Raw genomic sequence first — 57,671 nt, 5'->3', positions numbered from 1 at the left:
AAAAAAGAGTTTAAGCAGCATATGCTTCAGTCCGTTCGCTTTAGCGATCAGTTGATGGCAATGTACGATGCGGGTGCCCGTCTGTTTGTTGAGTTTGGCCCTAAAAACATCTTGCAAAAATTGGTTGAAAAAACATTAGCGGAAAAAGGTGAGGAGTTGATTGCTATCAGCTTGAACCCAAATCCGAAAGGCGACAGTGATGCACAGTTCCGTCTCGCCGCCGTACAGCTAGCGGTTGCCGGTATTGAACTTGATAATGTAGACCCTTATCAAGCAGACATTGCCGCTCCAGCAGCTGCATCACCAATGAATATTAAGCTCAGCGCGACCAATCATATTAGTCCCGCTACGCGAGCTAAAATGGATAAATCATTAACAACAGGTTCAGTAACACTTGAAAAAGAGGTGGTTGAAAAAGTGGTTGAGAAAATAGTAGAGAAAGAAGTGATTAAAACGGTAGTACAAGAAGTACCTGTCGCCGCAGCGCCTACTGCCGCTGTAGGTTCTACTTCTGTCAATGTACAAACGGCACCTGTTGCGACGGCTGCTCCTGCTAGCAGTGGCAGCACTTTAGACGCTTTCTTTACGGCTCAACAGCAAGCCGCAGAACTGCACCAGCAATTCTTAGCGATTCCACAGCAGTACGGTGATACGTTTACCACCTTAATGGCTGAGCACACCAAAATGGCCGCTGCAGGTATTGCCATTCCTGAGAGCCTACAACGCTCAATGGAGATGTTCCATCAGCATCAGTCTGAGACACTAAAAGCGCACGCTAACTTTTTAGCACATCAGGCACAAGGCACTGAATCGCTAACACATAGCTTAACAGGAACAGCGCTATCCACTCAGGCGCCAATTTATCAAACTCCTGCAAGCCAAGCACCTGTTGTTCAAGCCCCGCTAACTCAAGTGACTTCTGCACCTACACAACCAGCAGCGGCTAAAGCTGCGCCAGTGGTTGCCGTGAAGCCTGCACCGATTGCTCAACCTGTCGTTGCTCCGATTGTTGTGCCAGCGCCAGCACCTGTTGCGGTTGCTGCTCCTGTTTCAGCTAATGCCGATGCGAAAGCGGTCATGCTTGATGTTGTTGCAGAGAAGACGGGCTACCCTACTGAAATGCTCGATCTAGAGATGGATATGGAAGCCGATTTAGGCATCGACTCCATCAAACGTGTTGAGATCCTAGGGACGGTACAAGAGCAGATGCCTCACCTTCCAGAACTCAACCCTGAAGATCTCGCGGAGTGTCGCACACTGGGCGAAATCGTCAGTTACATGAACAGTAAAATGGGGTCAGCAGCTCCGGTTGCTGTATCTGTTGTTGCCGCACCAGTTGCCAATGGCCTTGATGCAGAAAAAGTACAAAACACCATGCTTGAAGTGGTGGCTGATAAAACCGGCTACCCAACAGAGATGCTTGAACTATCGATGGATATGGAAGCGGATCTGGGTATCGACTCAATCAAGCGTGTTGAAATTCTAGGTACAGTGCAAGAGCAATTACCGACTCTTCCTGAGCTTAATCCTGAAGATTTAGCAGAGTGTCGTACTCTAGGCGAAATCGTAGACTACATGAACAGTAAGCTAGGTTCGGCGGTTTCTGTAAGCGCAGCTCCTGCAGTTCAAGCACAAGCTGCGAGTGGTTTAGATGCCTCTACCGTTCAAAATACCATGTTAGAAGTGGTTGCGGACAAAACGGGTTACCCTACCGAAATGCTTGATCTTGCGATGGACATGGAAGCCGATTTAGGTATCGACTCCATCAAACGTGTTGAAATTCTTGGTACAGTGCAAGAGCAGCTACCGACTCTGCCAGAGCTTAACCCTGAAGATCTTGCTGAGTGCCGCACTTTGGGCGAAATCGTTGACTACATGAACAGCAAACTGGGTGCAGTTGCTCCTGTGGCAGAAACTGTCGCAACAGCGCCTACAGCTACATCAACTGGCGGTTTAGACGCAGCGCAAGTTCAAGCGACCATGCTTGATGTCGTAGCTGATAAAACGGGTTACCCATCAGAAATGCTAGACCTTGCCATGGATATGGAAGCCGATTTAGGTATCGACTCCATCAAACGCGTTGAGATTCTAGGTACGGTTCAAGATCAACTGCCAACGCTGCCTGAGCTTAACCCTGAAGATTTAGCTGAGTGCCGTACCCTAGGTGAAATCGTCGACTACATGAACAGCAAACTGCCGGCAACCTCGGCAGCTGCACCATCGGTTGAAGCACCTGCCGCTCAAGCTTCTGGCTTAGACGCTGCACATGTACAGACTACCATGATGGATGTTGTTGCTGATAAGACCGGTTACCCTGCAGAAATGCTTGACCTGGCAATGGACATGGAAGCGGATCTTGGAATTGATTCAATCAAACGTGTTGAGATCTTAGGAACGGTTCAAGACCAACTACCAACACTTCCTGAACTCAATCCTGAAGATTTAGCTGAGTGTCGTACACTGGGCGAAATCGTCACTTACATGCAAAGCAAACTGGGTGATTCAGCCGCTACTGTCGCAACACCAGCGTCAGTGGTTGCCCCAACAGCACCTAGTGTTGAACTGCCTCCACACAGCGAGGTAGCGCTAAAAAAGCTTCCATCGGCGGATAAATTAACAGACTGCTTCTCAACCGACGGCTGCATTGTGATCACAGATGATGGACACAATGCTGGCGTACTGGCTGAAAAACTAACGGCAAACAACCTGAATGTGGTTGTGGTTCGTCGTGCAGCCTTATCTGTCGATAGTGACAAACAACAGTCTCCTTTGAGCAGCGATATTGCCAGCTATCAGCTTAGCGATAACAGCGAAGCGTCTCTAAACGCACTCATCACCGAGATTGAAAGCAAACATACCGCCATTTCAGGCCTTGTACACCTTCAGCCTCAAGTGACGGAATCAAACAGCTCGGCGGTTATCTTGGATAACAGTGCCAAAGAGAGTGTTGAACACGCTTTCTTATGGGCGAAGCTGCTACAGCCTACTTTGACTAAAGCCGATGATAAACGTCGTAGCTTTATCACAGTTAGCCGTATTGATGGTGGTTTTGGTTACCTTAATAGCGAGCTACTGTTGAAGGCAGAGCTTAACCAAGCGGCCCTATCTGGATTAACCAAAACGTTAAGCCATGAGTGGGACAACGTATTCTGTCGCGCCCTGGATATCGCACCAACCGTTGAAGCAAGAGACTTTGCGGATGCCATTGTTGCTGAGTTATTTGACGCGAGCACTCGCGCTATCGAAGTCGGCATTAGTGAGTCCGGTCGTATGGCACTGGTTGCTGGCGAAGCGTCACACAAAACAGCAGCTGCAAAATTGGATGCAAGCGACAAGGTACTGGTTACCGGCGGCGCGAAAGGGGTGACCTTTGAGTGTGCGTTAACCTTAGCTAAACAGTGCAAATCACACTTTATTTTAGCCGGTCGCAGCCAATTCATGAGTCCATCTGAGCTGCCACAATGGGCACAGAATAAATCAGAGAGTGAACTGAAAGTCTCTGCCATCGCTCACCTGCAAGCTTCTGGTGATAAGCCAACACCGAAAAAGGTGGATGCTCTGTTATGGCCAGTTCTGAGTAACATAGAGATCAGCAATGCGCTTAACGCCTTTACGGATGCTGGCGCAACGGCTGAGTACATCAGCTTAGACGTGTCTAACCAGCAATCTGTGGCTGACACCCTTGCGAATGTCACCGGTATTACTGGCCTGATCCACGGTGCAGGTGTCCTAGCGGATAAACACATTCAAGACAAAACCTTGGATGAGCTTAACCGTGTGTATGGCACTAAAGTCGGTGGACTTAATGCCGTACTTTCTGCACTTGATAGCAGCAAACTAAAACTGTTTGCCATGTTCTCATCAGCGGCAGGTTTCTATGGTAATACAGGACAGAGCGACTATGCGATGTCTAACGATATTCTTAATAAAGCGTCTTTACAGTTCTCTGCACGGTTCCCGCAAGCAAAAGTAATGAGCTTCAACTGGGGTCCTTGGGATGGCGGCATGGTCAACCCGGCACTGAAGAAGATGTTCACCGACCGTGGTGTCTATGTGATTCCATTACAAGCCGGAGCTGAACTGTTTAGTTCACAGCTGCTGAGTGAGTCTGGTGTTCAGTTACTTGTCGGCACTGACATGCAAGGCAACAGCGAAGAGAATAAGGAAAACAGCGTAAAAAAGCGTAATGCGGAGTCTGTGCAATCTGCAGAGGTTCCGCGTCTAAACGACAAGGTGACCGTTATTCGTCACCTTGACCCAACGGCGTTGCCTTTCATTGCGGATCACTGCATTGCAGGCAACCCTGTTCTGCCAACGGTTTGCGCTATCCAGTGGATGCGTGAAGTGGCGCAACAGCAGTTGGGCGCTGTGGTTGAGGTTCACGACTATAAGCTATTAAAAGGTATCATCTTTGATTCGAATGAGATTCAAGAGATCACGTTAACCCTCATCCCTGAAGGTGAAGGAAAAACAGCAGCGATGATCACCAGCCAAGGTCGCCCTCAATACCGTGCAACCATAGTGGTTCCTAGTCAAAGGGTCAGCACCACTAAAACCTTTGACAGTGCAAAGGTGGTTACAGACCGCCATGAGCTGTACAGCAATGGTACTCTGTTTCATGGCCCAAGGTTGCAAGGCATAGAGTCGGTGCAACGCTTTGATGATGCAGGCTTATTAGTTCGCTGTCAGTTGCCAACTGTCGATAATGCTGACTGTGGACCTTTTGCTCCAAGCCAGCAATTTGGCGGCAGTCAACCATTTGCAGAAGATCTGCTGTTACAAGCGATGCTGGTGTGGGCAAGATTACAATATGGTGCGGCAAGCTTGCCATCAACCATTGCGGAATTCCGTTCCCACCTGCCGTTTAACAGTGGTGATCTGGGTTGGATTGAGCTTGAAGTGGTGAAAACCACCGCTCGTTCACTCATGGCCAATGTCTCTCTTTATCATCAAGATGGACAGTTAAGTGCCACCATGAGCGGGGCAAAAGTCACAATCAGCAAATCACTTAATGATGCCTTTTTGCCTTCAACGGCAGCAGTAAAGGAGCCACTACTCTAGTGACTGATTCAACCAACAGAGCGATGCCTTTGCGCATCGCTATTTTAGCTCTGCCTTGTGCAGAGCTAAATGCGTATGGACAGCGCAGTAATTTACCTGTAGTCACCCTTGAACTCAGCGCACTGTCTGTCTCTTTTTCATCGGTTATAGCTCAAGTGATCGATAGCGTTACCAATGGTAACCTGGTCTGCTTAACTCAGCAGGGTGAGGCTACTGGCTTGCTCTTCCTTGATGGTCTCTCTGCGGCGAAAGGACGCATACATCCTCACGCCTACCTAGCGGGTTACCATTGCGCGGACAGTGCGGTTCAATCGTTGTCTCAGGCGACCTTACAAGCCAAACGTTTGCCAACGGATATTACACTTAATCTGCACTCTGACTCGCTACAAGCTCGCGATCAATTTTCGAGTTTATATAAACTGATTGGTCACTTCGAGCAGCGTACCGTTCCAGCGTCTGAAGCGATTCGCAACAAAACCGCTGATCACTACTGGTTCAGCCAACACCACCAAGCTCGCGTTGCCAGTTTGACCCTATTGGATGCTGCAGAGCAAACCACCAGCTTGATTTTCACGCAAGGCACACAATTAGCGCCTGCAAAATCTTTGCTACATTCTGAGTCACTCTTTTTTGTCATTTGTGCTAGTAGCCAAGCGGAACTGTTATCTCAATTAGAGCAGCTTCAGCATCAGGTAGAAACGACTCAAGATACGAGTGCGTTAATGATGCGCTACCTATCGGCCTATTCGACCAGTGCCCCACTGGCCCTAGTGGTTCAAGCTGCAAATGTCCAAGCACTGCATACTGAAATGGGTGTTATGAAAACGGCGATTACTGCCGCTTTCACTGAAAACAAAGCGCACAGAACCCCTGTGGGCAGCTGCTTTGTCGCCAATCAAGGTGAAGGGTTAGGTCAATCTGGACTGACGTTTGTCTACCCAGGTGTGGGAACCGTGTACGGCGGAATGCTTAACGAGTTACACCTCTACTTTCCAGATCTCTATGCCAAATTAGAGCGTGAAGGCAACCTCAAAGAGATGCTCCAAGCAGAGCATATCTATAGTGAAGATGCCCCTACGATGAGTTTAAGCCAGCTAGCGATTGCCGGTGTAGGCAGCAGTTACCTGTTTACCAAACTACTGTGCAATGAATTTGCGGTAAAACCTAACTTTGCACTGGGTTACTCCAAAGGCGAGGCGTCAATGTGGGCCAGTCTGGGCGTATGGAATAATCCTCACGCTCTGATTGAAGCGACCAAAACCAGCCCGATATTCACCTCCGCCATCTCTGGTGACTTAACCGCAGTACGTGAAGCATGGCAGCTAAATGATAGCGAAACCATTATCTGGAATAGCTTTGTAGTTCGCTGTGATGCTCAAACCATTCAAACTGCTCTCATTGACTTTCCACACGTTTATCTCGCGATTATTCAAGGTGACACTTGTGTGATTGCAGGGTGTGAAGCTCAGTGTAAAGCGCTGTTGAAACAGATTAAAAAGCGGGGTATTGCCGCCAACCGCGTAACGGCGATGCACACTACTCCAGCCCTTACTCAGCATCAACAAGTGAGCGACTTTTATAATCAGCCTCTGTGCGAACAGCTCCCCACTGATATTAAATTCATCAGTGCTGCAGGATCGTTAGCACATAATAATGATCGCCCTGTTGAACTGGATCGTCACCGCATTGCCCTCTCTATCGCTGATACGTTTTGTCATGGACTCGATTTTACCGATCTCATCAATAAAGCTCGTGGCCATGGTGCCTCACTCTTTATTGAAATAGGGGCAGACAGACAGACTGCAACCTTAATCGACAAAATAAACGCGCAAGCCGCACCAGAAAATGGACCAGCCTTTGCCGCAGCGGTAGCTATTGATGCTAAAGGTGGTAGTGATGCAACCAACTTGCTTAAATGCATTGCACAATTAATTACGCACCGAGTGCCGCTCTCTATTGAGCCTCTCATTGCTGGGCTTACTCGCCAGCAAGATGCGCAGTCAGATTCTCTGGCAACAGCAACACATATGAAAGAAGGACAGTCAGTTTGAGTTCTCCAAAATCTAAAATTGCTATCGTTGGTTTAGCCAACCTCTATCCAGACGCCAAAACACCACAACAGTTTTGGGACAACCTTGTTCAACTAAAGGATTCCCGTACAACGCTCTCTGCGGAAAAACTAGGCGCGAATCCTGCTGATTATCAAGGTATTCAAGGAGAGTCTGATCGCTTCTATTGTGATAAAGGCGGTTACATTGAAAACTTCACCTTTGATGCCAATGGTTATCAGCAATCTGTAGACCATTTCCAAGGGTTAGATCAGAGTTTTTTATGGGCTTTGGATACCAGCCGTAAAGCGCTGGTAGATGCTGGAATTGAATTAAACGCTGAGATTCTTGAGCGTACTGGTGTGATCATGGGGGCGTTGTCGTTCCCAACCACCCAATCAAATGAACTCTTTGTTCCTATCTACCATTCTGTAGTAGAAAAAGCGCTAAAAGAGAAACTCAATAGCCCGCACTTCTCTCTTCAACCGTTTGATTCACAATCGTCAAACAAGAATACCATCAACAGTGTCGGTATTAACGGTTCGATTGCCCATAACACCTCTAAAATAGTAGCAGATGCATTAGGTCTTGGCAGTGCACAGCTGAGCTTAGATGCCGCTTGTGCCAGCTCAGTCTATTCGTTGAAGCTTGCGTGTGACTACCTCACAACAGGCAAAGCAGACATGATGCTTGCTGGTGCGGTGTCAGGGGCTGATCCATTCTTCATCAACATGGGCTTCTCTATTTTCCACGCCTATCCTGATCATGGAGTGTCTGTCCCTTTTGACTCAAACAGTAAAGGGTTATTTGCCGGTGAAGGCGCTGGCGTATTAGTACTGAAACGACTCGAAGATGCAGAGCGTGATGGCGATCATATTTATGCGGTTGTTAGCGGTGTCGGTCTATCTAATGATGGTAAAGGCCAGTTTGTTTTAAGCCCGAACAGCAAAGGACAAGTACAGGCGTTTGAACGCGCTTACGACAGCTCCGATTTACAACCTGAATCGATTGAAGTTATTGAATGTCATGCCACGGGGACTCCACTGGGTGATAAAGTTGAACTGACCTCTATGGAGCGTTTCTTCAGTGACAAACTCAATGGCAGTGCGACCCCGCTTATTGGCTCCGCAAAATCGAATCTGGGTCATCTACTCACTGCTGCGGGCATGCCCGGCATCATGAAAATGATCTTTGCCATGAAAGAGAAGCTGCTGCCGCCAAGTGTTAATTTAAAAACACCGCTGAGCTCTCCAGATGGACTGTTTGGTAGCCATACGCTACCAACTACAGTACAGCCTTGGCCAGAAAAAGCACAAAATAGTGAACGCCATGCTGGGGTCTCTGTGTTTGGTTTTGGCGGTTGTAATGCACACCTATTGTTAGAGTCTTATTCTGGTGTAGCGGTAAGCACACCAGAATCCAAGTCTACTGTTAGCAAGCAAGTGGAATTTGCCATTACTGGTTTGGCATCTCACTTTGGGCCTCTTGCCTCAGTCAATGTGTTTAACCAAGCGATTCAAAATGATAACAGTGCGTTCATTGACCTACCTGCCAAACGCTGGAAAGGGATCAATGAGCATCCTGAACTGTTAAGCACTTTTGGTTTAGATGCGGTACCTCAAGGTGCCTATATTGATCAGTTCGAGTTGGACTTCTTACGCTTTAAAGTCCCGCCTAATGAAGACGACCGTTTGATCTCTCAGCAGTTGCTCTTGATGAAAGTCGCCGATGAAGCGATACGCGATGCCAACTTAGTTGCCGGTCAGAAAGTCGCCGTCTTGGTTGCCATGGAGACTGAGCTGGAACTGCATCAGTTCCGTGGACGTGTGAACTTGCATACTCAGCTTGCTCAAAGTTTAGCGGTCATGGGCGTTGAGCTGAGTGACACTGAATATCAGGCGCTCGAAGCGATTGCAATGGACAGCGTACTTGATGCGGCGAAACTGAATCAGTACACCAGCTTTATCGGTAACATCATGGCCTCGCGAATCGCCTCGTTATGGGATTTCAACGGACCAGCCTTTACCATCTCTGCCGCTGATCAATCGGTGGCTCGCTGTATCGATGTTGCTCAAAACCTAATGTCTCAAGAGTCCCTCGATGCGGTTGTTATCGCGGCAGTAGATCTCAGCGGCAGCGCCGAACAAGTTCTGCTTAAAAACCAACAATCCACTGTTGATGCAACTTGGAAGGTCGGTGAAGGTGCTGGTGCTGTGGTATTGGTTGATAGTCAATCGTCTAGTCTTTCAGTGGGTTACGGTCAAATTAACGGCTTAGAGTTTAGCCGTTCGAACGCTTCCTCAGCCGCAACTGACAGGCTACTGACTCACACCGCTACTGCGACTGAATCTATTGCCGTGGTTGAATTAAACCACTCTGCAATCTCTGGATCTGCTTTTGCTACCGGCGTTTTCTCGCCAACCTGCAAGCAGACTCAAGCAGAGCAGCGTATTGGCCACTGTTACGCCGCTTCTGGCATGGCGAGTTTATTGCACGGACTCCTTAACTTAAACGCGCAACCTGCCTCTCAAGCAGAAAAAGCCGCTCTAGTCGTCACTGACAGTGAACAACAGTGTTCGCAGCTTTTAATCACTCAACACCCGACACAACAGAGCGCGCTTAACGCTCGCTTGTCTGAAGAGTTGGTGCTGGATGCAAAAATTAAACTGGTAAAAAATGTCACCTTAGGTGGCCGAAATATCCACCAGCACATTGTCTCTACCGAGCTGGCTGAACTGTCATCAATACAACAAAAAATAGCCTCGGCACAGCCTAGCGCTGTACAGCTATCTAATTCTGAACATGTTCTTCAAACTAAGAACCAACCACAAGCGCCATCTACTCCGATAGCGCCGACCACAGGGTTTAAACATAGTATGACCAACAAGATTTCAAATCCCGAGTTACTGACGCCGTTCCAACACAATCAGATGTTGGCTCAGCAAGTTCATAAAGCGTTTTTACAAAATCGTGAGCAAGGGCTTAAATTAGCTGATGCTCTGTTAAAGGCTCAAATAGCCCAAGCAACAGGACAACCGCAAGCTGCAGCTACCACGCCTACTGCAACCCAAGCTCTCGTTCCGGACCACTCCTCGCAAGCTCACGCTTATGTAGCTCCAACACCAGAACGTAAACCTTGTATTTGGGACTATGACGATCTGGTTGAATACGCGGAAGGCGATATTGCTAATGTATTCGGATCAGACTATGCCGTTATTGATAACTACTCACGCCGTGTAAGACTGCCGACCACCGATTACCTTCTGGTCTCGCGAGTGACCAAACTCGACGCCACTATGCTTGAGTACAAACCGAGTACCATGACCACCGAATATGATATCCCGGTTGATGCGCCTTACTTAGTTGATGGCCAGATTCCTTGGGCGGTGGCTGTTGAGTCAGGTCAATGTGATCTGATGTTGATCAGCTACCTCGGTATTGATTTTGAGAACAAGGGCGATCGCGTATACCGTTTATTGGATTGTACCCTCACCTTCCTAGAAGATCTGCCGCGCGGTGGGGATACGTTGCGTTACGATATCTCCATCAATAACTTTGCCCGTAATGGCGACACACTGCTTTTCTTCTTCTCGTACGAGTGTTTCGTTGGCGATAAGATGGTCCTTAAAATGGATGGCGGTTGCGCGGGTTTCTTCACTGATGAAGAGCTGGCTGATGGTAAAGGCGTTATCCGCACTGATGATGAGATCAATGCTCGTAAGTTAGCGGTTAAGCAGCGCTTTACGCCACTCCTGAACTGCAACAAAACTCAGTTTAGCTACCCTGAGCTGCATAACTTGCTTAGCGCGAATGTTGCCGCTTGTTTTGGTCCGAGTCATGCTCACATTCCGCATCAACCTTCTTTGTGCTTTAGCTCAGAAAAATTCATGATGATTGAGCAAGTGAATCATGTTGATCCACAAGGTGGACCGTGGGGACTGGGGTTAATTGAAGGTCAAAAACAGTTAGAACCCGATCATTGGTATTTCCCTTGTCACTTTAAAGATGACTCGGTAATGGCAGGATCCTTGATGGCGGAAGGTTGTGGCCAGTTACTGCAATTCTTTATGCTGCATCTAGGCATGCACACCTTAACCAGCAACGGGCGTTTCCAACCACTAGAAAATGCATCACAACAGGTACGTTGTCGTGGTCAAGTACTGCCGCAATCTGGCCTATTGACTTACCGCATGGAAGTAACTGAGATTGGTACTTCACCTCGTCCATACGCCAAAGCTAACATTGATATTCTGCTTAACGGTAAAGCGGTGGTGGATTTCCAAAACCTTGGCGTGATGATCAAAGAGGAAGATGAGTGTACTCGCTACCTGCCAAGTTCAAATACTGAACAAGTTATCATTTCAAATGCTGACTCCATTGATCAAACCGCCTCTGTTAATGCACCACTAATGGCACAGATTCCTGATTTACAAACCGCACCAAACAAAGGGGTGATTCCTCTACAGCACGTTGAAGCGCCGCATACTCCGGATTACCCTAACCGTACTCCTGATAGTGTCCCTTTTACGCCATATCATATGTTTGAGTTTGCTACCGGTAACATTGAGAAGTGCTTCGGCCCTGACTTTGATATCTATCGCGGCATGATCCCACCACGTACTCCGTGTGGCGACCTGCAATTGACCACGCGTGTTATTGAAGTCAATGGCGAGCGCGGTAACTTCAAAACGCCTTCATCGTGTATTGCAGAGTACGAAGTGCCGGCTAACGCGTGGTATTTTGATGAGAACAGTCATGAGACATTGATGCCTTATTCGGTATTGATGGAGATCTCTCTGCAGCCTAATGGTTTCATTTCGGGTTACATGGGGACCACACTGGGTTTCCCTGGTCTTGAACTGTTCTTCCGTAACTTAGATGGCAGCGGCAAAATGCTGCGCAATGTGGATCTTCGCGGTAAAACCATCGTCAATGACTCTCGCCTACTCTCCACTGTCATGATGGGCACTAACATTGTACAGAGCTTTACCTTTGAGCTAAGCACAGATGGCGTACCTTTCTATGAAGGCAAAGCGGTATTTGGTTACTTCAAAGGCGAAGCACTCAAAGATCAACTTGGTCTGGACAATGGCAAAGTGACCCACCCTTGGCATGTTGATAATAACCAAACCCCAGATCAAACCATTAATCTGTTAGATAAAAGTACGCGCTACTTCAATGCGCCAGTCTCTGCTCAAGGGCTTGAGCAGTCGCACTACAAGCTTGCCGGTGGTCGCCTTAACTTTATCGATACAGTACAAATTACCACTGGCGGCGGTAAAGCAGGGTTAGATTACCTCTATGCAGAACGCACCATTGATCCGAGCGATTGGTTCTTCCAGTTCCATTTCCACCAGGACCCAGTAATGCCAGGTTCATTAGGGGTAGAAGCGATCATTGAGCTGATGCAAACCTACGCCATTAATAAAGATCTAGGCGCTGGTTTCACCAATCCTAAATTTGGTCAGATTCAATCTGAAGTGAAGTGGAAATATCGCGGACAGATAAATCCACTGAACAAGCAGATGTCACTGGATGTTCACATTACCGCCATCAAAGATGAAGATGGCAAGAAAATTATTGTTGGTGACGCCAACTTAAGTAAAGATGGGCTTCGTATTTATGAAGTAGCTGATATCGCAATCTGTATTGAAGAGGCCTAAGCGAGAGTATGACAATGAATAACACGTTAACCAACAACGAAAAGCTGACACCTTGGCCATGGCAGGTTGAAGAGTCAACCACGCAGTTCAACGAAGCTGCGATCATTAAGATACTCAAAGATTTCACCATGGGTTGTTACGCCATCGCCCACCCAGAAAGGGGCTTGGGGCTGAGTCAGCAAGCGAATATCACCTCGAATGATGCCGCCAGTGCTAAAGGGACTCATCCGGTCAGCGCGTTTGCTCCTGCATTAGGGACACAAAGCTTAGGTGATGCTGATTTTCGCCGTGTGCATGGGGTGAAGTACGCCTATTACGCCGGCGCGATGGCCAATGGTATCTCATCTGAAGAGTTAGTGATTGCCCTTGGTCAAGCTGGCATCTTATGCTCATTTGGTGCCGCGGGGTTAATTCCTTCACGCGTTGAACAAGCGATCAATCGTATTCAAGCTGCGCTGCCTAATGGGCCGTATGCGTTTAACTTGATCCACAGCCCGAGCGAACCCGCTCTTGAGCGTGGAAGTGTTGAGCTATTTTTAAAGCATAAAGTACGCACTGTTGAGGCGTCCGCTTTTTTAAATCTTACCCCGCAGATTGTTCACTATCGCGCAGCAGGCCTTAGCCGAAATGCAAAAGGCGAGATTGCAGTGGCAAACAAAGTGATTGCTAAAGTGAGCCGTACGGAAGTGGCTCGCCACTTTATGCAACCTGCGCCCGCTAAAATGCTACAAGGCTTAGTGGATGAAGGGCGCATTACCGCTGAACAGATGGAGTTAGCTCAACTGGTTCCTATGGCGGATGATATTACCGCGGAGGCTGACTCAGGCGGTCATACGGATAACCGTCCATTGGTAACACTATTACCAACGATCTTAGCGTTAAAAGATGAAATCCAGGCTCAGTTTAATTTCAATCCACCTCTTCGCGTTGGTACCGGAGGTGGTGTCGGAACTCCAGATGCTGCGCTCGCTGCGTTTAACATGGGTGCTGCCTATATTGTGACCGGCTCAATCAACCAAGCATGTGTTGAAGCGGGCGCGAGTAACCACACTCGTAAACTGCTTTCAACCACCGAGATGGCTGATGTCGCGATGGCACCTGCTGCCGATATGTTTGAGATGGGCGTGAAGCTTCAAGTAGTGAAACGCGGCACCCTTTTCCCAATGCGTGCTAACAAGTTATACGATCTGTATGCGCGTTATGACTCTATTGAAGATATTCCAACCGCCGAACGTGAAAAGCTTGAAAAACAGGTATTCCGTTCGACGTTAGACGATATCTGGACTGGGACTGTGGCGCACTTTAATGAACGCGACCCAAAACAGATTGAACGTGCCGAAGGTAATCCAAAGCGTAAAATGGCATTGATTTTCCGTTGGTATTTAGGGCTTTCTAGCCGCTGGTCAAACAGTGGGGAAGTCGGGCGTGAAATGGATTATCAAATTTGGGCAGGGCCGGCACTCGGCGCATTTAATGCATGGGCAAAAGGCTCTTATCTTGACGATTATACGCAGCGTAATGCTGTCGATCTGGCTAAGCACCTTATGTATGGTGCCGCCTATCTGTCTCGTGTTAACTTACTGCAATCTCAAGGTGTGAATTTACCACAATCGGTGATTCGCTGGAAACCAACTGATCGTATGGCTTAACAGTACTTTCAACATAAAAAAAAGAGGAAGACCTATGGTCTTCCTCTTTTTTATCAATTAGTTAGAATCGTTGCTGTTTGACTCTAACTCTTCACGTCCTTTGTGGAAAGCTCTATACGCTAACACCATCAGCGTAATAATCAGTTTAGAACTCAACCAAATCATTAAAACAGATATACCCTTGCCAAGTTATATTTTCGAGCAAAATTATACCAATCTTTAATTATTTTACTAGTCAAAATAAATGATTTGTTAACTTTGTCGAAGGCATGACACTAAGGTTTTACAATTTGTCTCATTCGTTCTTGAACCACATCAATCAATAGATCTGGTTGGAACTTCGAAATAAACCGATCACAACCGACTTTTTCGACCATCGCTTCATTAAAGTTACCACTCAGTGAGGTGTTCAATGCAATGAAAAGACCTTTCATTCTTGGGTCAGTTCTTACTTCATGGGTTAAGGTATAACCATCCATTTCAGGCATTTCGGCATCAGTAAACATCATCAGTATCTCATCGGTGACGGTTTTACCCTCATCACACCAACGCTTCAACAGCTCATAGGCTTGTTTACCATCATTGCACTCAATCACCTCTAAACCCACCAGCTTTAACGTTTCGCGAACTTGTGACCGAGCGGTACGAGAATCATCAACAATCAAAACTTTACGGCCCTGCATATGGCTCACAAGTTCTTCATCTAACACCTCTTTAGAGATGGAAATGTCGTAATCGATGATCTCAGAAAGTACTTTTTCAACATCAATGATCTCAATAATCTGCCTCATTCCCTCTTCTTCGATGTGAGAGATGGCAGTCAAATAAGTCGCTCGCCCTACTGTTGCAGGTGGCGGTTGAATATCCGTCCAAGTCGTATTGACAATGTTTCGAACTTGACCAACGAGAAAGCCTTGTACCGTTCGGTTGTACTCTGTAATGATCAGATTGGTTTCTGACTCACGATCCATCGGTCGCATTCCAACAGCGGCACGAAGATCTATAATGGGCACAGGCGTCCCTCGCAGAGTTGCTACACCCACAATGTTTGTATGTGAGCCCGGGAGCTTTGCCAATGGCGGAACTTTTAAAATCTCTTTAACTTTAAATACATTGATAGCAAACAGTTGGTTGGTATTTAATTTAAACAACAACAACTCTAAGCGGTTTTCCCCGACTAAGTTGGTTCGCTGATCAACGGTGCTTAATATTCCAGACATACATTTTCACTCTGCTAACAATTTTATTAGTTATGTCACTTAATATGCAATTATTGCCTATAAATGTCACGTACAACCCATTTTTTTATCTAACTTACATCTCAAAGTCAGAATTTTATAACAATTAATTCGCTAAAATATTACAAATTACATGCATAAGGCCACTGATTCCTATAATATCACCATCACTTATAGAAATGCTGTATATAGGACCGTATTATGAACCAAACCCAACCCTTTTTATTTCGACTCGCTAATACTAGTTTAGTGCTTCAAATCGTTATCGGCATTATTGCTGGCGTTTTATTTGCAATCACTGTTCCTGACATCGCGATTTCTTTAGGCCTTTTCGGTCAACTTTTCGTGAGTGCATTGAAAGCGGTTGCTCCTATTTTAGTCTTCATTTTGGTCGCTTCATCCATTGCTAACCAAAAGAGCGGCAGCCACACTAACATGAAACCGATTGTGTCACTCTACCTAGCGGGCACTTTTGCTGCAGCGTTAACCGCGGTTGTGATGAGCTTCCTATTTCCAACCACGTTAACTCTCGTCACCAGTAATACGGCTATCGCACCACCTGAAGGCATTACTGAGGTATTGCATACCCTACTGTTTAAAATCATCGACAACCCAATTAATGCGCTTATGACGGGTAACTTTATCGGTATTCTCGGTTGGGCTGTTGCACTGGGTCTTGTATTGAACAAAGCATCAACCGCAACCAAGCAGATTTTTGTCGACCTTTCTGACGGCATATCTACCATCGTAACGGTCGTCATTCGTTTCGCACCTCTTGGTATCTTTGGTCTTGTCGCTAATACCTTCGCTGAAACTGGCTTCTCAGCTCTACTCGGTTATTCCCACCTTCTTGTGGTATTACTAAGTTCAATGCTGATCATGGCACTGGTTATTAACCCAATCTTTGTGTTTGTTAAAACCAAGCGTAACCCTTACCCATTGGTCTTCAAATGCCTCAGAGAGAGTGGTGTTACAGCCTTCTTTACTCGTAGTTCAGCGGCTAACATTCCAGTGAATATGGACCTGTGTAAACGTTTGGATCTGCATGAAGACACTTACTCAGTCTCTATCCCGCTTGGCGCAACCATTAACATGGGCGGTGCAGCAATCACCATTACGGTATTAACCCTAGCAGCGGTTCATACACTCGGTGTGCAAGTAGATATTGCTACTGCCGTTCTATTAAGTATTGTTGCGGCAGTATCTGCTTGTGGTGCTTCTGGTGTGGCTGGCGGTTCACTACTGCTTATCCCACTAGCGTGTAGCCTATTTGGCGTACCAAACGAAGTTGCCATGCAAGTTGTCGCTGTCGGATTTATCATTGGTGTGATTCAAGACTCTGCTGAGACCGCTCTAAATAGCTCAACAGACGTCATCTTTACCACGGCAGCCTGTAAAGCGGCCGAAGACGATCAAACTTTACCCTTAGTTGCTAAGGCGTAAAATAGCATCATTAAAAGCCATGTGCGATCACATGGCTTTTCTTCTGTTTCATATCAAACTTATTGTGTATCTACCTTTCTTGTTTCTCTTAATCTGTGATCTTCATCTCTTCCTAAACAGTTCGATATCCCTACAATTGCATTGTTAACAAGATGTGAAACCCTCTCTCAACTAAATAAGATAAAAATATGRAATTGGAAGCGATCGATTACACAGCAGACAATGCTGAAGAGCTCTTTGTCAAATCTCTACGTGAAACTGGCTTTGGGGTATTAAAAAAACACCCAATTCAACAGAAACTGGTCACTTCAATTTATGACCATTGGCAGCAGTTTTTCTCGTCAACTGACGATGATAAAAAGTCGTTTCATTTTGATCCAAAGACCCAAGACGGTTTCTTTCCGTCAACGGTTTCTGAGACAGCAAAAGGGTTGACCGTTAAAGACATTAAAGAGTATTTCCACTACTACCCATGGGGACAGTGCCCCTCAGAACTAAAAGCCGAGCTACAAAGTTACTATGACAATGCCAATTCATTGGCTTCTGAGTTGTTAACTTGGGTTGAAAACCAATCGCCTTCTGATGTCTCTGCACGCTTCTCTCAACCGCTATCAAGTATGATAGAGGGTAATCAACAAACATTACTGCGTATCCTGCACTACCCACCGCTACAGGGCGATGAGGAGCTGGGTGCCATTCGCGCAGGAGCACATGAAGACATCAACCTTTTGACTATACTGCCTGCTGCTAATGAGCCCGGTTTACAAGTCATGTCTAAAGAGGGGGAGTGGTTAGATGTACCGTCTGATTTTGGCAATTTGATCATTAACATTGGTGACATGTTACAAGAAGCATCAGGGGGGTATTTTCCGTCAACCACTCACCGAGTGATCAATCCAGAAGGTGCAGATAAGAGTAAATCTCGGATCTCACTGCCCCTTTTCCTCCACCCAAAACCAGAGGTAGTACTGTCAGAAAGATACACTGCCAATGAATATCTGATGGAGCGTTTACGCGAACTGGGTGTCATTTAAGTTTCTGTTTTACTCATTTGCTTAAAATAAAAAAAAGCGGACGATATGTCCGCTTTTTTATACCCATTTATTGTCTATTTGTTATTCAAACAGATGACAAGCCACATAGTGCTCTTCACCGTTCTCCCCAACATTATAGACGGCAGGTATCTCATTTTTACACCGCTCAGTTGCTTGTGGGCAACGGGTTCTAAAGGTACAACCTGATGGTGGATTTAGGGGTGATGGTACATCTCCCTGAAGTTTAATCGCTTCAGATTTAAACGTCGGATCTGGCACAGGAATCGCTGACAGTAGCGCCTTAGTATAAGGGTGTTTAGGCTCTCGATACAGCGCCTCTGCCGGTGCTTTCTCAACCATACGCCCTAAGTACATAACACCTACATCATCACAAATGTGCTGAACTACGGCCAAGTCATGCGCAATGAATAAAAAAGAGATGCCTTTCTTCTCTTGCAGTTCAGCAATCAAATTCAATACCTGAGCTTGAACAGATACATCAAGAGCTGATACCGGTTCATCGGCCACAATGAATCTAGGCTCAAGCACTAAAGCTCGTGCGATACCGACACGTTGACGCTGCCCACCAGAAAACTCATGAGGGTAGCGGTTCAACGCTTGCGGTCGCAAACCTACAATTTCCATGACTTCGGCAATTTTGGCTTCACGCTCTTCTACTGTACCCACTTTATGGGTATCTAGGGGCTCGCGCAAAATATCATGAATGGTCATTCGTGGGCTTAAAGAAGCAAACGGGTCTTGAAAGATAATTTGAATATCTTTTCGTAACGCTTTCATCTCACTGGCACTTAGGTGAACCAGATCGGTGCCATTAAGTTTTACTTCGCCTTCGGTTGGCTCATGCAGACGCAGGATACAACGACCTAGCGTAGACTTACCGCAACCTGATTCGCCAACCAACCCTAAGGTTTTTCCTTGTTCGATGACAAAGCTCACATCATCAACCGCTTTACAGAGTCTCTGGTTCTTTTTAAAAAAGCTTTTACCGACAGCAAAGTGCTTCTTGAGACCGTTAACCTCTAGCAACATCTCACTCATACTGCACCTCCAATTGGGTTAAAGCAGGCAACTTGGTGGTGTTCAGTGCCACCTAAATCTGGGCGTTGCGTACTGCATTTAGATTCTGCAAATTCACAACGGTCTGCAAAGCGACAACCTGAAGGTAAATTAAACAGATCCGGTACCACACCATCAATGGTTGGCAATCTTGGGATCTTCTTATCTCGAACCACAGGGATCGATTTTAGAAGACCTTTGGTATAAGGGTGTTGAGGGTTAGCAAAAATATCTTCAACAGAGGCTTGCTCGATGATCTGACCACAATACATCACCACAACACGCTGACAAGACTCTGCTACCACACCGAGATCATGAGTGACCAATACAACGGCCATGTTCAACTCTTTCTGTAGTCGAACCATCTCATCCATCACCTGGGCTTGAATGGTTACATCAAGTGCCGTGGTTGGTTCATCGGCTAATAACAGATCGGGGCCACATGATAACGCCATTGCGATCATCACACGCTGTCTCATACCACCAGACAGTTGATGAGGGTATTCATTAATACGGCTTTCTGGGGAAGGAATACCGACAGTTTCCAGCATCCCAATCGCACGCTTTTTGGCTTCAGACTTACTTAAATCACTGTGCAGACGAATCACATCGACCATTTGGGTGCTGATTCGTAATACTGGATTCAATGCCGTCATTGGTTCCTGGAAGATCATCGAGATGTCGTTACCACGAATTTTTCGATACTCTTTTTCTGTCAATCCAATTAATTCACGACCATTGTATTTAATGCTGCCATCAACAATTTTTCCAGGTGGCGATGGGATCAGACCCATGATTGATAGTGAACTCACTGATTTACCACAGCCAGATTCACCCACAATAGCGATGGTCTCTCCAGGCATAATATTAAAGCTTACGCCGTCAATCGCTCGAACCGTGCCTTTATCAGTAGTGAAATCTACCGTTAAATTATCAACGACAAGTAGTGGTTTAGATTCCATGATTATACTTTCCTCGGGTCTAGTGCATCTTGCAGTGAATCTGAGAACATATTAAAAGCAAGTACTAGGATAAATAGCATGCCAGATGCAGCAAAGAAGTTACTGAAATGACCGGCAGTCACCTCGCCACTTGCTTCTGCAATCATCAAGCCCCAGCTGATGCTGTCTTTAATTCCCAAACCAAGGAAGCTTAGGATAACTTCACTTTTGATCGCTGTAATAAACAGAATCGTCATGTCGACTAATAGAATGTGAGTTGTATTTGGCATTAAATGCTTGAAGATAACACGGTATACCGGTACCCCAAGAGAGTGGGCTGCCTCAACAAACTCCATGCTTTTTAATTTAATTACTTCACCACGAACCACCCTTGCAGTACCGGTCCAGAAGGCCAGCATCATCGCAATATGCATTGAGTACGGGTTTCCTTCTAACGCAACACCAATGGCAGCAACGGTTAAGAAGTATGGGATACAGTCAATACTGTTCATGACCCACAGTACCAACTCATCAAAAACGGTTCCTGAAAAGTACCCCGTTACACAGCCAGCAATCGCACCAAACATCGTGGCAAAAATAGCCACCATCAAACCGACTTCAAAAGCAGTTTTGGTGCTGTAAATAGCACGTTGAAAAATATCTTGGCCATTGATGGTGGTTCCAAACCAGTGTTCTGCGGTTGGTCCCATCTGCCCACTTGCCATTAGGACATCCCAATCTTGGGCAATCAACCCTAACCAAACTAGTACCGCAATCAATAGGTAGCTGGCTACGACAATGAAACTCACCATTCCAATTTTATCTTTGGCAAACTTGACAACCGCTTTGGTCCACAAAGATTCTCTTTTTTGTGGCTTGCTAGTTGCGTCTAGCTGACCACTTAATACTTCAGACATAATTCCATCCCTTATTTAAGTGATATGCGCGGATCAACCATCCGGTATAACACATCAACAATACTAACCACACCAATAAACAAGAAGGTTATCAATACGATTACGGCTTTCAATACAGGAAGATCACCTGTAGTTATCGCATCGTAAGTCACCAAGCCGACACCTGGGATACCGAAGTAACTCTCCAGCAATAACGAGCCTCCTATTACTACGAATGGAATAGTGAATACAATTCGGGTAATGATTGGAATCAATGCATTTTTTAAAACATGTTTCATTAAAATCGTGGTTGGATTATGTCCAAACGCTTTCGCGGTTCGGATATGATCACGAGTGGTCTCTTCAACCAAGATGGCACGATAAAAACGGGTGTTATACCCTACCGCGACAAACACCGCGGAGATGGTAGGGACTGTCGTGTAATAGACGTAGTCTGACAGTGAGTTCACCTCCCAGCCATAGACTGGGAAGAGATTTAACCCGTAGTTAGAACAGAATATAAGTTGCGTTGCGATAATCACAATTAGATAAGAGACACTCATCCCAACAACAGATGATGACATCACCAGTTTATCGATAAATGTTGCTCTATTTTGAGCAGCAAGCAGTGCTAAACTGATCCCGATGATATGTCCAAGGAAAAAACCAGGTGTCACTAACATAATAGATACTGGAATGGTATTACTCAGTATCGTTGTCACTTTTTCACCCGTTGAATCGGAATAACCGAAATCAAAGGTAATCACCTGTTGAACATATTCGAAGTATCTAACAAAAAATGATTTGTCATACCCTAGCTGATGGCGAATCTCGTTAATCTCTTCAATCGTCGGGTTTCGACCAAGAAGATCGTAGGTTTTATCTGGCCCAAAATAGACCATTAAAACAAAACTTATCAAGGTGACACCAACCAATAAAGGCAGACTATAAATCAATTTTCTAAGGCAATATCGCAACGTTTCCATAATTCAGAGTCCTACTTCGTTGTATCTACATATTTAAAATAGTTACCGATAACGCTGCGCTGTGGCCAAACTAGGGCATCTTTATGCCACATGGTCACACCCGTTCTCGAGAAACTACCAATACCGACACAATCATCGACAAGAATAGTATTCATCTTCTTGTAGATAGCAGTACGTTCAGGACTAGGCTGCATAACGGATGCTTGTTCATACATCGCGTTATATTCAGGGTTGTTGTAGTTAGAGCTGTTTGAACCCGGCGAACGGTTAGGTCCGTAGAACAGTTGCAATGTATTCTCTGCATCTGGGTAATCTAGGCCCCATGCCATTGAGATCATCTGCGTTTTACTCTTCTTAACGTCTTTGTTGTAATCACCGAAGGTAGCGTAAGATTTGTACTTAATCTTATTTTTAGGGTATCCAATTTTAACCAAGTTACCTTTGAATTGTTCAAAGAACTGTTTCGCTTTGACACTTGATACACTTGGATAAACCAGCTTAGGCAGTGACTTAGCATCCCAACCATTTTCTGCTAACAGGGCTTTTGCACCTGCAATATCTTGCTCGATCGATGTCTTGTCCATGTTTGGATCAAAACCATCAGTTCCAGGAACAATAAAGCCTGGGTATGCATTACCGAGACCTAAGTAGAAGCGATCGATTCGCTCGGTCCAGTTGAATGATTTTACGATTGAACAGCGAAGTGCTTTGTTTTGCGCGTTGATTTTTGGATCATCAGAACGACCAAAGTACTCATCGTCGAAGTTGAACAGGTTATAAACTAGGCCTGCTTCCGTATCGACTTTGTAGTTGTATTTCTCAGCATATTCCGGCTTTAGAACCACTGGATTCTTTGAGCTAAGAACGGTTCCTACTTGCTCATTTTGTAGGCCTGTATTGGCAATCTCATTACCTTTAGAGAATGAGTTCCAACGAGCTGAAGCTTGCTTTATCCAGTTAGCTTCAATACGGTCTACGATTGGCAGCGATTTGCCTTCTAGAGCAGCAATGCCAGATGCACCGTGAATAGATTCGTCGTAACCCTCTTTAGCTAGATCCATGGTATCGCCACGGTAGCTTGGGTTACGCTCTAATACCGTTTTGGTATTGTTGTGTGATACTAACTTAAACGGGCCAGAGCCTACAGGATGAACTGACAGTTCACGACCATACTTTGCTACCGCTTCTTTTGGAACAATGCCAGAGAAACCCATTGCAAAGGTATAAGTTAATTGCGGATATGGTTTAGTCAGAACAATTTGAATGGTGTATTTGTCGACTGCTTTTAGCCCAGGGATCTCTTTCGCGTAATCAGAGCCCTCTGTTTTCCATGCGTCTAACCCTTCAATTTTACCACTCCATAACCATGAGCCTTGAGAGCGGTTCTTTTTATCAAAATGGCGTTTGAGTGAATAGACAAAATCATCTGCAACGACTTCACGTCCCTTGCCATCGGCAAACGCAGGATCGTCAGCGTACATGACACCTTGCTTAATTTTAATGGTGTAAGTTAACCCATCTTCAGACACTTCAGGGAGTGCAACTGCAAGGTTTGGTTTTAACTCAAAAGGCATGGTTAAATATTTATATTCATAAAGTGTGTCATAGACAGCGGTTACAATGGTTGTTGCATACATTGTGCCTGCTTGAGTGGTATCAAATGTGGTAGGAGCACCATTATCTGAAAACTTAAACACTTTGGTTTCATCAGCAACAGCAACGCTGGAGGCGATTAAAGCTGCTAACGGAATGAGCGTAAATTTATTCATTAAAAGTCCTTATTAGATTTATCGGTTGCTCTATCATTTCCTTCTGGAAGACCGCCGAACGGCAACCGAGTTATTCACTGCTTATTGATTCTTTACTAGTTATTCATAATGCGCATAAATAAACAAGCATAAAGTATACAATCTTAGATCTCACCGCTGAAATTTTATGAAAGCCCTTTAAACACTTGCATTAATTTTATAAACAAATTTAATAAAGCCGCATGTGACTTGATTTGAAACAAGTTTTATTCACTACTTAGATGCTAAGTATTCAGTCGTATATTTTTAACTCCGTGTATTTTTTTTATAACATCTAAAACAAAAAAGCCCCCATAAAATGGAGGCTCGCTTACAACTGATCACTTTGGTTATTTTCAGCTACTTTCTGTTGCTTCTTTTCCTTGGAATTAACATTGCCGAGCCGCATTCAGGGCTATTGATAATAGTTGCATCCAAACTGAATACTTCTTGTAGCATGCTTTCAGTCATCACCTGTTTACTCTCCCCTTGAATATAGAGTTTCCCAGATTTCATTACGATAAGTTCATCCGCATAGCGGCACGCCTGATTAAGATCATGCAGTACCACAACCACTGTTTTCCCACGTTCTACTAATTCAACCAAAATATCTAACAATTCATATTGATGCGAAAGATCTAGGTAGGTCGTCGGTTCGTCGAGCAACACAATATCGGTATTTTGAGCCAGAATCATGGCGATCCATACTCGTTGCCTTTGCCCGCCAGATAACGCACTCACTGGGCTATCTGAAAATGCGTCAACATTGGCGCTCTTCATCGCCTGATCCACATAGTAGTGATCATCCTTATTTAGACTCCCCATCATGTTTACATAGGGCGCCCTACCAAATCCGACTAACTCTTTTACGGTAACTCCTTCTGGTGTAATGGGCGTTTGAGGTAACAAAGAAATATGTTGTGCTAACGCTTTACTGCTCAATTGAAAAGTCGATTCCCCTGACGCTAGCGTAATGTCTCCACCTTTACTGCTGACCAATTTCACCACCGATTTTAATAAGGTAGATTTACCGCAACCGTTGGGGCCGATCAGTGCGGTAAGTTTCCCCGCTTTTATATTGCATGAAAAACCCTCTACAATAACCTTGTTGTTATAACCTAAGGTAAGATCATTTAGAGACAGTGCATGTTCCATTTGCATCACCAACGTTTATATCGAGTAAGTAAAAAAATAAAATAGGGCGCGCCAATAAAAGCCGTCAAAATGCCTGCGGGTAGCTCTATCGGCGGCATTAAAATCCTAGCAAACAGATCAGCACTCAACAAAATAGTCGCTCCCACCAACATCGTGACAGGGATCAAAGACAGATGACGCCCTCCCGTTAAGAATCGGGCGACATGTGGTGCAACTAAACCCACAAACCCAATATTGCCACAGATAGAAACGGCAACGCATGCAAGCGCTATACTGACCACTAAAGCCACTATTCTCACCTTGAATACCGGTTGCCCTAACCCTTGTGCTGTTTCATCACCTAAACCCAATAGATCAAGTCGGTACGCCAATATGATGGCAACAGGTAATAGCAGTAATAACCAAGCCCTGAGCATAGGAAGGTGACTCCAATTTCGCCCCCATATTGAGCCTGTCAGCCATATCATTGAGGTATTAATCTCCATTGGATGACTGATTAACAAAAAGTCGATGCCCGCTGAGCAGACCGCTGCTAAGGCAATTCCAATCAAAGCCAATGCGGCAGGTTGGTGTAATACGTGCCAAGCCAGCCACAGCAAAACAGCGGTAGTTATTGCTCCTCCAAAAAGGGCAATTAACGGTAACCACACAATAGGAATATCAGTCAGCAGTACGCTCGATAGCACCACGGCTAAGCTCGCACCTGAGGTAACCCCGAGCACATCAGGGGAAGCGAGTGGATTTCTCACCACACCTTGAACCAATAGACCGGAAAGTCCTAACGAAGCGCCGACTAAACTGGCCACTAGCATACGAGGAAAACGATATCCCCAAATGATGAATTCATTTTCTGTCACTTCACCAGATAGCGTTTCAATGACCTGCTCCCAAGGAACGTTCACTGCCCCAGCACTAATGTGCCAAACCGCAAACAGCGACCAAACAATAAGCAGCGATATTCCCGCTTGATAATGACGGGTCATACCTGACTCCTTACTTGCTGCTTGGTTAATAACAAGAAAAACAGCGCCCCTAATAAAGAGGTCACAATTCCGACGGGATTCTCCTGCCCGAGGTTAATGTAGCGGCTGCCAATATCAGCATAGAGTACTAGATTTCCACCTATCAATAGCGTAATAGGCATTAGGTAACGAATATCGTGCCCAACCCAGCTACGAGCAACGTGTGGAACCATTAATCCAACAAAACCTATGGGGCCTGCGACACTGACACAAGACGCAATCAATACCACAATGGCCAAACTTGATAAGGTGCGAACCTGCCATAACTTGCCGCCAACACTTTGCATCATCGATTCCCCTAACCGTAATAAGTTAAGTTGAAAGCTCAAATACATTGAAAGCAAAAAACCGATGATGAGTGTAGGTAATAGCAAGGTCACATCACTCCATCCAACATTGGCGACTGAACCAGTCAGCCAATACATGACTCCGTATGCGTGTTCATCTGCAAATATCACTGCTGCACGGGTTAATGAGATAAAAAGAAAGTTAAGTGCCACACCAGAAAGAACAACGCGAACTGGATTCACACGGCTTTGATGCAATCCCGCCAGAAAAAAGACCATGATGCCAGCCAGCAGTGCCCCCGCCATGGTAACAATAAGAATCGGTACACCGCTTAACCAAGGTAATAGACCCGTTGATGCAAACGCAAACGCAAAGGCGGCTCCGGCACTTACGCCGAAAATTGAGGGGGAAGCAAGTGGATTACGGGTTAACGACTGCATTAACAGACCAGCGACTGCCAGCCCCATTCCAGCTAACATAGCGACAAAGGCACGAGGCATTCTTATTGAATAGATAATGTGTTGATGTATCTCATTACCCGCTTGCCCTAATAAGAGTTGCCAGACATCTGTTAAAGTAAGGGGAAAATTGGACGCCAATATCAGTGATCCTGACCAGCCGAATAAAATAAGCACGACCAGCATGGCGATTTTGGTTAAATAGGAAAAACGCCAGCGAGAGGCTAGCGTTACAGTCATCGTGTTCATTATTTCAACAGTGCTTCAATTTCTGCCGCCATGATTTCAGCAGCGATCATGCCTCGATTAAGTGACCATAAACGGGGATCCGTTTCGGTATAGTGATCATTTTTCACCGAGCTCATCATGTTCCAAAGTGGATTCATTTTAAATTCATCTACAGCGGTTTCATCTCCGTACTCCCCAACCAAAAAGTAGTCTGGGTTAACCTGAAGCAGACGCTCTAACGTTGTACGTATGTAAGCTTTGTCTTTCTCTTCAGGGATCGGTGACGATAGGCCCAATCGAGTCATCACTCCACCCGCATAGGCCTTAGGTCCATGCATGGTGACACCACGTGAGCTTGATACCGCAAACATCACGGTTTTATCACTCTGTATACGGGCAGCAATATCATCCATACGCGTATTATGCGCGCTGACCATGGCGTTCATTTCAGCCTCTTTGCCTAACGCGGCTGCCACCTTAATGACGGCTTGCAAATTATCTTCGTAAGACTCACCACGACTTTTTAAAATCAAGGTGGGCGCAATTTTTTTCAGATCTTCGTAAATCGCTTCATGTCGCTCACGATCGGCAATAATCAAATCTGGTTTAAGCGAGGCAATCACCTCAAGGCTAGGTTGCGAACGAGAACCCACAGATGTCCAGCTATCAATACGCTGTCGTATCGGCTCAATAACGCGCGTGTTGTCGTTATCATCGGCGACACCTACTGGGGAGACTTTGATATTAGCGAGCGCATCAACAAACGAGAATTCCAGTGCCACTACACGTTTTGGCGCCTCTTGTAACACTAAGGTACCTATTTCATCTTTTACTCTGATTTCAGCCTGTGCTGTTGTGACTAACAACAGTGCTGATATTGCTACTATCCATTTTTTTAACACGGTAATCTCCCTGAAAACAATAATAATTCTCAAGCGCATTATCCACACGAGAGCAATTAATGCAAATGGTTATCATTTATTAATTATCGGGAGTGACTCTCATCATGAGCGAGTACTTCGGCAAGCCAAGCGGAGTTATCGGATATGAGGTGTCGTTGTGCTTTATTGACTTACAGTTTACTGAGCTGATTTACGTTACGGCGGTTCACCTTGATAAATGAGGCTGTCATCATCAGTTTTCCTTAATCGGTTGATACTCTGCAAAAATCTATAAGGCTTGAATAGCACAAATGTAATATCGAGATTATATGATCTGGTAAAGATGTTCATAGTAACACCTGACTGAATAGCTACTCATTATTTATATCGTTATTGAAAATGCAAAATACCTTTAATTTTACACTTAAAATCAACCATTTAACTAAAGGCACTTACTTTGGCGATATTATAAAATTTCATCATTAAGACGAAAGTATAAAAAATAATCACCTTGAATGCATGGGCWATTCACTATTCAGCATAGATATCCGTATATAATATACAATCTTGCTTAAAATATGATTCTCATCATCTTTTTATTATTTTTGATAGCATTATCAACTGCTATTTTATGCATTCGTTTCTTCTATTTTTCTCTCGACCGCCCATTATTTCTCAGCTCATTGCCGGATATTCATTCAAGGATATAGCTCATCAATTACGATTATTTATTCGTCACTTTCATGTGTGATTTTCCTCGCAAAACGTATTGTAGACATGCACTAACCTCCCTTTTGTAAATTGTCACTTCACAGAATTGATTTATCAAAAGGACCCTAATATGAAAAAACAGTTTCGCTTAACTGCTCTTTCCGCGGCAGTGATTGCTATCGCTTCTCTATCAGGTTGTGCAACAACAGCAGACCACTCTACTGCCAATCAAGCAGAGCAGATGCGAACCATCTTTACTGACTACCAAACAGCAGTAAACGATTTAGACAGTACCTCTTTTGGTCAGATTTCAGACCAAATGGCCGCCTCTCGTCAGACTCTTGATCGACTCTATTTAGAGAAGTTATCTCAGCTTGATCGCTCAGAGCTTACTGATGAAGACAAAGTCTATTTTGATACTTTCCTTTTTGATCGTGACATCGCCATTCGTGGTGCTTCATTAGCCAACTCTCGTTTTGGTAATCCAGATGTGCCTGTTACTCACTTCTATAACTACATGGAGTGGAATGCAGAAGAAGCTGGCGCGACAGCAGAAGATGCAGAGGGATACACAACTCAGCTTACTATGCTTCGTGAGTACACGTCGTGGGTGAAAAACTTCCACTCTCAATACTCATTAGGTGCCACTGAGCAGATTCAACTACCAAAAGTTCTGATCAAACGCTTTAATGACAGCAGTAAAGGTACGATTGCCAGTGATGACTACGCCATGTTAAAACAGGGCTTGAACGATATCGTTGCAACAGGCACGTTCGACAAAGCCTTCGTGACTGAATACACCGAAGCGGTCGCACAAGCGGAAACCGCGACTCACGATTTCATTGATTACATCGCGACCGACTACATGGCATCTGCTCGTGGTACTGGCAAGGAAGGCAGCGTTACCGATAAAAACATCGGTTGGGGCGCACTGCCAAACGGCCAAGCTTGGTATCAGTGGCACCTAGACAGAAACAGCACCACTGGCAAATCGGCTGCAGAGTTGAGCGCAATGGGTGAAGAGCTGGTTGCTGATGCCAAAGCTGAGATGATCCGTGTTGCTAAAGTGATTGTGAGCAAACATGGTAAATCCATTACCGCTGACTTTAGAGACCCGAAAACAGAGAAAACCGCGCCGCGCACCTTTGTAATCGCTGATGCGAACAACAACATTAACCTCAACGAGTTTTTTGCTTATCTAAACAGTGAGAAGTTCTTCTTCGGTCGTGATGGCAGCAATGTAACCGGAACTCAATATGCCGAGGAGTGTAAAGTTGCTTCAAACCCATCCTCATGTGAATCTTCACTGACGGACTACTACCTGTTCAAAAACAACGCCAATGAAGTGGTTAAAAGCTACTTTAATGCGATTGAAACTGACTACACCATTATTCCTTCTCCGGCTGGACGTGAGTTGTATGACGGGGTCGCCTCTTACGACAGTAACGAGTTTACTCTAAATACCAACCCAGATTACAGCCTGCAAAAATGGAATGTATCTACCCTGTTATTGCATGAAGCAGCGCCAGGTCACCACTTCCAAAATGCGTATGCGACAGAGTATCCGCCAGCAGACAAACCAGACTACATGAAAGATGTATGGTACACCGCGTACGGCGAAGGCTGGGCACTGTATACCGAATGGTTAGGCGCTGAGATGAAGATCTACGGTGAGCTAGATAGTGAAGGTAAACCAACCTTCGTGAACGGCACAGGCATGTGTACCGACAGCAACGACTACAGCAACTTCCAAGGTGGCATCTACAAAGATGCAGAGGAGTGTAACGCACTTCAATACTTCGGAAGCTTGAATGAAGCACAGCTGCGTAACATGCGTTTAGCGGTAGATACGGGCATTCACGCAAAAGGTTGGAGCATTCAAGAAGCGCGCGATTACATGAAAGCCAACTCTGCACTAGGGCAAGGTGACATCGCCTCTGAAAGCTACCGTTATGCAGCTCACGTAGGGCAAGCGGTTTCGTACAAATCTGGCTTCTTAGTCATCCGCGATATGCTGTTAAAAGCACAAAGCGAGCTAGGCGATAAGTTTGATTGGGCTGAGTTCCACGACCAGCTACTAAAATATGCAGACCAACCAATGGAAGTGATCGAAACCAGCATCACCAATTGGATCAAAGCAAAGAAGTAACACGCCAATAAATACGACCAAAGCGCTTGTTGACAACAACAAGCGCTTTTTTATAAAGAGACTATAAATCAGGTTACTTTCTTGGTTAAGGCAACATAAAGAAACACTTAAACCCATAAAATTCAGCTATATGATGCTGTCAATATTATAAAACAGCTATCTAATAAAGAAAAAAAAGACTATACCAAAAACTTGTAATATAAATAGTACAAGAGCTGACACCCTCAAATTCCTATAAATCCTATAACCATAATCAGTATATTTTATATTATTGAAAAAATAGATTGAAAAATTAATATCTGAATCTTTCTTGTCTATGATGTGAGGTAGTAAAAGTAATGGTCCAATCACCATAGTAATCCCCAAAAGAGCTCCAGTAATAATTAAATAGTAGAAAACAGCCATTAACATAATATAGACCCTCTAATAATAGCTTATGACTATACCAATGCCTCCTCCAGCACTAATACCTTTATTTACATTTAGAGCGTTTAGCTTCAAATCATCAGATATGTCTGGATCATTAACAGTAATATTTCCATCCATATCAATTTCAGCCCCAGCATTAATTTCTTTACCATATGGACCAAATGTACCGTCCAAATTGTAATTATAACCTAATGACATATTTGGCTTACAACCACCCTTTCCTTTACCATTGTCTAAAGGGTCAACGCCTAAACCCGCGTACAATCCAGCTCCAAGTTCAATATCGATAAAAGGCCTGCTAGTAATATCGCTCCATCCTAATTTTATTTTCCCTCCCCAACCACTCTTAAAACCCACAGTAACTGAGTACCTTCCATCCGGATCCACATAGCCCATTGGGTCGCCATTCACATAAGCGTAGAGATTTATCCCTCCCGCTTCTTGCAGTGGATCTCGGTTTAACCAACGCCCAAGGTTTGGCATGTAAAAACGATAACCAACTTAACATGTGACATATTTGTAAGAATTGAAAATTGATGTTTTGAGTGGAATTATTTTAATTCTTGATTTGAAATCACCTAAATAATCAACTGACAATACTGTCATTTGCATTGTGCCCATTTAGATATTTAAATTTAAAAGATAGATGAAATGAGAGCTCTTGATGGTAGCAGCAAGAGCTTTTGGGGGTTTAGTTCTGTTTACTCAATGCCAATTTCAGACCAAAGAAAACAAATAGTGCGCCGGTAAATTTAGTTAAATATTGTGTGACACGCTCACTCTGTTTTATTTTTTTACTCACAGAGGATGATGACCAAGCAAGGAAGTGGCACCAGATCATTCCGTTGATATTAAAAACAATACCCAAGAATATAAATGATAACGCTTTATTTGGAGAGTCAACAGAGATAAATTGAGGCACGAAGGCTAAAAAGAACAGCGCTACTTTAGGGTTCAGGGTATTGGTTAAAAAACCTTGATAGTATGTTTTGGCTAAAGGAATGGATCGTTTAACTGCTTCTCTATTTTGAGTTGAGCTCGCTTTGGAAAACAGCATCGATAAACCAATGTACAACAGATAGAGACAACCAATCACTTTCACAACCGTAAAGGCGGCAGCAGATGTAGCAAGAATGGCAGACAATCCAAATGCCGCCGCAAACACATGAACTAAGGTGCCTGTTCCTATTCCTAATGAAGCAACCGAACCTGCTTTAAAACCTTGCCCCGCACTTCGCCCAATAATAAACAACGAATCTGGCCCGGGGATCATGTTTAACGCAATTCCCGATACGATAAATAGCCATAGATCAGTTACCCCTAACATTTCTCACCTCGAACAGACATAGGGTGGTCTTTATTCAACTGAAGCAGATCCCAGCGGTTGCCGTACAGATCTTCAAACACCGCGACGGTGCCGTACTCTTGTTCAGCTGGCGGTCGAATAAAGGTAATACCACCAGCAACCATTCGATTATAATCGCGCCAAAAATCATCGGTGTTCAGGAACAGAAAGACACGACCACCGGCTTGATTACCAATAAAGTTATGTTGCTCTGGCTTTGAGGCTTTTGCCAATAGTAACGCCGTGCCATTTGAACCAGGCGGAGACACCACGACCCACCGTTTGTCTTGTTCTGGTTGGTAAGTATCTTCTATCAACTCAAACTTAAGTTTATTCACATAAAACTCGAGGGCTTCGTCGTAATCTTTTACCACTAATGCAATGTGCACGATTGACTGTTTCATTATCATCCTTGCTTTGTTTACAATTTGGGTGAATTATTTCAATAAGCCTTTATCAACGGCGTCATCCAGTTTACTTTCTAACACCGTCCACAACGGTTTACTCGCTTTGGCGATGCGCTCCCCATTTAAAGCGTACACTTTCTCTTTCGGTATATTATGAGTTTTCCAGCTGTGACCTTCGCCGTGCATATTGTGCAGCAGTGGCGGAACGCGGTCGATCGCTTTTGCGTAAATGGCATCAGTACTCTCGCCCGTTTCAAACTCTATCCATAGCGTTGTCAGCTCCTTAGCCAGATCACTGGGTAACATGGCAAACAAGCGTTCAATACCATCTAGCTCTTTCTGTTTCTGCTCAGTGGTTTCACTTTCATAGATAATTTTGTCACCTGCGTCGATTTCACCTAGATCGTGGATCAGTAACATCTTAATGACGCGGTCTATGTTGATGGGCTCTGAAGAGTGGTCTTTTAACATGATGGCAGAAAGGGCAACGTGCCAACTGTGTTCTGCGGAGTTTTCAAATCTATCGAGGCCGACTGGTTTGGTTTTTCTGATGACATTTTTTAGTTTTTCTATCTCGACAATAAACTGCAGTATATTCTCAATGTCGTTCATGGCGCTCCTATATTTCGGTCAGTTACTTTCGAACAAGCACAAAAAAGGCTAACACATTGTTAGCCTTGAATCTCTACTATTCGATAATTACACTAAGCTCATTAGCATCTCGTCACTGTACTCGACTATCGCTTCTTTCGCTCTGATTCGAGCAACATAATCTGGATTAGCAATAAACGGACGACCAATGGCAATCAGATCAAACTTTTCCGCATCAATCGCTTCACTGGCTGTTTCAGCGCTGTAACTACCAACACCCACTAACGTTTTACTGTAATGGCTTCGCACATAGCTGGATGCACGTCCCCCCAAATAATCGAACTCCATGCTGTCATCAAAGATTCCGATGTGTAAAAACGCCAAATCACGCTTTTCCAGCTCTGCTAATAAATGATCTGATACCGCACGATCACGGCTGTCTGTACCAATATTGGCATACGCTCCAGGGGAAACACGAAGCCCTGTTCTCTCATTACCGATACGTGCAATAACAGCGTCCATGAGCTCCAATGCAAAGCGAGACATATTTTCTGGTGTTCCACCGTATTCATCACTGCGTATATTGCTTTCATGATGTAAGAACTGGTCAATAATATATCCATTGGCACCATGAATTTCTACACCATCAAAACCTGCTGAAATGGCATTTTGAGAGGCTTGAGAAAAATCCTCAACCAGTTTCTTAATGTCACTATGCGATACCGCTTTAGGAACTTGATACGTCAACTCACGCATACGGGGAAGTGTGCCTTCAATAGCGATCGCCGAAGGTGCTAATACTGCTGCGTCATTGGTAAAGTAGGGGTGCGCAACTCTACCAGTATGCCAAAGCTGTGCAAAAATCTTACCCCCTTTATCATGAACCGCATCAGTGACTTTACGCCACCCTTCAATCTGTTTGGCAGTAAACAGGCCCGGAGTATTTGGATAACCCTGTCCATCAGCACGGATCAATATCGCTTCGCTAATGATCAACCCTGCATCTGCTCGGCGTGCGTAGTAATCCACCATGGCTTGAGTAGGCACTAATTCATCATCCGCCATGCACCTTGTCAGTGGTGCCATCAAAATACGGTTATTTAGAGTGATGCTGCTATTAAGAGCGTATGGGGTAAACAAATTCTCAGTCATGATGGCTTCCTTTATTGAATGTTCGTTCAAGATATCGTTACTTGAACAAACATTCAAGAAGTATTTTGAACAATCATTCAATGTTAAGTATAATCGGTTCCACGACCTTGTATGTTTGAGAGCGGTAATGAGAAGCGCTGAATTTGATAGAGAAACGGTTTTACGATCTGCCATGAAAGCATTCATGATAAAAGGCTATGCTAAAACGAACATGCAAGAGCTAACCAAAGCAACAGGCTTACATCCTGGTTCTATTTATTGTGCCTTTACCAATAAACGTGGTTTGCTATTAGCGGCCATTGAACAATACAATTGCGATAGAAGTGTGGAGTTCGAGCAGTTTTTTGCCCAACAGAAACCGATGCTAGACAATATTAAGGACTATTTAAACCACATTGTGAATCAATGTATCAGTTGCGATGCATCCCAAGCCTGCTTATTAACTAAAGCAATGAATGAAATTGCAGAGCAAGACGAAGAGATTCAGAAGATTATTTCCAATGACTTATGTAATTGGCAGAGTGCTATCGCCAGTAAATTTGAAATTGCCCGATCACAGGGTGAGTTAAAAAGCGTAAGAAATGATACGCAGCTCGCTCAATATCTCACAATGGGGATTTTTGGCTTAAGAACTTTCTCTCATACTCACCCAAAAGCAAATGACATACAACAACTTGCTGATCAGCTATTCAATGATATCTGCCGACATTAATTATGCCCAGGCAAACCAAGCTATAGATAAACCTACTAATAGGTATTTCAAAGCGACAACCACTCTCTTTTTTCGGTTTAGAATTAAATTGAGCTCATCATTTCGATGTTCACGGCGCTCTGACAATCGTTCTGATTCTGTGAATTCATTTTCGGGCAGCCACTGAGAAGTCGCCTTTGGAAAGTGCTGTTTGGAATGTGTTGTTGCATTATCAATATTTAATGTTGTCATTTTTAATCTCTTTCGTAATGGTTTTCATCGTTGTCCTATCCATGACCTCATTTAATATTATCCTAACTATTTGTTTTTTTCCTCAAGCCCTAGGTTAATAATTGTAAAATCTTTGCAAAAAAATATGAATAATTATAAATCGAATAAAATGCCTCTTTTTATTGCAAGTTATCCTATTTCAATCTTGGGTTCCTCATTATCTTTCTGAACTCCGATTACAGTAACCATATGAAATTGTTGAAATAAAAAATTAAAACAATAAATCGGATAATTATGTAATTTATCAGAACTGAAAGTGCCAATATATCGGTTCTATAAATATCTACGTTCTTATTTCTAAGATATATTTATATTCACATATGAAATATAACGCACTAAAGCGTTAATTGTAGGTGCGGAGAGTGGGTATTTTATCTTATGAGGAAAGAGTATTACGATATAAATAGGAGCAATTGCTGAATGAGCTACTTACATTAAATAGCTCATAAGCAGGATTTAACCTTCAATCACCTTCATTAACAGTGTGCCATCAAACATAGCTTGCTTGATTAGTGCCGCCCCTGCCATGGTCCCTTCCGTATAAAATTTACTCTGTTCAAGAACTAAATCTTGAAAGTAGATAGGAATGGATTGGCTTTCAACGCACTGTAATATTGCCGGGTAGAGAAGAGATTTGGCGTGATTCACCTCGCCTCCAATCAGGATTTTTTCTGGGTTAAATAGATTCACCATGATCGCAATCGCTTGGCCAAGATGGTGACCAAGCTCAGTGATCACTTTAATGGAAAGTTCATCGCCTTGATTGGCCGCTATACAGATCTTTTCCACACTCAATTCATCTCGTTCTAGCAACGTTTTGTGGCCATCATCGATATGTCGTTCCACTTTTTCAATTAAGGATGCAGAGCTGGCTACGGTCTCTAAACAACCTATATTGCCACAGTGACAACGCTTACCTAATTTATCAATCTGGATATGGCCTAACTCACCAATATTTCCAGTACGACCTTGAAGAACACGATTATCTAAAATAATTCCGGCACCAACACCATGATGGATTGAAATTAAAATAGAGTTTTCATTCTCTTGTGAATGACCAAAAAAATGCTCAGCCAATGCCCATGCATGAGTATCATTAGCAATATATACTGGCAGACCTGTGGCCGTTTGAATCTCTGGACCTAAGGCTAAGTTATTCACGTTATAGTGTGGCATTTGAATCACCACCCCTTCGGATGAGTTCACTAAGCCCGGAAGCGTAATACCAATACTGGTTACACGCCCCAATTGGTTCGCGTGTTTATTGAAGAAAACATCAATTTCCGACAGTAGCCTTGCCAGCACCTCTTCTTGCTCTATTTCTACAATATCTTGCTTCTCTTCAAACAAAATTGAGCCACCAAGCTCATGAAGCGCTATGGTTAAATACCCTCGCCCGAGGCGCAAGGATAAAAAATGCCAATCAACATTATCGGTTTGAAGGGCGATTGCCGGGCGACCACGACTATTTGCTTCTTGAAATGGTGTTTCTTTGATAAGGTGTGCGTCGATCAATTCGCGAGTAATTTTTGTAATACTCGCAGGAGCCAGTTCACTGACTTTAGAAAGGTCTATTCTGGAAATTGGCCCAAGCTGATCGATCAACTTGTATACTCTACCCGCATTCACTTGTTTAATTTGGTCGATATGACCTGGCTGGGCATTGTACATTTGAACTCCAAAATTTTATGATTACTGCAATTTTTTTACTTTGCGAACAAATTGTGAAGTCATTTATATGACTCGCGTGATACTCATCACACTTAGTCGATTATAAATATCCATTATGGGATCATTTAGTCCTTTATAAAAAGGGAAAAGCCTATTTTTTTATAGGCCCAAAATAAATAAGAAATGAATATGTATAAACTCAATGAACTTTTTCAGACCATTCAAGGTGAAGGGTGCTTTACCGGGACTCCTGCAATCTTTATTCGTTTACAAGGTTGCCCAGTAGGCTGTGCATGGTGTGATACCAAACAAACCTGGGATGCCCATCCTTATGACCACACTACCATTGAAAATATATTGAAAAAACGTGAAGATCACCCGAGTTGGTCTGCAATCAGTTCCGAACAAATTATCGATATTTTATCTCAGGAAGAATTTACGGCCAAACACATTGTTATTACCGGTGGTGAACCATGTTGGTACGATCTTATTCCTCTTACCACTGAATTAGAAAAGCACGGTTATCAATGTCAAATTGAAACCAGTGGCACTTTTGAAGTCAAAGCGAGCCTAAACACCTTTGTCACGGTTTCGCCAAAGATCAATATGAAAGCAAAGATGCCCATTATTCCAGCCGCTCTTGCTCGAGCCGATGAAATAAAACACCCGGTAGGCAGTCAAAAAGATATAGAGCAACTCGATTCGCTTCTTTTAGATCAGCCTTTAAAAGAGAGTGTCATTATTGCTTTGCAACCTATCAGTCAAAAAGAGAGAGCCACGACTCTCTGTATCGAGACCTGTATAGAACGTAACTGGCGCTTATCAATACAGACTCATAAATATTTATCGATCGCGTAATCAATTGTCACAATTGGTGAATATCACGCTCTTATCATGACAATATCTTTATCCATGACATATAATTTTAGTGCTAACTATTATGTGCCTACGATACTTTTATAATCTGATTGGAGTTAATATGTCGAACCGATTACGTCGAACAAAAATTGTAACCACTTTAGGACCTGCAACCGATCGCGATAATAACTTAGAAAAAATTATCATTGCAGGCGCCAATGTGGTTCGTATGAATTTTTCTCACGGCAGTGCTGAAGACCATATAAAACGTGCAAAGCAAGTACGCGAAATCGCTGCAAAATTAGGTACCCACATAGCCATTCTTGGTGATCTTCAAGGGCCAAAGATTCGTGTTTCAACCTTTCAAAATGACAAAATCGAGCTGACCATCGGCGATAAGTTCACCCTTGATAGTGATCTGCCTAAAGGGGCGGGTAATCAAGACAGTGTGGGGCTGGATTATAAAGAGCTACCTAAAGATGTCTCCACAGGCGATCTCCTACTGCTCGATGATGGCCGAGTACAACTGCAGGTGACGAATGTAGAAGGCAATAAAGTTCACACTGTGGTCACGGTTGCTGGTCCTCTCTCTAACAATAAAGGGATCAATAAAAAAGGCGGCGGTCTCTCTGCTGAAGCGTTAACGGACAAAGATAAAGCCGATATTCTGACCGCGGCTAAAATCGGTGTCGACTACTTAGCCATCTCCTTCCCACGTAATGGCGATGACATGCACTATGCACGCCGCCTTGCCCGTGATGCCGGACTAGAAGCCAAATTGGTGGCCAAAGTTGAACGTGCCGAAACGGTTGCTACCGAAGAGGCAATCGAAGATATCATTCTCGCCTCTGATGTCGTCATGGTTGCTCGCGGCGACCTCGGTGTTGAAATTGGCGATCCTGAACTTGTCGGTGTGCAGAAGCAACTGATCCGTCTTGCACGTACCCACAACCGAACGGTTATTACCGCAACGCAGATGATGGAGTCGATGATATCCAGTCCGATGCCAACTCGTGCCGAAGTGATGGATGTCGCCAATGCTGTGCTTGATGGTACAGACGCAGTCATGCTTTCTGGTGAAACAGCAGCCGGAGACTTTCCAGTCGAAACCGTCACCTCGATGGCTGAAGTCTGTTTAGGGGCTGAAAAAATGCCTTCAATTAACATCTCTACACATCGATTAGAAACCATATTTGCTACCGCAGAAGAGACCATTGCGATGTCTACCATATACGCGGCAAACCACATGAAAGGCATCGCTGCGATGGTTACCCTCACAGAATCTGGCCGTACTTCTCTAATGATGTCTCGTTTAAGCTCTGGTCTACCGATTTACGCTTTGTCACGTAATGAGAAAACCTTGAACCGCTCTACTTTGTATCGTGGTGTTACGCCCGTTCAATTTGACTCTACTGTTGAGCCAGGAATAGCAACAACTCGTCAAGCTATTCAATGTTTAAAAGAGAAGAAACTGCTCGATGTCGGTGATCTGGTGATCATAACTCAAGGTGATGTTATGGATATCGTCGGATCAACCAACTGCATGCGTATTGTGACTGTCGAGTAGATCCCTTCCCCTGTTCCCTCCAAACCGCCCCCGTGGCGGTTTTTTATTTACCTCTCATTTATTTGTCATTTACTTTTATTGATCACTGCTATCTTCTTCTAAAAATGATAATATTCCGCCCTAGAGTAAAAACTCTAATTCTTATTGATTGTTTCGGAGCAAACTGTGAAGTTGTCAAATAGTGATAAATGGTGCGTACTTGCACTGATGCTGATCCCGTTGCACTTAAGTGCGACTGAAGTTAGCTTTAATGATGCATGGAGCCGAGTACTCAAAGATAACGACGCATTAGCAGCAGAACGAGCCAATATTGAGCGAACTGAGCACCTACAAGACGCCAGTCGTGATCTCTATCTACCTCAAATCTCGGTCTCAGCGAACTACACCTACTTAGACTCTCCCATTGAAATTAAACCGTCAGATCTTTTAGAGAGTATGCCTTCAGGTGCAAGTGTAGCCGCAGGTAATATTGCTAGTTCTCTTGGCATTAACCCTGCGAATATGGATTCAATGTTTACGTCACAGTTGACGCATCAAGATGTCTTTACCAGCTCTATTCGCGCTGTTTGGCCAATTTTTACCGGTGGTAGAATCGCGGCAGCTAATGAGATCTCAAAAAGTCAAAATACCGAAGCAACGCAACTGCTTGCCATGAAGCAGCAAGCTACCTTTGAAGATTTAACCAAATACTACTTCGGTGTGGTGTTTGCCAAACAGGTCCTGCAAACTCGTGTAGAAGCGGAACAGGGCCTAGCGAAGCACCTTTCTCACGCCAAAAAATTGGAAAAACATGGTCAAATAGCCAAAGTAGAGCGCCTTCAAGCTGAAGCCTCTTACGACAAAGCGCAAGTGGAACGCCAGAAATCTCAACGCGATCTAGAGATCTCTCAAGTTGCATTAAGTAAGTTACTGAAACTGAATCAAACCGCGGTTCCTTCTACCAAACTCTTTACCAACCTCTCCCTCCCTAAGATGGAAAACTTTATTGAAAAGACTTTAATAAGCTACCCCGGCCTTATGATCTTAGATGCAAAAAAAGAACAAGCCGCGGGAGTGGTGAATATTGAGAGTGGTAAGTACTACCCGGAGGTTTACCTTTATGGTAATTACAGTTTGTATGAGGACGATACATTAGCGTCTAAAACCGCACCAGACTGGGCGGTCGGGATCGGTGTGAATATCCCACTGCTTGACAGCTCAGGGCGCTCTGGAAAAACCAGTGCCGCCAAAAGCACAATGAAACAGATCGGCTACCTACGCTCACAAGCAGAGCAAGATCTATCGCTATTAGTAGAAAAAACCTACCGCGAAGCCGATCAAGCGCTTGAGGAATATCGCAGTTTAGCCTCAAGTTTAGCGCTGGCGAAAGAGAATGTGAGCCTGCGAGAAAAAGCCTTTAGCCAAGGTCTCTCAACGTCTTTAGCCGTCGTTGACTCTGAAACCTATTACGCTAGCGTGAAAACCCAGCGTTTATCAGCAGCCTATCAATATGTACTCTCTCTTTCCCGCCTACTCGCGCTGAGTAGTGAAATGGAAACTTTCAATCAATATCAACAATACAATGGCGTAGAGGTTCAATAATGCGTAAGTCACCTTTGATCATGTTAGCGGTAATTGTTCTCGCATTAGTTAGCTGGCTCAGCTACACCTTTTGGCTTGCTTATCAACCCAAACCAGAACGAATTCAAGGTCAGATAGAAGCCCAGCAATACAATATCTCCTCGAAAATCGCGGGAAGAGTGAATGAGGTACTGGTTAAAAAAGGCGATCAGGTTAGTAAAGGCGATCTGATTTTCAGCATTTTAAGCCCTGAGATTGATGCCAAATTGATGCAAGCAAAAGCGGGAGAAGAAGCCGCAGGAGCCTTGGCGCAACAGGCTGAGACAGGGGCGAGAAAGCAGGAGATTCAAGCGGCACTTGATCAATGGCAAAAAGCAAAAACAGCCAGCTCTTTGTATCAGAAAACCTTTAAGCGTATTGAAAATCTTTACCAAGAAGGGGTCGTTGCTGAGCAGAAAAAAGACGAAGCCTACACCCAGTGGCAAGCCGCTAAATATACTGAGAATGCCGCTTACCAGATGTATAACATGGCCAAAGAGGGAGCACGAGACGAAACCAAACGTGCCGCGAGTGAAAAAGTGAAAATGGCCGCAGGGGCTGTTGCAGAAGTAGAGGCTTATGCGGCAGACACCAAAATTGAGAGCTGGAACAACGGCGAAGTCACTCAGATCTTACTGCAGAGTGGTGAATTGGCTCCTCAAGGTTTCCCCGTCGTCAGCATTGTTGATATGCATGATGCCTGGGCCGTTTTTCACGTTCGCGAAGACCGATTGCATCAATTTGTTCAAGGGGCTGTCTTTAACGCTGCAATCCCTGCCATAGGGAGTGACAAGGTTGAGTTTACCGTGACTCATGTTTCTGTAATGGGTGATTTTGCGACTTGGAGAGCAACGGATACTGCACAAGGTTTTGATATGAGAACCTTTGAAATCGAAGCGCGACCAGTTAAGCCTATCGCTGACTTACGTGTAGGAATGAGTGTTTTGATTGAACTGCCTAAACAGTAACCGATGATGCACGCATTTAATCGAGTAAAACATGAGTACCAACTGATGCTCCTTGACCCTTGGTTAAGAGCTCTAGTGCTGTGGCTGCCCATAGCACTCTTTCTACTCATGACTGCCATATTCTCAAGCGGGATTGCCAGAGATCTCCCCATTGCGGTGGTTGATCTTGATCACTCGCGCCTTTCGAGAACGCTAATTAGAAACTACGACGCGAGCCCATCTCTGATGGTAAGCGACCAGCCAATTTCAATCCGTAGTGGCAGCCAACAGTTGCGCAATGGTAACACCTATGCGCTGGCGGTCATTCCTGCCAATTTTGAAAAAGAGACACTGCTCGGTCACTCACCCACCGTGACGGTTTTTTATAACACGCAATTTGTATTAATCGGTAAGTTAATCAATTCGGCTATTCAGCAGGCTCAAGGTACATTAGCTGCTACGGTTGATACCGTTAAAAATATGTCGACTGGTAACCCAACCCCTTCACAAGCATTAGGTCTTGCGGTTCCTATCGATAATCAAATAACCCCACTCTTTAACAGCAACAGTCATTACGGCCAATTTCTCGTCTCTGCTGCTCTCCCTGCTTTGTGGCAAGTGTTTATTGTTGTCACAACTATTCTCGCGATTGCACAAGAGAGCCGACAGGCAGGAGTAGCCAGATGGCTCTCCTCCCAGCCCTTAACAAATTTATTGTTGAAACTGCTGCCCTACACGCTGATATTTTGGTTACACGGTACGCTGTTTTTATGGCTTTTATATGGGTTTTTCGCTTGGCCAATGCATGGCAGTTGGGCCATTTTATTAGCAGCTCAACTGCTAATGGTGTTTGCTTGTCAGGCAGTTGCTTGTCTGCTCTTTTTTGTGACGCTGGACGCAACAAGAGCAATGAGTTTAGCCGCTGCGTTAACCGCACCTGCTTTTGCTTTTATGGGGATCACATTTCCTGCTACAGACATGCCATTACTGGCGACATTATGGCGAAGCTTGCTTCCAGTCAGTCACTATATCGAACTGCAAGTTCAACAAGTTAATTATGGGGCTTCTTTGGTACTTGCCGTTCCTCAGTTATTGTCTCTACTCTGTTTTTTAGTCGTGATGCCAATTGTCTACCTTAAAATGTCTCGACTCTCTCTCACTGCCACATCTCAGGCGGATTCTCAATGAGCTGGTTAACACTGCTGCATCATGAATTTAAGGCGATATTTACCCATAAGCCTCTTTTACTCACCGTTTTTGGTGGAGTGCTGATGTACTCTTTTCTCTACCCACTACCATACAGTCAGCAGTTACCACGACAACAAGAGGTTGTCATGGTCAACTTAGATAACAGCCAATTGAGCAGACAGTTGGAACGCATGATTGAAGCGACCCCTCAAGTTCGTATTACTGAACATCGCTCATCGATTGATGCGGGAAAAGCACTGATTCTTAATAATCAGGTGAGTGGTATCGTAGTGATCCCCCCCCACTTTTATCGTGATCTACTGCTCGGACAGACGCCAACTATCGCCTACGGGGGAGACGCGGCTTACTTCTTAGTCTATGGCACGATTGTTGAGGGGATAGCTAGCGCTAGCGGAACACTTGGAGCACAAATTAAAGTCTCTCATAGGCTGCTCTCAGGTGAGCCCGTCAGCTTAGCTTCAGAACAATTTACCCCATTCAAACTCAATATGGTGCCAGTGTTTAATCCCACCATGGGGTACATACATTACGTAGTTCCTGCTGTGTTTGTTTTGATTCTTCACCAAACGCTGCTTATTGCAACGTCACTGCTTGGTGGTGAACAACGACAAGCGCAAGCTAAAGGCATTAACGGTTACTGGCTAAACGCTTTCCCATTGCAGCTGATGGCGTGCCGTACCGTTATTCTTATGGCCATTTACCTACTGCTCACCATGTTCTATTTTGGTTTCAGTTTTTCATACTATCAAATCAATCAACTGGCCAACTTATCGGATATCGTTATGTTCATGTTTCCGCTGCTGCTTTCAGTGATTTTTTTAGGCATGGTGATTGGACAATTGATTCCTAGGCCAGAACTGGCGACGGTCATTGGTATTATTATGTCACTGCCACTGATATTTTCTATCGGATTTATCTGGCCTAACTCCGCGATCCCCGCTCTCATCAGCATGGTGGCTAATTTTATTCCTGCAACACCTGCTATCAACGGGCTACTTAGAGTCAATCAGATGGGGGCCAGTTTTGATCAAGTCGCTCAATGTTGTGTGCAACTATGGGCGCTGGTAGCGATTTATGGCATGACAGCGTATATTTTGATAGCAAGATCACAACAACGTTCTAAACTAACATCCTGATTTGCATCACTCTGAACATTATGCAACAAGGCTTACTGAGCTAATGAGTTAATAGTCAGTTACATAATATTGATCTATATCTCATTATTTGAATCTAATCCGTCAAAAATCTACAGTACACTGTGATTCTGCTCTTCTCTTCACCTGTATACCCTATCTATGCCTCATTTATTGTATACACTCAATAAATATGAATGACGTATTATATAAAGATAGCTTGCCTAATAACCATAATATATTCAAGGATATAACGATACCTATCTTTGTAACTACCTGTGCCTACTTTTTGTTGGGTGTCATGGGACATTTAATCTCTATTCCTCCAGGTTTGGCAACGATCATCTGGCCTGCAGCAGGTATTGCCCTCGGAGCCACCCTCTTTTGGGGCAATAAAGTTCTGCCAGGGGTATTTCTCGGTTCATTTTTCATTAATATTTATATTGCATTTACATCCAGTTCACTGCCGCTAAACCCAACGCTTCCCGTAATCATTGCTTCCGGAGCGACACTGCAAGCCTATGTAGGCGCCTTTATCACAAGGCGAGTGGTTGGTTTTCCTTTTCAATATCATCAACCGAGAATTATCTGCCGGTTCCTATTCAGCAGTGGAGTGCTCTGTTCACTAATTAATGCATCTATTGGTTGTATTTCGATGTTGCAACTGCAAGTCATCGGCTCTGAACAAGTGGTTGCAAACTGGGTTAACTGGTGGGCAGGAGATACCTTAGGGATCATCATAATGTTTCCTTGGTTATTGGTGCTATTCCCCAATAAAGCGCATGCTCCACTTCCTCGACAGAAACTCTTCCTATTTTCACTTTTTTCAATAACTGCTCTAACCATGGCGCTCTCTTTTTTAATGACTCATTTAGAAAAAGAGCGTCAAAGAGAAGAATTTATCAATAATGCCAATCTACTTGCATATTCAGTGGACGATAAAATCCAGTCATCCATTGATGTGTTGTATGGCATGTCAGGTCTAATTTTAAGCAAAGAGAACCTAACACCCGCGGCGTTTAAGCAGTATACGGCTCCGATTCTTGCACGATCACCCGAGCTACAAGGTTTATCTTGGAACATGGTGGTTAAGCACGATGACATCGTCGATTTTAATCATTCAATGAACCAACTTTATCAAAACGACGGCATCCATTTTTTCGCAAAAGAACGCAACGCAGATAAATCACTCATTCCCGTTCAAGATCGTGACAAGCATGTGGTAGTCAGCTTCATTGAACCCTTTGCCAGTAACAGGAATGCACTCGGATACGATGTCTATTCTCAACAGACACGCAGAACCGCACTGGATGAAGCTGCATCATTGAAACACGAAGTGGTCACTCGCCCGATTCGCTTAGTGCAAGAGAGAGCATCACAAGCTGGCGTATTGATCTTTTTGCCCGTTTTTAGTAATACCAATAATCTCCTACTTGGTTACGCGACAGCTGTGCTACGTGTAGGTGATACCGCCCAAGCCGCTTTTTCAATGCACACGCTACCTAATACGTCGATTACCCTTTATGATCCTCTGACAAAAAAGAATCAACTGCTGTACCGTTCAGGGCAATCAAATTTAAGTGACAACGCCTTGCTGGATAAAATCCGCCATAATGACTTTGCCTTAATGGAAACCAGAGAGATAATAATTGGCAATGCCCACTGGCAGTTTGTTCAAACCAGCCCTAGTCCCTATATTTATGAACCTTGGGGAACCTATTTTCTGCTGATAGCAGGACTCATTGTTGCTGGTTTACTCAATTGGTTATTGATTGTGCTGGCTGGCCATACCTATGAAATTAAGCAGCAGGTCAAAGTAAGAACCACGGCCCTCTCAAAATCGAATGTGCTATTAGAAACTTCGCAAGATATTGCCAATATGGGCAGTTGGGAGTGGCACCCGGCCAGTGACAGCAATGTATGGTCAAATGGATTATATCTACTGCTGGATTATGCAGAGACACATGAAGCTTCCCTAGAATCCTTTATGAATAAAGTCCATATTTCCGATAAAGACCGAGTATTAACTACCCTTGTTGAATGGCAGCAGGGCAATGAAGATACCTGTTACGTTGAGTGCTTAACAGCCAGTTCTGAGAAACAGATTATTGCCTTGTCTTGTAAGCGCCTTGATAGTGACGAGAACCTCTACATTGTTGTCAAAAACATTACCAAAGCCAAAGCGTCAGAAGAGAAGATTCACAAGCTGGCCTATTTTGACTCGTTAACTGGCTTGCCTAATAGAGCCCACTTTATTCAGCAGTTAGAGCAAAATCTGCGTATTGCTAGCCGTAAAAAAGTGCTGTTTTCTGTGTTCTTTTTAGATGTCGACCACTTTAAAGCGATCAATGATACTTTTGGTCATGATGTTGGTGATGAATTACTCCGTAATATCTCAGAACGGATAAAAACCAGCTTGCGTGAGTGTGATTTCTCATCACGGTTTGGTGGCGATGAATTTTGTATCATGGTCAATGAGATACCAGACCGAGAGTCAGCCATGATCATCGCCAAGAAATTGGTGAATAATATTAACAGCCCAATGACCTTGAATGACATAAATTACACGGCAAAAAGCAGCATAGGCATCGCCATGTTCCCTGATGATGGAACCACTAGCCAGCAGCTGATTAAGTCAGCGGATGACGCCATGTATCAAGCAAAACACTTAGGTGGCAACCAGTTTTCATTTACCAATAAGTAATTATTGCATGCAGCTGATAGACGCCGATTGGTTATTCAATAATCGGCGACTAACGATATCTACACCTATATTCAGTAGTGCCGTGCAGCCCATTAACAGTAACGCTGTACTGTAATGGATTTCGGCAAAACCGCTATCAATATAGAAACCTAATGTGGCCACACCTAGCATCCCAAATATGGCCGTTTCACGTAGAATTACTTCAAATCGATAAAACAGTAACCCCATCATATTAGGGTATATCTTAGGCAGTACGTCATAACAGTAGCCATCAATCTTTTGATTATAATGCTCAGAGAGCTCAGTTGATGCTAATTGTCGAGTTGTCAGGAAAGCTAACAGAGCTCCATTATGTAAGGCTAAAGCGAACATCGCGGGTAACATTGACGGCCCCAACAGCATCATAAAAATAAAGGCATAGATGTACTCAGGAACGGATCTAAAGATCACCAACAATAGTCTCATGATGGCAGAAAATAGCCTGCCTACTAATATTTTTGAAGAGAGACCTGTCAATAGAACGGCTACGAAATGAGCCATCATCGCAGCTGAAATTGCCAGTACTAACGTGGCAATGGCTCCAGGTAACGCTTGTTCCGATAAAATCCTTGAGGCCCAGCTTCCTAAGCGGCCCAACAGATCCCAATCAAGATTGTCATTCGCCACCGCTCTTCGCATTGCTGGCGGTAATATATCTTGTGACACGAAACGCCACAGCAGAGATGTATTTACATCAGGAATAGTAGGAAGCCAATACAGCGCCGCCAAAATATAACCGATAATCAATTTTGCTCGACACCAAATAGAGATCGTTCCAATAAGCACAATAAAGATGATCAGTAGGGCTGCACCTTCTGAGTAATTCCCCTGCTTAAATGCAGTCTCTAAGTAGAATCCGATCGTTGGCATTCCAATGAATCCCAGAACAGCGCTGCTTCTCAGTGAACACTCAAAACGGTATCGGATATAGGCTAATATTGAGGGTAAAACATGGCTGATGCGCCCATAGAAGTAACGACTGATCCGATCGCTACCGACGGGTAGTGTTTCATCCGTGGAGAGTGGTGCTTGCAACAGGATGTCATGAAATACGCGAGCAAAAGTAGCACCATATGGCAAAGCAATGGCTAAAATGCCCGTAAGCGGCGATAAACCAAAGACTTGAAGAAACAGTAGTGCCCAAAATAACTCATGAATAGAGCGCACTACCGAGCATCCTACGGAAATCCAACGGCTGCTATAGATGAGGGCAAGCGGACCACCAATGATCAAACCAAGTATCACCCCAAGCAGTGCAAAACTCACGGTTTGCCACAGGGCTTGTAGGAGATATTCAGTGGCAAAAAAGTCGGGTGTTAAAAACCCCATACCGAGTTTATGAAGTTCACTCCAAGGGTCAAGAGAGATAATCTCAGTATCAGCGACAACAAAGCAAACAATGGCCAAGCACCACAGAACCAATGTTATCTTTTGCCAATATCCGACAAATCTAAATCGCTCAGCCATTACTCGCAACCTGAAGCTCAGTATCAAGATAAAAATCATCAACAATATCATTGGTAATTTTGTCTTTACCAATATCAAGGCAGAGTTCGCCGCCTCTTAATCCAATTACTCGATCAAAGTGTTCAAGCGCCAGTCCTTTATCATGCAAGATCATAATCACTGACTCATGCCTAGAAAAGACTAAATCAATCAGACGCCGAGCCATTAATGGGTCGACAGCAGAAAAAGGTTCATCTCCAATAAATACAGGTTTTTGTTGATAGAGTGCTCTAGCAAGTGCAACACGTTGACGCTGACCACCTGATAGGGCATTAAGCGGTTTAGAGATTGGAAAATCCAACTCTAGTTCATCACAAAGCACCTGTACTTCGCTAAGTGGTTGTTTAAAGGGGAATACCAGGTTAGCAATATTATACGTCCAATGGTGACGGTTAAGTGCGCCCATATAGACATTGTGATACGCGCTAAGTGAATCGACTAACCCTTGTTTTTGCGAACAATAGGCTGCCTCTGATTTTAGCTGTTGATAGATATGTGTGAGCAGAGTCGTTTTGCCAGCACCCGAACCGCCAATAATGGCTACTCTCTCACCTTTTTCAATGGTTAAAGATAGCTGGCGGATCGCCAGCATATCTTTGTATTTGAGAGTTAAATTCTCAAAATTGAGCATAATGCTACTCAATCAGTCCGATAGCTTTAGCCACTTTCTCAATCGGTTGGTAGTCTGCATTAGTTGCAGGTACAAACGATTGGCGTGGGAAGGCTTCTAGTAAATCTGGATCATTCATTTCAAGCAGAACTTTTGTTAGTTTTGCTTTGAACTCAGGACCAAATTTGCTGTTCACGCCATCACGAACGGTCCACTGATAATCAGGGTAAGTGGGTGTTTCCCAAATCACACTCACTTTACTGGTGTCAATTTCGCCCTCTTTAATCGCTTTATCCCACACTTTAAAGTTCACAGCACCAAGCTGGTATGCTCCCGCTTGTACTTGGGCAATTGTACGACTGTGATCGCCGGAGAAACCAACACGAGAGAAAAGATCGCCAGACTTCTGCTTACTGTTCTGTTCAATGTAGTACTGTGGCATTAAACGACCAGATGTCGATCCTTTTGAGCCGTAAGTAAACGTGTAACCTTTCATATCAGGGAAGGTTTTGCTTGATGATAACTTAGTCGAATTATGTGCAATTAAATACGTTTTAAAAAATTGGTCTTCGTATCCCTGAGCAATCGCTTCAGAATTTGGAACCAGAAGACGGGCTTGCACACCAGATAAACCACCGAACCAAGCTAATTGAACTTGATCATTTCTAAAAGCAGTCACTGCCGCAGAGTAAGATTTAACCGGTACGTATTTAACATCTACGCCCAGTTTCTCTTCTAAATAAACAGCCACTTTTTCAAAACGAGTTCTCAATTTACTCTCATCCGCATCCGGAATCGCAGTGAAGGTAAATGTCTCAGCAAACGCTGCACCCGAGATTGAAGTTAAAGCCACTAAACCAACAATTTTAATATATTTCATTTCTCATATCTCAATTAGAGTTGTGAATTCACCGATCTACTACAGGCGAGCATTCTACATGAATGCTCGTACAAAAAGTAATGATGAATAAGTTATGTGAATACACCGCTATCCTACGATTATATTCAGTTATGGAACTGTGTTAATGAACCAATTCTCTTACAACCTCTCGGTCGTTCTCATGTCGTTTAATCCAGCCATCTTTTTCCATCTTATTTAATAGTGGAATCATGAACTTTCTTGATAGACCGGTACGCTCTTTCGCTTCTGCGATTGAAAACCTTTGATTGACCTGATGCTGATACATAACGTCACTAACTAAGCGAGAATAGACGTCACTGTCATAATATATTTTGCCTTCCAGAGGCACCACAAAATCCTGTCGCACTAGCACTCGTAGATCTTTTTGAGCCCCTGCTATTGCTTGTTTATCGGCTTCGAAACCGTTTTTGTCACCCGTACGGATAATTTGCAATAATTTTTTTCCACTTGGAGATAGTGCCTCTTCAGAACGACCATTGCCTAATGTATATAACAGTTCATCGAGACGGAGTTTTCCTTGGCTGAGCAATTCATTCAGAATTTGCTCCACCGCTTGCGGGTCCAAATTCAACTTACTGCTCAACTCCATACAGGTAAATGACATTAACTCACTCTCCATCATAGAGAGGATTTTTGCTTGGATCTCTTGATGGCTACTTGGTAAGAACAACCAGTTACCGCAGCGTATGAAGTCACCTTCTAGCTCTCCACTGTCATCTCGAAGTTGTGCATAACCATATAACTCGAGGTTTAATCGAACATAATCGTTCCAGCCTAACTGATCTGGCGCTTTATCCAATAGTAGGGCTAATTTAGCTCGTAAATGACGAGGAACAACCCCGGTCCACAAGATACTGCCACTATTTATAATCTTGCTACCACCATGTTGAATCAGCAATATGCGTTGATTCCATGTACAACTGACTTTTTCTTTCAGACGAATGCGTGCCAGTTTGGTATCTTTAAAGAAATAGATCACCGCTAACGTATTAAAAGTGCCGAGTGCGACTTCAATTTCACTGTTATTTTTGCACTGCGATTTTTCAGGCCACTCATCCAAACGAACGATAAACTCATCAGCCACTACACCTTGCTCTTTTTCAGCGACTAAACTGAACCCTTTCTCAACGTCTTTTCGCTTAATCCCTTTTAAACAAACCGCCACACGTGAAACAGGATCCGCTCGTTCAATATTCTGATGGTAAGATTGCAAACTTTTGATCTTTACCTGTTGTCCTGTTGGCTGTACCACTAAGCTTTGACCAACACTAAAACTGCCGCCTACTAAGCTACCGGTTACCGTAGTACCAATTCCATTGACGGTAAAGACTCGGTCAATATAAAGGTGAGCCCCATTTTCCGTATCAATACGCTCAATCTGGGTGAGTTGCTGACTAATCTTGCTCTTTAATGTGTCAATATTGGTGTTCTCATGGGCAGATACCGTCATGCTCTCAGGCAGTATTCCGGCAATATCCATGAAGTTTTCAAGCGCTTCTTCTTCAACTAACTCTAAGGTGTCGCTATCAACAAGATCGCTCTTAGTGATCACTAAAAGCACCTTTTCTATGCCCATGGCATGAATAACACGAAGGTGATCGGTAGACATCGGCATCCAGCCTTCATCGGCTGCGACGACGAACAGCACCATGTCTAAACTCCAAACACCCGCCACCATATTACGAATAAATCGTTCGTGCCCAGGTACATCAATGACACCAATGGTATTCGCTTGACTGTCTTTAAAATGAGCAAAACCAAGCTCAATGGTCATTCCACGCTGCTTTTCTGCAGGTAGATGCGCCGTTTCTATGCCCGTAAGAACTTTAATTAAGGCACTTTTACCATGATCGACATGTCCAGCAGTGCCAATTACAAAATGCATGGTGTAAACAACTCCTGTAGCTGAATAGCTATATAGTTTAAATCATCTTCGGATAGGGTCGCCATATTCAAATAGACAGAATCCTGACTGACAACGCCAATAACAGGGATTGGCCAATTTCGGATCAGCGTTAGAATGCGTTCTGGGGATTTATCTAGTTGGATCTTCACCGACCACGATGGGTAGCTTTCATCAGGAAGTGAGCCCCCACCAATCGTCATATCACTCTGTTCAGCAGACAGCTTTTCTGGATAGATAGACACCAACTGATCGGCCATTTTCTTCAGCACCACTTTAGGTCGTAGGTAACGTTTCTCAGCGACCCCACAACCTGAAGCGTCATTGTTCAACTTACGAACCATTAACTCTTCAATGAGTGAGTAGACAATTCGACCCGGTCTAAAGGCTCGCATCATTGGATTTTTTTCCATCCGTTGAATCAATGCTTGTTTACCAGTAATGAAACCTGCTTGCGGCCCACCAATGATTTTATCTCCGGAGAAACAGACGATATCTGCCCCCGATTTCAGGTACTTATTGACACTGATCTCTTCAACAAAAGGTTCACTGGAGACGCCAGATCCCTGATCTACCGCCAAAATGACATGTTCAGGCAGATGTTTGGCTAAATCAGCCAAATCAGGTGAATGCGTAAAACCACGGATCTTGTAATTTGAAGTGTGTACCACTAACACCATAGCGGTATTTTCCGTCACGGCATCGAGGTAATCATCAAGGGTGGTGATGTTGGTCGCACCCACTTCAACCAATGTTGCCCCTGATTGGGCTAAGATGTCTGGAATTCTAAAACCACCACCGATTTGAACTTGTTCGCCGCGTGAGACAATCACCTCTTTGCCTTTTGCCAATTCATGCAGCATTAGGTAGATAGAAGAGGCGTTGTTATTGACCACGAGTGTATCTTCGCCTTTAACCAATTTATTCATTAGCTGAGGCACTAAACCCTTGCGTTTACCACGCTTTCCGGTCTGAAGATCAAGCTCTAAGTTGCAGTAGCTGGTATTCAGTTCGGTGACAGATTGCCATAATTCCGCATCAATTGGAGAACGGCCTAGGTTGGTGTGCACGACGACACCAGTCGCATTAATCACACGCTTTAAGCGTTGTCGCTCGACTTTTTTACAGCGGTTTTCAATCAAAGCATAAAGTTTGTTGCAATCGAAAGTTGAAAAGCCCCCGTTCTCTAGGCAGCTTTTTTTATATTCATCAACATTTTCGCGAACAATGGAAGTGACAACGGGCCGGCTGAGCCGATCGATGTAGGGAGCTAGAAATGAGTGTTGCAGAATTTTTTCAATCTGCGGAATTCTCGTGGCATCTTTGATAGACATTTTCTAGCCCCAATCGATATTGATAGAGAGGCATTACAAATATTTGAAAGCGAAGTTCAGGCAAAAACGAGAACAGATCACTCTCATATTCATAAAGCTTGAATTTGGCGGAAGGAGCAGGAATCGAACCTGCCAAGGCTAATAAAGCCCACATCGGTTTTGAAGACCGTCGAGACCACCAGATCTCATCCACTTCCTCTTTACAAGGCAAAATATACTTAAATAGCCCCCCTTCATCAACAGAGATATATGCCATATGTGAGCAAACCTACAAAACAAAAGTCTTTAACCTCGTTAAGTTGATCCAGTTATAACAATGAGGATTATTATTACTTAGCAGGTTGAATTTTTTGAGATAATCTATAGAGATCAGCCCATTAATGATAAATCTAACATTACTTAATCTTATTAACTATTTACATTTACACTGTAAAATCAGGTCGTATCATATCGACATTATATGCTGCTAAAGACAATGAATGCAGAGATTTGCACCGTTAACGTTACTACTAATTAATGGAAGTCTCTTTCTCTTTCTGAACAGAACATATCTGTTCTTAATTTTGAACATAATGCGAAGAAAATGATGATGAATAATAAACTCACTTTAGTTACCAATAATCCTCTGTTACTCAATTCTGAGCATCCGTTTGCGATCATTGAAGAGAAAACCTCTACCGCCGTTATCGCCAAATGCCGCGATTTGATCCACCAAGGAGCTAAGTTGGTTACCCACCCTTTAGCCGGCAGTATTAAACCTTGGGAAACCCCCTTTCGATCAGTAATACTCGATTGCAATCACACAGAGTTGGATATGGGAGCCTTGGAGATGATTGAGTCTGCCGTGCAAAAATATCAGCACCAACTCAGAGGAGTGACGGTTCCGGTTTTGACCGAGCAATCTCTGAATGATTATCAAGTCATTGATAAAGAGTTAATCAATTCCGCCATCAAATCACTCTACTAACTTTCCTTTTCCTCATATAAAAATAATGGCGCGGTATCAATTGATACCGCGCCATTTTCTTACGTTAAGTTTAGTATACCTACATCATTAAAAAACAGTCTGGTCTTTAATCTCAGTAGTTAAAGCAGTAATTGCTTTCTCTACCATTTGACGACGACCGTACTTCTCTTCTTCTGTTGTTGCTGTGATATCACCCAGTGGATGAGGGATCGCAATCGCAGGTACGATTCGGTTTGCACCGACCGTTTTAGAGATTGGAACAACAGTGACGATGTGTACTACAGGCATTACTTTTTCGATTTCTTTTAGCATCGTTGCGCCGCAACGGGTACAAGTGCCTCAAGTGGATGTGAAAATTGCAGCAGTTACGCCTGCTTTAACAAGTTCCATCGCAATTTCTGCACCGTACGCTTTCGAGTTTGCTACAGAAGTACCGTTACCTGTTGTGGTGTAGAACGTATCATGCAATTTACCAATCTTACCTTCGCGTTCCATATCACGTAAAACGTCAACAGGGAGAACTCGGTTAGGGTTTTCATTACACGCTACTGGGTCATAACCACCATGAGCAGTTTCATGTGTTTCTTCTGTCAGTGCTGCAAGACCTTCAATGCTGTACGTACCGAACTTAGAAGCACTTGATGCTTCGATTCGATCCGGGTTGCCTTTAGGTACAACACCACCAGAAGTGACTAATGCAAACGTCGCTGTTGATGGATCTAAGACTGGCGGCTGTGGTTCAACACGGTCAAATACCGGCATAGGGTATTCGGTTTTCACAACACCGTCTAACTTAGAGATCAATAGGTCTACTGCACGCGCAGAGCCGCGTTTGTCAGCAAACATATTAAGACGAAGGCCACGTGACATGTATCCTTCTTCTTCCGGATAACCCAGTTTGCCGTCTGTCTCAATAAAACGATTAATCAACTTAGAGATTGCAGGCGCGGCTTTACGCATACCAGCAGCACTGTTGGTTGTTTCAACCATGTACGAGAAGTTGCGGAACAGTTCATAACCTGGATTTTCAATGTACATACCAGAGATAGCCGTAATGCCCATCTCTGATGCCACTTTACCCACTAGGCCACAAGCCATACCATAACGGCCAGCGTTAAACGCAGGTCCAGCAACAATAAGATCAGGCTGTAGTTTAGTTAGAATCTCGCGGATCCCTTCACAGCTAACTTCTTCATTTTCGTTGAAATAGGAGTCACCACAAATAATAGTATGAGTGATTTCGCCTTTCTCTCCCATTGAAGCGTTTAGTTGAGCACCAACACCGATAGGGCCTTCAACCAGCTCCATAGGAATGTGTGCCATCTCTTCGCCGCCTTTCTGGCCGAAGAATTGGTTTATATAATGTACAACTTTAATTGTCATAGCTGCCTCAACCTTAACCTAGCTTCGTTGTTAAGTTATGGAATCCTAACTCACACGTTGCGCCAAGAATTGCTTGTAGCTCAACAGTGATAGAACCATCTGAATGTAAGCTTCCATCAAATCCACCAGCAATGTTATCGGCGTATACTTGATGACCAATCACTTTCTGCATAGTAGGCAGAGTGATTAGTTGGTTAGCGTTACCATTTGATACAACAGAATCTGCAGATGGGTGTGCATCAGCTAAAGACTGGCTTTCACCACCTTGGCCGGCATATTCATCTGTCATTAATACAACTTTAAGACCTGCTTCAGTCAGTTTGCGGCTGTTCATCATTAAATCAGCATCTGGGTTACCAAATCCTTCTTCACTGACGATCGCAGCATCCCAACCCATTTGAGTTGCAAGTTTTGCAACAAAATTAGATGAGCGCTCTTTATCTTTCAAGGTGACATTTTCATTAGTGACGATAACGCCCATGAAATTGTACTTGCTGCCATGGTGCTCATAAAGGTCATGAATAACAGGGCTGTTCTGGTGGATATAAGAGGTGTTCTTATCACATGCTGATACACAGTTACCACTGATGATTGCACCATCCAGTGCTTCAGTTGGGTACATCAACGTTGGTAGAATGCCTTTAACATCAACACCATAGTAGTACGTATCATGCAGTAAGCCTTGGCTTTGTAGCATATATACGTAACCTACTTTTGGTAAGTTAGGGTATTGTGCTGCTTGCTCTAATACTGGCTTCGTCTCGTAGGTTTGGATTTCATCAGGTGTGGAATCTTTTGAAAGATTACCAATCCAACAAGCTGCTTCATGACCAACCATACGAGTGATGAATTCGTGATCGTATTGATTGCACGAGTCCTTAACTTCACAAGTAATTACTAGGTTATGCAATACAGAATAAGGTGTGTATTCTGCACCAGGTCCACTCATATCAACGATGCCTTCTTGGAAGCCAACGATTTTACCAGTAGTGATAACAGACATACCTTTAAGTACGTGTGTACGACCTTCGCCTACCATTGCTTCTTGACCTAAGTGGCGTCCAGGGAAGATAACGCCTTCACCTTCAACTTTCACTCGTGGTTCAATGACATCTTTAACTGGCATAATACGGGTACTATCACCAGGTTGTGCGATATCAAATGCTAGGCTCTCTATACGATGGTCAAGCTCAAGAAGGAAAGCTTTTAGCTCTTCTTGATTAATAACCATTTTATTTCCAAGCAATTCACTTGTCTGCCCAAAAGCGAGATCTTTAATGTGAATGTTGCCAACTTCAAGTTTCATGGATATCTCCAATTTAAACCACTGTGGATGGTATTGAACATTAATTTCCAATTAATCAGGAAATCCTGATCCCCTCTCCTTCCTCGGCGTGACCAACGATCCAACATTGTTCACCGAGTTCAGAAAATTCTTTTAACATGTCATCAACGTGTGCTGCTGGCACGGCGGCCAATAACCCACCTGACGTTTCAGGACAGCACAACTTTAACTGCCATGAATCTGCGAGCTCATCTGCAAAGACAAGCTGGCCTTCATATGCTTCCAGATTACGCTTCGCGCCACCTGGGAACAGATTCTGTACGGCATACTCTTCAGCACCTTCCAAAAAGGGCACTTTCTCTACATTAAAATGAAGACAAACACCACTTTTTTCAGCCATCTCTACACCGTGT

The 57,671-nt window shown here is 44.1% G+C and carries 40 protein-coding genes, 1 tRNA gene and 1 pseudogene (2 of these 42 cut by a window edge); 16 read left to right on the top strand and 26 right to left on the bottom strand.

The window, feature by feature from the left end:
• The 4 genes in view from L4C32_RS00825 to pfaD are tightly spaced (at most 14 nt apart) and all read left to right on the top strand, a layout consistent with a single transcriptional unit that may run on beyond the window.
• Positions 1–5,061, top strand: the 3' portion of a protein-coding gene (locus tag L4C32_RS00825) for a phosphopantetheine-binding protein (protein ID WP_428194946.1). Its footprint begins 2,553 nt before the window's first position; the window shows 5,061 of its 7,614 coding nt (coding positions 2,554–7,614); its start codon lies beyond the left edge, outside the window; its stop codon occupies positions 5,059–5,061.
• A complete protein-coding gene (locus L4C32_RS00820) occupies positions 5,061–7,112 on the top strand; it encodes a PfaB family protein (protein WP_428194945.1) in 2,052 nt (683 codons plus the stop codon). Before L4C32_RS00825 ends, L4C32_RS00820 begins: the two co-directional genes overlap by 1 nt.
• On the top strand, positions 7,109–12,772 hold the full coding sequence (locus L4C32_RS00815) for a hotdog fold thioesterase (RefSeq protein WP_428194944.1): 5,664 nt from the start codon (positions 7,109–7,111) through the stop codon (positions 12,770–12,772). Before L4C32_RS00820 ends, L4C32_RS00815 begins: the two co-directional genes overlap by 4 nt.
• Positions 12,773–12,786: 14 nt before the next feature.
• Positions 12,787–14,421 carry an eicosapentaenoate synthase subunit PfaD gene (pfaD, locus tag L4C32_RS00810; RefSeq protein ID WP_428194943.1) on the top strand — a complete coding sequence of 545 codons (1,635 nt, stop codon included), beginning with the start codon at positions 12,787–12,789 and terminating at the stop codon, positions 14,419–14,421.
• A gap of 275 nt (positions 14,422–14,696) precedes the next feature.
• Here the strand turns inward: pfaD and L4C32_RS00805 are convergent, their stop codons facing one another.
• Complete coding sequence (locus L4C32_RS00805) at positions 14,697–15,641, bottom strand: chemotaxis protein CheV (RefSeq protein ID WP_428194942.1); 945 nt, start codon at positions 15,639–15,641, stop codon at positions 14,697–14,699.
• Between the two features lie 219 nt (positions 15,642–15,860).
• Here L4C32_RS00805 and sstT point away from each other — a divergent pair, with 219 nt between their 5' ends.
• Complete coding sequence (gene sstT, locus L4C32_RS00800; RefSeq protein WP_428194941.1) at positions 15,861–17,102, top strand: serine/threonine transporter SstT; 1,242 nt, start codon at positions 15,861–15,863, stop codon at positions 17,100–17,102.
• A gap of 188 nt (positions 17,103–17,290) precedes the next feature.
• Positions 17,291–18,136: an isopenicillin N synthase family dioxygenase gene (locus L4C32_RS00795; protein ID WP_428194940.1), complete on the top strand. Its 846-nt coding sequence runs from the start codon at positions 17,291–17,293 to the stop codon at positions 18,134–18,136.
• Between the two features lie 81 nt (positions 18,137–18,217).
• On the opposite strand, the gene L4C32_RS00790 is transcribed toward L4C32_RS00795, so the two are convergent.
• From L4C32_RS00790 to L4C32_RS00750, 9 genes are all read right to left on the bottom strand, one after another.
• Positions 18,218–19,195 carry an ABC transporter ATP-binding protein gene (locus L4C32_RS00790; protein ID WP_428194939.1) on the bottom strand — a complete coding sequence of 326 codons (978 nt, stop codon included), beginning with the start codon at positions 19,193–19,195 and terminating at the stop codon, positions 18,218–18,220.
• Entirely contained in the window at positions 19,192–20,175 is a 984-nt protein-coding gene (locus L4C32_RS00785; protein WP_428194938.1) for an ABC transporter ATP-binding protein, read from the bottom strand. The genes L4C32_RS00790 and L4C32_RS00785 overlap by 4 nt, the downstream gene beginning before the upstream one ends.
• A gap of 2 nt (positions 20,176–20,177) precedes the next feature.
• On the bottom strand, positions 20,178–21,071 hold the full coding sequence (locus tag L4C32_RS00780; protein ID WP_428194937.1) for an ABC transporter permease: 894 nt from the start codon (positions 21,069–21,071) through the stop codon (positions 20,178–20,180).
• An 11-nt stretch (positions 21,072–21,082) separates the two neighbouring features.
• On the bottom strand, positions 21,083–22,036 hold the full coding sequence (locus tag L4C32_RS00775) for an ABC transporter permease (RefSeq protein ID WP_428194936.1): 954 nt from the start codon (positions 22,034–22,036) through the stop codon (positions 21,083–21,085).
• A gap of 11 nt (positions 22,037–22,047) precedes the next feature.
• A complete protein-coding gene (locus L4C32_RS00770) occupies positions 22,048–23,805 on the bottom strand; it encodes an ABC transporter substrate-binding protein (RefSeq protein WP_428194935.1) in 1,758 nt (585 codons plus the stop codon).
• A 378-nt stretch (positions 23,806–24,183) separates the two neighbouring features.
• Entirely contained in the window at positions 24,184–24,978 is a 795-nt protein-coding gene (locus tag L4C32_RS00765) for an ATP-binding cassette domain-containing protein (protein WP_428194934.1), read from the bottom strand.
• A gap of 5 nt (positions 24,979–24,983) precedes the next feature.
• A complete protein-coding gene (locus L4C32_RS00760; RefSeq protein ID WP_428194933.1) occupies positions 24,984–25,961 on the bottom strand; it encodes an iron chelate uptake ABC transporter family permease subunit in 978 nt (325 codons plus the stop codon).
• Positions 25,958–26,986 (bottom strand): FecCD family ABC transporter permease, encoded by a 1,029-nt coding sequence (locus L4C32_RS00755; RefSeq protein WP_428194932.1) that lies wholly within the window; start codon positions 26,984–26,986, stop codon positions 25,958–25,960. The genes L4C32_RS00760 and L4C32_RS00755 overlap by 4 nt, the downstream gene beginning before the upstream one ends.
• An 8-nt stretch (positions 26,987–26,994) precedes the next feature.
• On the bottom strand, positions 26,995–27,876 hold the full coding sequence (locus tag L4C32_RS00750; protein ID WP_428194931.1) for a Fe(3+) dicitrate ABC transporter substrate-binding protein: 882 nt from the start codon (positions 27,874–27,876) through the stop codon (positions 26,995–26,997).
• 820 nt (positions 27,877–28,696) lie between these two features.
• On the opposite strand from L4C32_RS00750, the gene L4C32_RS00745 reads away from it, so the two are divergent.
• Entirely contained in the window at positions 28,697–30,715 is a 2,019-nt protein-coding gene (locus L4C32_RS00745; RefSeq protein WP_428194930.1) for a DUF885 domain-containing protein, read from the top strand.
• Between the two features lie 423 nt (positions 30,716–31,138).
• Here the strand turns inward: L4C32_RS00745 and L4C32_RS00740 are convergent.
• From L4C32_RS00740 to L4C32_RS00720, 5 genes and pseudogenes are all read right to left on the bottom strand, one after another.
• Positions 31,139–31,630, bottom strand: a pseudogene (locus L4C32_RS00740) (RHS repeat-associated core domain-containing protein); the annotation flags it as partial.
• A 205-nt stretch (positions 31,631–31,835) separates the two neighbouring features.
• Entirely contained in the window at positions 31,836–32,471 is a 636-nt protein-coding gene (locus L4C32_RS00735) for a LysE family translocator (protein ID WP_428194929.1), read from the bottom strand.
• Complete coding sequence (locus L4C32_RS00730) at positions 32,465–32,893, bottom strand: VOC family protein (RefSeq protein WP_428194928.1); 429 nt, start codon at positions 32,891–32,893, stop codon at positions 32,465–32,467. Before L4C32_RS00730 ends, L4C32_RS00735 begins: the two co-directional genes overlap by 7 nt.
• Before the next feature lie 33 nt (positions 32,894–32,926).
• The gene (locus tag L4C32_RS00725) at positions 32,927–33,508 is read right to left on the bottom strand and encodes an HD domain-containing protein (RefSeq protein ID WP_428194927.1); all 582 of its coding nucleotides are present in this window, start codon (positions 33,506–33,508) and stop codon (positions 32,927–32,929) included.
• 87 nt (positions 33,509–33,595) lie between these two features.
• A complete protein-coding gene (locus tag L4C32_RS00720; RefSeq protein ID WP_428194926.1) occupies positions 33,596–34,639 on the bottom strand; it encodes an alkene reductase in 1,044 nt (347 codons plus the stop codon).
• A 127-nt stretch (positions 34,640–34,766) separates the two neighbouring features.
• Here L4C32_RS00720 and L4C32_RS00715 point away from each other — a divergent pair, with 127 nt between their 5' ends.
• Positions 34,767–35,351 (top strand): TetR/AcrR family transcriptional regulator, encoded by a 585-nt coding sequence (locus L4C32_RS00715; RefSeq protein WP_428194925.1) that lies wholly within the window; start codon positions 34,767–34,769, stop codon positions 35,349–35,351.
• Here L4C32_RS00715 and L4C32_RS00710 read toward each other — a convergent pair whose 3' ends face one another.
• Positions 35,352–35,582 carry a hypothetical protein gene (locus tag L4C32_RS00710; RefSeq protein ID WP_428194924.1) on the bottom strand — a complete coding sequence of 77 codons (231 nt, stop codon included), beginning with the start codon at positions 35,580–35,582 and terminating at the stop codon, positions 35,352–35,354. It lies immediately after the preceding gene.
• Positions 35,583–36,077: 495 nt separating this feature from the next.
• Complete coding sequence (gene mlc, locus L4C32_RS00705; protein WP_428194923.1) at positions 36,078–37,292, bottom strand: sugar metabolism global transcriptional regulator Mlc; 1,215 nt, start codon at positions 37,290–37,292, stop codon at positions 36,078–36,080.
• Between the two features lie 189 nt (positions 37,293–37,481).
• On the opposite strand from mlc, the gene queE reads away from it, so the two are divergent.
• The 7 genes from queE to L4C32_RS00670 all read left to right on the top strand — a co-directional run bounded on the left by queE (position 37,482) and on the right by L4C32_RS00670 (position 47,309).
• Positions 37,482–38,150 carry a 7-carboxy-7-deazaguanine synthase QueE gene (gene queE / locus L4C32_RS00700; RefSeq protein ID WP_428194922.1) on the top strand — a complete coding sequence of 223 codons (669 nt, stop codon included), beginning with the start codon at positions 37,482–37,484 and terminating at the stop codon, positions 38,148–38,150.
• A gap of 121 nt (positions 38,151–38,271) precedes the next feature.
• Positions 38,272–39,717, top strand: coding sequence for a pyruvate kinase (gene pyk / locus L4C32_RS00695; protein ID WP_428194921.1), 1,446 nt, complete (start codon positions 38,272–38,274; stop codon positions 39,715–39,717).
• A gap of 207 nt (positions 39,718–39,924) precedes the next feature.
• Complete coding sequence (locus L4C32_RS00690) at positions 39,925–41,298, top strand: TolC family protein (protein ID WP_428194961.1); 1,374 nt, start codon at positions 39,925–39,927, stop codon at positions 41,296–41,298.
• Entirely contained in the window at positions 41,298–42,284 is a 987-nt protein-coding gene (locus L4C32_RS00685) for an HlyD family secretion protein (RefSeq protein ID WP_428194920.1), read from the top strand. Before L4C32_RS00690 ends, L4C32_RS00685 begins: the two co-directional genes overlap by 1 nt.
• Before the next feature lie 3 nt (positions 42,285–42,287).
• Positions 42,288–43,451, top strand: coding sequence for an ABC transporter permease (locus L4C32_RS00680; protein ID WP_428194919.1), 1,164 nt, complete (start codon positions 42,288–42,290; stop codon positions 43,449–43,451).
• Positions 43,448–44,608 (top strand): ABC transporter permease, encoded by a 1,161-nt coding sequence (locus L4C32_RS00675; protein WP_428194918.1) that lies wholly within the window; start codon positions 43,448–43,450, stop codon positions 44,606–44,608. The genes L4C32_RS00680 and L4C32_RS00675 overlap by 4 nt, the downstream gene beginning before the upstream one ends.
• A 190-nt stretch (positions 44,609–44,798) precedes the next feature.
• Positions 44,799–47,309: a sensor domain-containing diguanylate cyclase gene (locus L4C32_RS00670; protein ID WP_428194917.1), complete on the top strand. Its 2,511-nt coding sequence runs from the start codon at positions 44,799–44,801 to the stop codon at positions 47,307–47,309.
• Here the strand turns inward: L4C32_RS00670 and L4C32_RS00665 are convergent, their stop codons facing one another.
• The 6 genes from L4C32_RS00665 to L4C32_RS00640 form a co-directional block, all read right to left on the bottom strand.
• Entirely contained in the window at positions 47,310–48,815 is a 1,506-nt protein-coding gene (locus tag L4C32_RS00665) for a PhnE/PtxC family ABC transporter permease (protein WP_428194916.1), read from the bottom strand.
• Positions 48,808–49,485, bottom strand: a complete 678-nt coding sequence (locus L4C32_RS00660) for an ATP-binding cassette domain-containing protein (protein WP_428194915.1) — start codon at positions 49,483–49,485, stop codon at positions 48,808–48,810. The genes L4C32_RS00665 and L4C32_RS00660 overlap by 8 nt, the downstream gene beginning before the upstream one ends.
• 4 nt (positions 49,486–49,489) lie before the next feature.
• Complete coding sequence (locus L4C32_RS00655; protein WP_428194914.1) at positions 49,490–50,344, bottom strand: putative selenate ABC transporter substrate-binding protein; 855 nt, start codon at positions 50,342–50,344, stop codon at positions 49,490–49,492.
• Positions 50,345–50,486: 142 nt separating this feature from the next.
• Positions 50,487–52,271, bottom strand: coding sequence for a selenocysteine-specific translation elongation factor (gene selB, locus L4C32_RS00650; protein WP_428194913.1), 1,785 nt, complete (start codon positions 52,269–52,271; stop codon positions 50,487–50,489).
• Entirely contained in the window at positions 52,259–53,623 is a 1,365-nt protein-coding gene (gene selA / locus L4C32_RS00645) for an L-seryl-tRNA(Sec) selenium transferase (RefSeq protein WP_428194912.1), read from the bottom strand. The genes selB and selA overlap by 13 nt, the downstream gene beginning before the upstream one ends.
• Positions 53,624–53,728: 105 nt before the next feature.
• Positions 53,729–53,820 (bottom strand) — tRNA-Sec (locus tag L4C32_RS00640).
• A 386-nt stretch (positions 53,821–54,206) separates the two neighbouring features.
• On the opposite strand from L4C32_RS00640, the gene L4C32_RS00635 reads away from it, so the two are divergent.
• Positions 54,207–54,590 (top strand): GrdX family protein, encoded by a 384-nt coding sequence (locus L4C32_RS00635; RefSeq protein WP_428194911.1) that lies wholly within the window; start codon positions 54,207–54,209, stop codon positions 54,588–54,590.
• 87 nt (positions 54,591–54,677) lie between these two features.
• Here L4C32_RS00635 and L4C32_RS00630 read toward each other — a convergent pair whose 3' ends face one another.
• The 3 genes in view from L4C32_RS00630 to selD are tightly spaced (at most 55 nt apart) and all read right to left on the bottom strand, a layout consistent with a single transcriptional unit that may run on beyond the window.
• The gene (locus tag L4C32_RS00630; RefSeq protein WP_428194910.1) at positions 54,678–55,973 is read right to left on the bottom strand and encodes a glycine/betaine/sarcosine/D-proline family reductase selenoprotein B; all 1,296 of its coding nucleotides are present in this window, start codon (positions 55,971–55,973) and stop codon (positions 54,678–54,680) included.
• Positions 55,974–55,986: 13 nt separating this feature from the next.
• Positions 55,987–57,279: a glycine/sarcosine/betaine reductase component B subunit gene (locus L4C32_RS00625; protein ID WP_428194909.1), complete on the bottom strand. Its 1,293-nt coding sequence runs from the start codon at positions 57,277–57,279 to the stop codon at positions 55,987–55,989.
• Positions 57,280–57,334: 55 nt separating this feature from the next.
• Positions 57,335–57,671 carry the end of a selenide, water dikinase SelD gene (selD, locus tag L4C32_RS00620; protein WP_428194908.1) on the bottom strand. Its footprint extends 707 nt past the window's final position, so the window shows 337 of its 1,044 coding nt (coding positions 708–1,044); its start codon lies off the right edge, out of view; its stop codon occupies positions 57,335–57,337.

It is taken from the genome of Aliivibrio kagoshimensis, from assembly GCF_050337105.1.
Lineage (GTDB): Bacteria > Pseudomonadota > Gammaproteobacteria > Enterobacterales > Vibrionaceae > Aliivibrio_A > Aliivibrio_A kagoshimensis.
This window is presented reverse-complemented; position numbering and strand designations above follow the sequence as displayed.

What these genes read in the sequence shown, in the direction of transcription:
- pfaD (WP_428194943.1), top strand. Translation starts at nt 12,787, where the DNA reads ATGAATAACACGTTAACCAACAACGAAAAGCTGACACCTTGGCCATGG.
- L4C32_RS00805 (WP_428194942.1), bottom strand. Translation starts at nt 15,641, where the DNA reads ATGTCTGGAATATTAAGCACCGTTGATCAGCGAACCAACTTAGTCGGG.
- sstT (WP_428194941.1), top strand. Translation starts at nt 15,861, where the DNA reads ATGAACCAAACCCAACCCTTTTTATTTCGACTCGCTAATACTAGTTTA.
- L4C32_RS00790 (WP_428194939.1), bottom strand. Translation starts at nt 19,195, where the DNA reads ATGAGTGAGATGTTGCTAGAGGTTAACGGTCTCAAGAAGCACTTTGCT.
- L4C32_RS00785 (WP_428194938.1), bottom strand. Translation starts at nt 20,175, where the DNA reads ATGGAATCTAAACCACTACTTGTCGTTGATAATTTAACGGTAGATTTC.
- L4C32_RS00780 (WP_428194937.1), bottom strand. Translation starts at nt 21,071, where the DNA reads ATGTCTGAAGTATTAAGTGGTCAGCTAGACGCAACTAGCAAGCCACAA.
- L4C32_RS00775 (WP_428194936.1), bottom strand. Translation starts at nt 22,036, where the DNA reads ATGGAAACGTTGCGATATTGCCTTAGAAAATTGATTTATAGTCTGCCT.
- L4C32_RS00770 (WP_428194935.1), bottom strand. Translation starts at nt 23,805, where the DNA reads ATGAATAAATTTACGCTCATTCCGTTAGCAGCTTTAATCGCCTCCAGC.
- L4C32_RS00765 (WP_428194934.1), bottom strand. Translation starts at nt 24,978, where the DNA reads ATGGAACATGCACTGTCTCTAAATGATCTTACCTTAGGTTATAACAAC.
- L4C32_RS00760 (WP_428194933.1), bottom strand. Translation starts at nt 25,961, where the DNA reads ATGACCCGTCATTATCAAGCGGGAATATCGCTGCTTATTGTTTGGTCG.
- L4C32_RS00755 (WP_428194932.1), bottom strand. Translation starts at nt 26,986, where the DNA reads ATGACTGTAACGCTAGCCTCTCGCTGGCGTTTTTCCTATTTAACCAAA.
- L4C32_RS00745 (WP_428194930.1), top strand. Translation starts at nt 28,697, where the DNA reads ATGAAAAAACAGTTTCGCTTAACTGCTCTTTCCGCGGCAGTGATTGCT.
- L4C32_RS00735 (WP_428194929.1), bottom strand. Translation starts at nt 32,471, where the DNA reads ATGTTAGGGGTAACTGATCTATGGCTATTTATCGTATCGGGAATTGCG.
- L4C32_RS00730 (WP_428194928.1), bottom strand. Translation starts at nt 32,893, where the DNA reads ATGAAACAGTCAATCGTGCACATTGCATTAGTGGTAAAAGATTACGAC.
- L4C32_RS00725 (WP_428194927.1), bottom strand. Translation starts at nt 33,508, where the DNA reads ATGAACGACATTGAGAATATACTGCAGTTTATTGTCGAGATAGAAAAA.
- L4C32_RS00720 (WP_428194926.1), bottom strand. Translation starts at nt 34,639, where the DNA reads ATGACTGAGAATTTGTTTACCCCATACGCTCTTAATAGCAGCATCACT.
- L4C32_RS00715 (WP_428194925.1), top strand. Translation starts at nt 34,767, where the DNA reads ATGAGAAGCGCTGAATTTGATAGAGAAACGGTTTTACGATCTGCCATG.
- L4C32_RS00710 (WP_428194924.1), bottom strand. Translation starts at nt 35,582, where the DNA reads ATGACAACATTAAATATTGATAATGCAACAACACATTCCAAACAGCAC.
- mlc (WP_428194923.1), bottom strand. Translation starts at nt 37,292, where the DNA reads ATGTACAATGCCCAGCCAGGTCATATCGACCAAATTAAACAAGTGAAT.
- queE (WP_428194922.1), top strand. Translation starts at nt 37,482, where the DNA reads ATGTATAAACTCAATGAACTTTTTCAGACCATTCAAGGTGAAGGGTGC.
- pyk (WP_428194921.1), top strand. Translation starts at nt 38,272, where the DNA reads ATGTCGAACCGATTACGTCGAACAAAAATTGTAACCACTTTAGGACCT.
- L4C32_RS00690 (WP_428194961.1), top strand. Translation starts at nt 39,925, where the DNA reads ATGCTGATCCCGTTGCACTTAAGTGCGACTGAAGTTAGCTTTAATGAT.
- L4C32_RS00685 (WP_428194920.1), top strand. Translation starts at nt 41,298, where the DNA reads ATGCGTAAGTCACCTTTGATCATGTTAGCGGTAATTGTTCTCGCATTA.
- L4C32_RS00680 (WP_428194919.1), top strand. Translation starts at nt 42,288, where the DNA reads ATGATGCACGCATTTAATCGAGTAAAACATGAGTACCAACTGATGCTC.
- L4C32_RS00675 (WP_428194918.1), top strand. Translation starts at nt 43,448, where the DNA reads ATGAGCTGGTTAACACTGCTGCATCATGAATTTAAGGCGATATTTACC.
- L4C32_RS00670 (WP_428194917.1), top strand. Translation starts at nt 44,799, where the DNA reads ATGAATGACGTATTATATAAAGATAGCTTGCCTAATAACCATAATATA.
- L4C32_RS00665 (WP_428194916.1), bottom strand. Translation starts at nt 48,815, where the DNA reads ATGGCTGAGCGATTTAGATTTGTCGGATATTGGCAAAAGATAACATTG.
- L4C32_RS00660 (WP_428194915.1), bottom strand. Translation starts at nt 49,485, where the DNA reads ATGCTCAATTTTGAGAATTTAACTCTCAAATACAAAGATATGCTGGCG.
- L4C32_RS00655 (WP_428194914.1), bottom strand. Translation starts at nt 50,344, where the DNA reads ATGAAATATATTAAAATTGTTGGTTTAGTGGCTTTAACTTCAATCTCG.
- selB (WP_428194913.1), bottom strand. Translation starts at nt 52,271, where the DNA reads ATGCATTTTGTAATTGGCACTGCTGGACATGTCGATCATGGTAAAAGT.
- selA (WP_428194912.1), bottom strand. Translation starts at nt 53,623, where the DNA reads ATGTCTATCAAAGATGCCACGAGAATTCCGCAGATTGAAAAAATTCTG.
- L4C32_RS00635 (WP_428194911.1), top strand. Translation starts at nt 54,207, where the DNA reads ATGATGATGAATAATAAACTCACTTTAGTTACCAATAATCCTCTGTTA.
- L4C32_RS00625 (WP_428194909.1), bottom strand. Translation starts at nt 57,279, where the DNA reads ATGAAACTTGAAGTTGGCAACATTCACATTAAAGATCTCGCTTTTGGG.